At 61.6% G+C, this 57,671-nt stretch carries 3 protein-coding genes (2 of these 3 only partly in view); all 3 read right to left on the bottom strand.

The window, feature by feature from the left end:
* Positions 1 to 39,166, bottom strand: partial view of a syringopeptin non-ribosomal peptide synthetase SypC gene (sypC, locus tag BLR16_RS01665; RefSeq protein ID WP_092194062.1) — the 5' portion only. 1,412 nt of this gene lie to the left of the window's left edge; the window shows 39,166 of its 40,578 coding nt (coding positions 1-39,166); it begins with the start codon at positions 39,164 to 39,166; the stop codon falls past the left edge of the window.
* Positions 39,167 to 39,584: 418 nt separating this feature from the next.
* The gene (sypB, locus tag BLR16_RS01660) at positions 39,585 to 56,045 is read right to left on the bottom strand and encodes a syringopeptin non-ribosomal peptide synthetase SypB (RefSeq protein ID WP_092194060.1); all 16,461 of its coding nucleotides are present in this window, start codon (positions 56,043 to 56,045) and stop codon (positions 39,585 to 39,587) included.
* Positions 56,042 to 57,671, bottom strand: the 3' portion of a protein-coding gene (gene sypA, locus BLR16_RS01655; RefSeq protein ID WP_074807769.1) for a syringopeptin non-ribosomal peptide synthetase SypA. It continues 24,077 nt past the right edge of the window; the window shows 1,630 of its 25,707 coding nt (coding positions 24,078-25,707); the start codon falls outside the window, past its right edge; its stop codon occupies positions 56,042 to 56,044. The genes sypB and sypA overlap by 4 nt, the downstream gene beginning before the upstream one ends.

The raw sequence follows: 57,671 nt of genomic DNA, 5'->3' as shown, positions 1-57,671 counted from the left end.
GGATGGCGATTTCGTAGGCCAGAAGCCCACCGAACGACCAGCCCGCCAAGCGATAAGGTCCGTGCGGCTGAACGCTGCGCATCGCACTCAACAAGCGTGTTGCCAGGCATTCCATGGTCTGCAGCTGCTCCTGACCGAGGGGGATGCCGCTCAACCCGTAGACCGGAATATCGCTATCGATGTGCACCGCCAGCGCAGGGAAATGCACGTCCTGGCCAGTGAACTCATGAACCAGGAACAGCGGACGCTGACTACCGGTGGTACGCACCGGCACCAGTTGTTCATGAAGCTGCGGTGCAGCCTCTTTGCTGCCGCTGTCCAGCAGGCCCGCCAGGTCCGCGACGCTGGCGTGCTGGAAAACGTCGGCCAGAGACACCGACAAACCACTCTGTACCAGTTGGTTGACCAGTCGCACTGCCATCAGCGAGTGACCTCCGAGATTGAAGAAGCTGTCATAACGGCCCACCTGTTGTAATTCAAGTACTTGCGCCCAGGCTTTCGCCAGACGAATCTCCAACTCCCCTACCGGGGCTTCAAACGCATGGCTCGGGAACTGATCCGCCGTTGGTGCTGGCAGCGCCTGGACATCCACCTTGCCATTGAGCGTGAGCGGCAAATCTGGCAGGCAGATGAAGACGCTCGGGACCATGTATTCCGGCAATCCGGCGCTCAGTTGCGCACGCAAGGCCTCCTGCTCGGGTGCTTCAACGCCCGCATGCACGGTGTAATACGCCACCAGCCGCGTGTCACCCGGGCTGTCTTCGCGCGCCACGACCACGGAGTTGCGTACGCCATCGCACCCATGCAGGCTGCTTTCGACTTCCCCAAGCTCGACCCGGAAGCCGCGGACCTTCACCTGACCATCATTACGCGCCAGGTATTCGAGGTTGCCGTCCGGCAACCAGCGCGCCAGGTCGCCGGTGCGATAGAGCCGCGCCCCCGCCTGCTGACTGAACGGGTCGTCGCTGAAGCGTTCAGCAGTGAGTTCCGCGCGATTCAGGTAGCCAAGCGCGACGCCGACACCGCCGATATAGATCTCGCCAACGCTGCCCATCGGCACCGGCTCGCCGCACGCGTCGAGCAGATAGATGCGCACGTTGGCGTTGGGTTTGCCGATTGGCAGGCTCAGGGTGCCCGGCTGCACATCGAACACTTCGTAACGAGTAGCGCACGTCGTGCCCTCGGTCGGGCCGTAGCCGTTGAACAGGCGCACTTGAGACGAATGCTCACGTACCCGGCGGAACGACGCCGGATCCGCCCGTTCGCCACCGCACTCCAGCATGCGCAAGCCTGCCAGCGCTTCGGGAATCAACCCGGCATACAGGTTGAACAAGGCGGTCGAACTGAACATCACCGTCACTGCATGGCGTTTGAGCAAGGCGGCAAAGGCTGTCGGCTCAAGCAACACTGAAGGCTCGACGATTATCGACTGACCGCCATTGAGCAAGGCACCCCAGATTTCCGGGCTGCTGGCGTCGAACGCCGGGTTGGAAGAAAACGCCACGCGGTCATCGGCACGGAAGTCATAGTTGTCCCGCACCAGCCGCACAATGCCGTTGTGGGTGACAATCACGCCCTTGGGCATGCCGGTGGAACCGGAGGTGTAGATGATGCACGCCGGAGTCTCGCCTGCGACCTCATCTGCAAGCGTGACTGGCCCCTGGTGAGCCACTGATAGGTCCAGGGTGTCCAGATCGAGTCGCGGCGTCGTTTCAGGTGCCGTCAGCTCGCTGCGGGTCAGCAACATGAGTGCTTCGCTGTCCTCGAGCATGAAGCGCACACGCTCCTCGGGGGCCAGGCGATCCAGCGCCAGGTAAGCCGCGCCACACTTGAGCGTGGCCAGCATACCGGTCAATAGCTCCACCGAACGATCCAGCAGGATCGCCACTCGGGTTCCCGCTTTCACGCCGTGTTGGCGCAAGTGCTGAGCCAGGGTGTTGGCGCGGCTGTCGAGCTCGGCGTAGGTCAGCGTCTGCTCACCCTGACGGGCCGCAAGCGCCTGAGGTCGAGACGCTGCATGCGCCTCGAAAAGGCGATGCATCAGCTGACCCTGAGGGTAAGCACGTTCGGTTGCATTAAGACCGCTCAACAGGTGCTCGCGCTCGACCGCATCCACCAATGGTACGTGCTCCAGGATGCGGTGCTCATTGGCGACCATCGCTTCCAGCAAGCGCTGGAAATAGCCCAGGTAACGGACCATGGTGCTTTCGTCGAACAGCGCCGTAGCGTATTCCAGCGTGCCGACCAATTGATCGCCGACCTCGGTCATGTCCAGCACCAGGTCGAACTTGGCCGTGTGGTCGTTCACCGCCACGCCTTGCAGGTTCATATTGCCCAGCGCCAGATCGGACGTTTCGTTGTTCTGCCAGGACAACATGGCCTGGAAGATCGGGCTGTGGGACAGGCTGCGTTGCGGGCGAACCACCTCGACCACCTGTTCGAACGGCAGGTCCTGATGGGTCTGCGCTGCCAGCGTTTGGCGCTTGACCTGCTGCATCAACGCTTCGACGCTGGGTGCGCCGGAGAGATCGACGCGTATCGCCAGGGTGTTGACGAAGAACCCGATCAGGTCCTCCACCTCGGCACGCAGGCGGTTGGCTACTGGTGTACCGATCACCACATCATCCTGACCTGCCAGACGCCCCAGCAGCGAGGCCCATGCAACCATCACGGTCATGAACAAAGTGCTGCCATGCCGCTGGCTCAGGGCCTTGAGGCCACGGGTCAGCTCTGCATCGAGCACCAGACCGCGTATGTTGCCGCTGTAGTCCTGTTGTGCCGGGCGTGGCCGGTCGGTCGGCAAGGTCAGCAACGCTGGCGCACCGCCCAGGGTCTGCTGCCAGTACTGGCGCTGTTGCTGCAGCACGTCGCCGCTCAGCCAGTTGCGCTGCCACACCGCATAGTCGGCGTATTGCACCGGCAACGCGGGCAACGGATCTTCGGCGCCGGCACTGAACGCGGCATAGAGTGCACCCAGTTCTTGAGTCAGCACATCCGCAGACCAGCCGTCGGAGACGATATGGTGCATCGTCACCAGCAACACATGATCGTCGTCGGCCATGCGCACCAGGCGTCCGCGTACCAGCGGGCCGTTGAGCAGATCAAAGCCTTCGTTGGCCTCTTCAGCGGTGATGGCGAGCAGTTGCTCTTCAGCATCCGCCTGCCCGGTCAGCACCTGCAGTTGCAGGCTGAAACCGATATCGGCCGGGGCGATGCGCTGTACCGGATCCTGGTCCTGATCCTGCACAAAGGTCGTACGCAGGACTTCGTGGCGCGCCACGATACGGTCCAGCGCACGTTTCAGGGCAGATTTATCCAGAGCGCCACGTACACGTAGCCCAGCCGGAATATGGTACGCCGCGCTGCCGCCTTCCAGCTGTGCGAGGAACCACAGACGCTGCTGGGAAAACGACAGCGGCAAGGCCTGATCACGGGACACCGGCACAATAGGTGGCTGAACGCTGCCTTTGGCTTCGGCGAGTATCCGTGCCATGGCGGCGAGTTCAGGCTGGGCGAAGATATCCGCCAGGCCCAGCTCGACGCTCAAGTGCTGGCGCACCTGGGAAATAAGACGCATCGCCAGCAGCGAGTGCCCGCCCAGTTCGAAGAACTGGTCATGACGGCCCACCTGTTCCAGATTGAGCAGGCTCTGCCAGATCTGCGCCAGCGCCAGCTCGGTGTCGCCTTGCGGTTCCACATGTTCGCGGCTGGCAAAGGCCTCGGCTTGCGGAGCCGGCAAGGCGCTGCGGTCAAGCTTGCGGTTCGGCGTCAACGGCAAGGCATCGAGGATCACGAACGCGCTCGGCAGCATGTATTCAGCCAGTTGCGGCGCCAGTTCGGTACGCAGGCTGGCGGCCGTCAGGTGCATATCCGGCTGCGCGACTACGTAGGCCACCAGACGTTTGTCTCCCGGATTATCTTCCCGAGCGATCACCACCGCTTCCTTGACCCCGGCGCAGTTGCCCAGGCGTGCTTCGATTTCGCCCAGTTCGATACGGAAACCGCGCACCTTGACCTGGAAGTCATTACGGCCCAGGTATTCGATACGGCCGTCGGCCATGTAGCGTGCCAGGTCACCGGTTTTGTACATCCTGGCCTCAGGGTTTTCGCTGAACGGATCCGCGAGGAAACGCTCGGCATTAACCTCGGCAAGGTTCAGGTAACCCCGCGCTACCCCGTCGCCCCCGATGAAAATCTCACCGGCCACGCCATACGGTACTGGCTGCTGATGGGCGTCGAGCAGGTAGATTCGGGTGTTGGCCATCGGCTTGCCGATAGTCGCGTTGCCGCTGCCTTCGCTGCCGGTCACGGCGTCATGGCTGACGTAGGCGGCGGTGCAGGACACTGTCGCTTCGGTTGGGCCGTACGTGTTGATCAGGCGGGTATGCGCCGGGCGCACCTCGTCCCAGAGTCTGAGTTTCTGCGCGGACAGTGCGTCACCCGTGACATTGATCAGACGCACTTGTTGCAGGCGCTGAGCCGCCACCTCCGGTTGCTTGTGCCATTCGGCTACCAGCGTGTGCCAGTGCGCAGCGGTCAAGTGCAGTACGGTCGGTTGAATGCCGTAAGTTTGAGTCCCTTCGCTGCCGAAGATCTCGCGACTTGGCGCCAGAGTGGCGCCAGCCAGCAGCGCCGGGAAGATCTCCTCCACCGAGAGGTCGAAGTTCAGGGTGTTCTGCTGCAGCACAGTGTCAGCCGGAGACAGGCCGAACAGGCGTGCAGCATCAACGCTGTAGTTGACCAGACCGCGATGTTCGATCATCACCCCCTTCGGATTGCCGGTGGAACCTGATGTGTAGATCACATACGCCAGATTGCGCACGCCGAGGGCTTCCACCACCGGGTTGTCGTCACGCTCGGTAAAGGTGTTGCGCTGATCGTCGTCGAGCAACACCAGTGGCAAAGCAAGCGTCGGCAGGCGTTTCTGCAGATCACGCTGGGTCAGCAATGCCGTTGGCTGGCTGTCGTTGATCATGTAGGCCAGGCGCTCGGCCGGATACGCCGGGTCCAGCGGCACATAAGCCGCTCCTGCCTTGAGCACACCGAGCAGGCCGATCATCATTTCCACGCCACGCTCGACGCAGATCGCCACTCGATCATCCGGGCCAATGCCCAGGCCGATCAGGTGATGGGCCAGACGGTTAGCCTGACGGTTCAGTTCGGCATAGCTCAAGCGCTGCGCCTGGAAGGCCACGGCGATGGCGTCGGGCTGTGCCTGGACCTTTTCTTCGAACAGCTGATGAATCGTGCAGTCCTGCGGGTAAGGCACATTGTTAGCGTTAAGCTCGACCAGCAGATGCTGGCGTTCCACCGCATCGAGCAACGGTACCTGTTCCAGCAACTGGCGGTCGTCGGCGACCATGGCTTCCAGCAAGCGTTGGAAGTAGCCCAGGTAGCGCTGCATGGTGCGTTCGTCGAACAGTGCCGTGGCGTATTCCAGCGTGCCGATCAATTGATCGCCAACCTCGGTCATGTCCAGTGTCAGGTCGAACTTGGCCGTATGGCCTGCCACCGCGACGCCCTGCAGGGCCATGTCGCCAAGCGCCAGGTCGGACGCTTCGTTGTTCTGCCACGACAACATGGCCTGGAAGATCGGGCTGTGGGACAGGCTGCGTTGTGGGCGAACCACCTCGACCACCTGTTCGAACGGCAGGTCCTGATTCGCTTGGGCGGCCAGGGTCTGCTGTTTGACCTGCTGCAACAGGTTTTGCACGCTCGGTGTCCCCGAGAGGTCGACGCGCACGGCCAGGGTGTTGACGAAGAACCCGATCAGGTCCTCAACTTCGGCGCGCATGCGGTTGGCCACCGGCGTACCGATGACCACGTCGTCCTGACCGGCCAGACGTCCCAGCAGCGCCGCCCATGCGGCCATGACCGTCATGAACAGGCTGCTGCCATGCCGCTGGCTCAGGGCCTTGAGGCCGCGGGTCAGGTCGGCGTCGAGTACCAGCCCGAGCAACTTGCCACTGTAGTCCTGTTGCGCCGGCCGTGGCCGGTCGCTCGGCAAGGTCAGCAAGGACGGCGCACCGGCCAGAGTCTGCTGCCAGTACTGGCGTTGCTGTTGCAGTACGTCGCCGCTCAGCCAGTTGCGCTGCCACACGGCATAGTCGGCGTATTGCACCGGCAACGCGGGCAACGGATCTTCGGCACCGGCACTGAACGCGGCATAGAGCAGGCCCAGTTCACGGGTCAATACATCTGCGGAGCAGCCGTCAGAGACGATGTGGTGCATGGTCACCAGCAACACATGGTCGTCATCGGCCAGGCATACCAAGCGTCCGCGCACCAGCGGGCCATTGAGCAGATCAAAGCCCTCTTCGGCCTCTTCTTTGGCGATGGCGAGCAATTGTTGTTCTGCATCGGCCTGCCCTGTCAGCACCTGAAGTTGCAGGCTGAAACCGATATCGGCCGGGGCGATGCGCTGCAGCGGATCCTGGTCCTGCTCCTGTACAAAGGTCGTACGCAACGCCTCGTGGCGCGCAACGATGCGGTCCAGCGCTCGTTTCAATGCGTCCTGATCGAGGCTGCCGCGCAGACGCAGACCGGCTGGAATGTGATAAGCCGCACTGCCACCGTCCAGCTGTGCAAGGAACCACAGGCGTTGTTGGGCAAACGACAGCGGCAAAGCCTGATCGCGAGATACCGGCACGATGGGCTGCTGGCTGCTGCCGGCAGCGTGCGCCACTACCTCAGCCAGTGCAGCTAGCTCCGGCTGGGCGAAGATGTCCGCCAGGCTCAGCTCGACGCCCATGCGCTGACGCACCTGGGAAATCAGACGCATCGCCAGCAGCGAGTGCCCACCCAGCTCGAAGAAGTGGTCATGACGCCCTACTGCTTCCAGGTTGAGCAGGTTCTGCCAGATCTGCGCCAGGGCTTTTTCGCTGGTGCCTTGCGGGGCGACATGTTGACGACTGGCAAAAGCATCGTCCGCCGGGGCCGGCAAGGCCTTGCGATCGAGTTTACGGTTAGGTGTCAGCGGCAGTGCATCGAGCAGCACGAACGCGCTCGGCAGCATGTATTCGGCCAGTTGCGGTGCCAGCTCGGCGCGCAGTCTGGCGACATCCAGACTCGCTTGTGGCTGGGCGATCACGTAGGCCACGAGACGTTTTTCACCGGGATTGTCCTCCCGAGCGATCACCACCGCTTCCTTGACCCCTTTGCAATTGCCGAGACGGGCTTCGATTTCGCCCAGTTCGATACGGAAACCGCGCACCTTGACCTGGAAGTCGTTACGGCCCAGGTATTCGATACGGCCGTCGGCCATGTAGCGCGCCAGGTCGCCAGTTTTGTACATTCTGGCATCAGGGCTGTTGCTGAACGGATCCGCGAGGAAACGCTCTGCGTTGACCTCGGCAAGGTTCAGGTAACCCCGCGCTACCCCGTCGCCACCGATGAAAATCTCACCGGCCACGCCATACGGTACTGGCTGCTGGTGGGCATCAAGCAGGTAGATGCGCGTGTTGGCCATCGGTTTGCCGATGGTCGCGTTGCCGCTGCCTTCGCTGCCAGCCACGGCGTCATGGCTGACGTAAGCCGCAGTGCAAGACACCGTCGCCTCGGTTGGCCCGTAGGTGTTGATCAGGCGCGTATGTGCTGGGCGCACCTCGTCCCAGAGCTTCAGTTTCTGTGCCGACAATGCGTCACCGGTGACGTTGATCATGCGCACTTCGGCCAGGCGTTGTTCAGCAGCCTGCGGCTGGTTGTGCCATTCGGCGACCAGCGTGTGCCAATGGGCAGCGGTCAAGTGCAGGACGGTCGGGTAAATGCCGTGATTTTCAGTGCCTTCACTGCCGAAGATCTCGCGGCTTGGCGCCAGGGTTGCACCGGCCAGGAGTGCCGGGAAGATCTCCTCCACCGAAAGGTCGAAGTTAAGAGTGTTCTGTTGCAGCACGGTGTCGCTCTGTGACAGGCCAAACAGGCGTGCCGCATCGACGCTGTAGTTGACCAGACCGCGATGCTCGATCATCACCCCCTTCGGATTACCAGTGGAACCCGAGGTGTAGATCACATACGCCAGGTTGCGCACGCTGAGAGTCGGTACGACCGGGTTGTCATCACACTCGGTGAAACCCTGGCAATGCTCGTCGTCGAGCAATACCAGCGGCATGGACAGTGCTGGCAAACGCTCCTGCAGGCCGCGCTGGGTGAGCAACGCCGATGGCTGGCTATCGTTGATCATGTACGCCAGACGCTCGGCCGGATACGCCGGGTCCAACGGCACATAGGCGGCGCCGGCTTTGAGCACACCGAGCAGCCCGACTATCATTTTCACCCCACGTTCGACGCAGATCGCCACCCGATCATCCGGGCCGATGCCCATGCCGATCAGGTGATGAGCCAGGCGGTTGGCCTGACGGTTCAGTTCGGCATAGCTCAAGCGTTGTGCCTGGAAGGCCACGGCAATGGCGTCGGGCTGGGCCTGGACCTTTTCTTCGAATAGCTGATGAATCGTGGCTTCTTGCGGGTAAGGCACGTCGGTAGCGTTGAGGTCGACCAGCAGATGCTTGCGTTCCACCGTATCGAGCAGTGGCACCTGTTCCAGTACCTGGCGATCATCGGCGACCATGGCGTGCAGCAAACGCTGCAAGTACCCCAGATAACGCGCGATGGTGCTTTCGTCGAACAACGCAGTGGCGTATTCCAGCGAACCGAACAGTTGGCCCTGGGCTTCGCCGATGTCCAGCGAGAGATCGAACTTGGACAGCGTATGGCCCGCGCTCAGGCTTTCCAGTTGCAGATCGCCGAGGGAGAAATCCCCGTCGCCCATGTCCTGCCAGCTGAGCATGGCCTGGAACACCGGGCTGTGCGACAGGCTGCGCACCGGCTTGATCACTTCCACCACCTGCTCGAACGGCAGGTCCTGATGGTCCTGGGCGCCTAAGGTGTTGATCTTGACCTGCGCCAGCAGCGTCTCTGCCGTGGGCTTGTCGCTGAGGTCGACGCGGATCGCCAGGGTATTGACGAACAGGCCCACCAATCCTTCGACTTCACTGCGTGTACGGTTGGCCACCGGCGTGCCGATGACCACGTCGTCCTGACCGGCCAGACGTCCCAACAGCGCAGCCCAGGCGGCCATTACAGTCATGAACAGGGTGCTGCCGTGACGTTGGCTCAAGGCCTTGAGGCCGCGAGTCAGGTCCTGGTCGAAAACGATGGGCAGCACCGCGCCGGCATAGTCCTGCTGCGCCGGACGCACCCGGTCGGTGGGCAGCATCAGCAGCGCCGGAGCATCTGCCAGGGTTTGCTGCCAGTAGTCGCTTTGTTGCTGTAGCAAATCGCCGCTCAACCAGCGACGCTGCCACACCGCGTAGTCCAGGTAGTGCAGCGTCAGAGGCGTCAGCGGGTCGTCCTGGCCCTGACTGAATGCCGCATAGAGCGCGGCCAGTTCACGGGTCAGCACGCCAATCGACCAGCCATCGGAAACGATGTGGTGCATGGTCAGCAGCAGGACGTGATGGTCCTCGGCCATACGGATCAGACGACCACGGATCAACGGGCCCTGTTCCAGATCGAAGCTTTGCAGCGACTCTTCGCTGGCCAGTGCCTGAAGCTTCTCTTTGGCATCCACCAGCCCTTGCAGATCATGCAGCTGCAGGTTGAAGCCGGCATCTGACGGGCTGATCCGTTGCAATGGCTGTTCGTCATCGCCCTGAATGAAGGTGGTGCGCAAGCCCTCATGGCGCGCGACGATGCGCTCCAGGGCCCGTTGCATCGCCGTACGGTCCAGCTCGCCATGCAGGCTCAGGCCGATAGGCATGTGGTAGGCCGCGCTGGCGCCTTCCATCTGGGCCAGGAACCACAGACGTTGCTGGCCGAACGACAGTGGCCAGGCCTGATCGCGTGCCACCGGCACGATATCCGGCAGGATGCTGCGTCCGGCTTGGGCGATGGCCAGCGCCAGAGCGCTCAGTTCCGGGCGGGCAAACAGCGCCGCCAGGCTCAGCTCGACGCCCAACTGTTGGCGAATCTGCGAAATCAAACGCATGGCCAGCAACGAATGGCCGCCCAGCTCGAAGAACTGGTCGTGACGGCTGATGCGTTCAACCTTAAGCAAGTCGCTCCAGATTCCCGCCAGCAGGGTTTCGGTTTCGCCTTGGGGAGCTTCATAACCACGACGGATCAGCGCATCGGTGTCCGGTGCGGGCAAGGCCTTGCGGTCCAGCTTGCCGTTCGGCGTCAGCGGCAGTGCGTCGAGCAGCACATAGGCCACCGGGATCATATGCGCCGGTAATTGCTCCTGCAGCCAGGCGCGAAGGCTGTCGATATCTACCGAAGCATGCCCTGCGCTCAGGGTGTAATAAGCCACCAGACGCTTGTCGCCCGGCACATCTTCGCGAGCCGTCACAACCGCTTCGTGGACCGCCGGGTGTTTGGCCAGACGCGCATCGATCTCGCCCAGTTCGATACGGAAGCCACGGATCTTCACCTGATCATCGTTACGGCCCAGGTATTCGATATTGCCGTCTGGCAAGTAGCGCCCCAGGTCGCCCGTGCGGTACATGCGTGCTGCTGGTTGCTGGCTGAACGGGTCGTTGAGGAAGCGCTCGGCAGTGAGGTCGTCACGGTTCAGGTAGCCCCGCGCCACACCGGCGCCGCCGATGTAGATCTCGCCCACAACACCCAGGGGGACGGGCTGTTGCTGTTGGTCCAGCAGGTAAAACTGCGTATTGCCAACCGGTTTGCCGATGTGTGGAGCGAAGCCGTCTTCACGATCCATGGCCACCCAGCTTGAATAGGTGGTGGTTTCAGACGGGCCATAGAGGTTGCACAGGCGCTGCACGCCAGTCTTCTCGAACAGCGATTCCACCAGGCTACGCTTGAGCGCTTCACCGGCCACGTTCACCGTGTGAACCGTTGCCGGCAGACCGTCAACGTCCAGTAGTGCTTTCAGCGCCGACGGTACCGTGTTGATCAGGCCGATATCGTGCTCGCCGTGTTGCAGTTCCAGCACGTTTTTGACGACTTCGATGCTGCCGCCCGAGGTCAGTGGCGCAAAGCACTCGTAGACGGCGAGGTCGAAGTTCAGCGAGGTGGAGAAGAGTGTTTTTTCCAGTGTCGAACCGTCAAAAACCGTGTGTGCCCAGCTCAGGAAGTTCACGGTGTTACGGTGTTCGATCATCACGCCTTTCGGCAAGCCGGTCGAACCCGAGGTGTAGATCAGGTAGGCCAGGTGCGCCGAAGTCAGCCCCGGCACCTGCGGATTCTGGACGGATTCGCCCTGCCAATCGCTCAGATCAAGATTGATCACAGGCACCGAAACGTCGGCCAGCAAGCCCTGAGTAGCGGTGTGAGCCAGCACGGCTGCCGGAGCGCTGTCCTGCAACATGTACGCAATACGTTCCGCTGGATAAGCCGGGTCGAGCGGCACGTAGCCACCACCCGCCTTGAGAATCGCCAGCAAACCGACGACCATTTCCGCGCCGCGTTCTACACAGATTCCGACGCGAGAATCTGGCTGAACACCCCGCTCGCGCAAAGCATGTGCCAGGCGGTTGGCCTGCTCGTTAAGCTCGCGGTACGTCAGGCGCTGTTCGCCGTGCACCACTGCCAGTGCTTCCGGTGTGCGCTTGGCTTGCGCTTCGAATAAGCCATGAATGGTCTGTTCGTGCGGGTAATCCAGAGCGGTGTCGTTGAACTGCACCAGCACCTGCTCACGCTCGTCGACTGGCAGGGTCGGCAGGCTGTCGAGGGCCAGGGACGGTGACTGCTCAAGTGCATCCGCCAGATGCTCCAGCACGGTCTGCATGTAACCGCAGACCCGTTTGGCACCGACTTCGCTGCTGACCTGTACGGTCAGACTGAACCCGTTACCCACGTCGTCCACGTTCAGGGTCAACGGGTAGTTGGTGTGGTCCTTGGCGCCAAAGGACTCGATCCCTTCCCAGGCAGTGGCGGTTTCTGCCGAAACATCGTTCACGCCGCTGTGCCGGTAGTTGAGCAGCGCGCTGAACAGTGGTGTCGGTGCCGCCACGCCGCTGCAACGCTGGGCGAGTACCAGCGGTGCGTGTTCATGGCCCAGCAACGCCGTCAGTTGCCTGTGCGTAGCTTTCAGTCCCTCGACCACCGTGGTCGCGCCGACATCGACGCGCAGCGGCAAGGTGTTGATAAACATGCCCAACGCACGGTCGGCACCCTCGCCGGCCTGCATACGGCCTAGCAGTACGGTGCCGAACACGACCTGGTCACGGGCCGAGACACTGCCGAGCACCCGCGCCCACGCAAGGTGCATAAGGCTCGCGGCGCTGACGCCTGCTTGCCGGGCCTGAGCCCGCAAACGCAGGTCCAGTTCAGCGGGCAGGATCACGCTCGCCTCTTCGAGGTCACGACCACCGTCCTGCACATCCTGCAAACCGAATGGCAGCGTTGGCTCGTCGATATCGCTGAGCATATCGCGGAAGAAGGCTTCGTGCTGTGCCTCGCTGACACCCAGGCGAGCCTGGGCTACGTAGTTGCGATACGGCACGCTCTGACCCAGAGCAGCGTGCTGACCGAGCAGGTGCGCCTGAAGTTCACGCAACACCACGTACAGCGAGGTGGCGTCGTTGACCAGGTGATGGAACAGCAGCATCGCCAGCCAGCGATCGTTGAGCGGATCATGGCTAAAGACAATCTGCATCAAGGGCGCTTGGCGTACGTCGAGGCGGTAATGCCGAGGATCGAAGCGCTCGTGCAACTGCTCGTCCAGCGGGCCGTCAGCCGGGTCTAGGTCCACCTCGGTGACGTGCATTTCAGCCTGACGCAGCACCACTTGCAGCGGTTCTTCGAGACCCTCCCACAGCACAGCGGTGCGCAGGATATCGTGACGATTGATTACCCCTTGCAAGGCGTGGCTGAAATCGTCCAGTCGTGCGCGGTCGCGCAGACTGAACAGCGCTTTCAGGGTATACGGGTCGCCCTGCTCGGCACTGATGTGGTGATAGAGAATGCCTGCCTGCAAAGGTGCCAGCGGGTAAATGTCCTGCACGTTAGCGGCACCGCCGGGCACATGCTTCACGACGCGGTCGATCTGCGCCTGAGTCAGGCTGATCAGTGGCAGCAGGTCCGGTGTGATGTGTTCGCAGCGTTCCGGGATCAGATTGGCCGGCACCACGACTTCCGTGCCACCACCGACCGCTGCCGCCAGTGCGGCTAGCGTAGGCTGGCTGAACAGCACGCGTACATCGGCACTCAGGCCGACTTGACGCATGCGTTCGATCAATTTGACTGCAAGCAGCGAGTGGCCACCCAGTTCGAAGAAGTGATCATGGCGACCGACCTGCCCGACCTTGAGCACGTCAGCCCAGATCGACGCCAGCAGGGTCTCAACCTCGCCCTGAGGTGCTTCATAACCACGACTGATGAGCGATTGCGCATCCGGCATTGGCAGGGCCTTGCGGTCGAGCTTGCCGTTGGCGGTCAGAGGCAGCGCATCGAGCTGCACGTAGGCCGCGGGCACCATGTACTCCGGCAACAGGCCTTGCAGATGGCTACGCAGATGTTCGATGTCGACAGGCTGCTGCGCTGTGACATACGCCACCAGACGCTTGTCGCCAGGTGTGTCCTGACGGCAAAGCACCACGGCCTCGAGAACATCCGGATGTTCGGCCAGGCGCGCTTCGATCTCACCCAATTCAACACGGAAACCACGGATTTTCACTTGATCGTCATTGCGACCCAGGTATTCCAGGTTACCGTCGGCACGCCAGCGCACCAGATCGCCGGTGCGGTACATCAGTGCATGTTCAGAAGGGCTGAATGGGTCGACGACAAACTGCGTGGCGCTCAATTTGACACGATTCAAATAGCCCTTGGCAACGCCCTGCCCACCGATGTACAGCTCGCCGGGCACGCCCAATGGCACCGGTTGGCCTTGGCCATCGAGCACATACAGGCGGCTGTTGCCCACGGGCTTGCCAATAGGAATCGAGCCATTGCCGACCGACGTGATTTCGTAGGTCGCGGAGAAGGTTGTGGCTTCGGTCGGACCATAGCCGTTGAGCAGATACTGTGGAGGACTGTTGGCCAGCACCCGGCTAATAACGGCAGGGTCCAGCACATCGCCGCCGACAATCAGGTAGCGCAGGCGCGAAAAGGCCTCGCCCAGCCCTGAAGCGTATTGATGGAAAAGTCCTGCGGTCATCCACAGCACGTTTACCGATTGCTCCAGCAACAGGCGCTGGAAATCGCGCGGGGACAGCAAGTCGTTCTGCCCGATCACCACCACGCAACCGCCATTGAGCAACGGTGCCCAAACGTCAAGCGTGCTGGCATCAAACGCAGGATTTGAAGCGAAAGCTACGCGATCCTGTGCATTGAAATCGGCGTAACCGTTGTTGATCACCAGCCGGCTGATGGCCCTATGCGGCACCAGCACACCTTTCGGCGTGCCGGTGGAGCCTGAGGTGTACATGATGTAAGCGACGCTTTCGCTGGACTGCGGCAATGCCAGGTCGGTGCCTTTAAAGTTCTCTACTTTCAGGCCATCGAGGTCAACACGCTGCGCAGCGGTTGTCAGCGATACCTGGCTGTGGGTCAGCAGAACACGCGCCTGACTGTCTTCGATCATGAACGTCTGACGTTCGACCGGTGCATTGATGTCCAGCGGTACGTACACCGCCGCGCACTTGAGCACCGCCAGCTGACTGGCGAGCAGGTCATGGCTGCGCTCCAGCAGGATCGCCACACAGTCACCTGGCTGCACGCCAAGGCCCAACAGATGCCGCGCAAGACGATTGGCGCGGGTGTTGAGCTCGGCATAGCTCACGGCAACGCCATCGTGGATCGCCGCGCAAGCTTCAGGGCACGCACGCACCTGGGCTTCGAACAGGCCGTGCACGGTCTGCTGCTGTGGGTAGTCCAGCGCGGTGTCGTTGAACGCCACCAGCAGTTGCTGCCGTTCGGTTTCCGGCACCACCGGCAGGTCGCACACCGCTGAGTCCGGCGCGGATTCAAGGGCTTCGGCCAGATGGCTCAAGACGGTCTGCATATAGTCGCAGATGCGCCGCGCATCGATACCGGCCACCGCCTGTACATTCAGGCCGAAGCCCGCACCCATATCATCGACGTTCAGAATCAGCGGGTAGTTGGTGCGTTCTTCACTGCTCAGGGCATGGATACCCTGCCAGGACTGCACGGCCTGATCGGATACACTGCCAACCGCACTGTGGCGGTAGTTGAGCAGCGCACTGAACAATGGCAGCGGCGCGGCCACCGCGCTGCAACGCTGGGCCAATACCAAAGGCGCATGCTCATGACCGAGCAAACCGGTCAACCGGGTGTGGGTCTGACGCACCGCCTGGCGTACCGCGCAGGTGTCGATATCGACGCGCAGCGGCAAGGTGTTGATAAACATCCCCAGCGAACGCTCGGCTCCCTCGCCGCCTTGCATCCGGCCCATCAGGACGGTGCCGAACACCACGTCCTGCCTGCCTGAAACCTTGCTCAAGACCTGCGCCCAGGCCAGGTGTGCCAGGCTGGCAACGCTTACTCCAAGCTGCCGGGCCTGGGCCCGCAGGCGCAGGTCCAGTTGAGGCTCGAGGACCAGGGTGTGCTCTTCAATATCACGACCGTCACCCTGCACATTCATCAGGCCGAACGGCAAGGTCGGCTCTTCGATGTCGCCGAGCATGTCGCGGAAGAATGCTTCGTGATCCGCTTCGCTCACCCCCAGACGCGCCTGAGCCACATAGTTGCGGTACGGCACCGGGCTGCCCAGTTGTGCCGCCTGCCCCATCAAGCTGGTCTGGATTTCGTGTTTCACTACCTCCAGCGCCACATGATCCAGGGCCATGTGGTGGAACAGCAGCATCGCGCAAAACCGCTGATTGAGCGGGTCTTCGGCGTAAGCCACGCGCATCAAGGGGGCCTGGCCGATGTCCAGACGGTAGTGGCGCGGGTCGAAACGGCTGTGCAGTTGCTCTGCGATATCACCGTTTGCCGGATCCAGTTCAAGCGCTTCAAGGTGCAACTGCGCCTGACGCCAGACCACCTGCACCGGCGAGTCGAGACCTTGCCACACCACGCTGGTGCGCAGGATGTCGTGACGATCGATGACCAACTGCAACGCTTCGGCAAATGCATCCAGGCGCTGGCGGTCATCAAATGCGAACCGGGTCTGCAAGACATAGGGGTCGCCCTGCTCCGCAGCGATGTGGTGATAGAGAATGCCTTCCTGCAGCGGCGCCAACGGGTAAATATCCTGCACATTGGCCACGCCGCCCGGCACGCCTGCGACCACCTGATCGATCTGCGCCTGGGTCAGGTCGGCCAGCGGCAGCAGGTCCGGAGTGATGTATTCACAGTGTTCATCAATCAGGTTGGCGGGCACTATCACTTCCGTACCAGCACCGACTGCCGCTGCCAGTGCAGCCAGCGTCGGCTGACCGAACAGCACGCGCACGTCCGAGCTCAAGCCCGACTGACGCATACGTCCGATCAGGCTGACGGCCAGCAGCGAATGACCGCCCAACTCGAAGAAGTTGTCGTGTCGACCGACCTGGGCAACGCCCAGCAGGTCTTGCCATATGGCCGCGATCTGCGTTTCGGTTTCGCCTTGTGGGGCTTCATAACCACGGCTGATCAGTGCACCGGCTTCCGGTGCTGGCAGGGCCTTGCGGTCCAGCTTGCCATTCGGGGTCAGTGGCAGTGCATCGAGCAGCACATAGGCCACCGGAATCATGTAGGCCGGCAATTGTTCCTGCAGCCAGCCGCGCAGGCTGTCGATGTCTACAGAAGCCTGCCCTGCGCTCAGTGTGTAATAAGCCACCAGACGCTTGTCACCCGGAACATCTTCGCGGGCAGCCACCACTGCTTCATGAATGGCTGGGTGTTTGGCCAAGCGTGCATCGATCTCGCCCAGCTCGATGCGGAAGCCGCGGATTTTCACCTGATCGTCGTTACGACCCAGGTACTGGATATTGCCATCCGCCAGATAGCGACCCAGGTCGCCGGTGCGGTACATGCGTGCCGCTGGGTTTTGGCTGAACGGGTCTTTGAGGAAGCGTTCGGCAGTGAGGTCGTCACGGTTCAGGTAGCCACGAGCCACACCGGCACCGCCGATGTAGATTTCACCCGCAACACCGAGTGGCACGGGCTGTAGCTGTTCGTCCAGCAGATAAAACTGTGTATTGCCAACCGGTTTGCCGATGTGCGCAGCGAAGCCGTCTTCGCGATCCATCGCCACCCAGCTTGAGTACGTGGTTGTTTCAGATGGGCCATACAGGTTGCACAGGCGCTGCACGCCAGTCTTCTCGAACAGCGACTCAACCAGGCTGCGCTTCAGCGCTTCACCGGCCACGTTTACGGTGTGGACCGATTTCGGCAGACCATCGACGTCCAGCAGTGCTTTAAGCGCCGACGGCACAGTGTTGATCAGGCCGATATCGTGCTCGCCGTGTTGCAGTTCAAGGACGTTTTTGACGACTTCGATGCTGGCGCCCGACGTCAGCGGCGCGAAGCACTCGTAGACGGCGAGGTCGAAGTTCAGCGAGGTGGAGAACAGCGTTTTTTCCAGTGCACAGCCGTCGAACGCCTTATGCGCCCAGCTCAGGAAGTTCACGGTGTTGCGGTGTTCGATCATCACGCCTTTCGGCAAGCCGGTCGAACCCGAGGTGTAGATCAGGTAGGCCAGGTGCGCGGAAGTCAGCCCAGGCACCTGCGGATTCTGGACGGACTGGTCCTGCCAATCGCTCAGATCAAGATTGATCACCGGTACCGAAACGTCGGTCAGTAACGCTTCTGTCGCCGACTGTACCAGCACGGCAGCAGGCGTGCTGTCCTGCAGCATGTAAGCAATACGCTCTGCCGGATAAGCCGGGTCCAGTGGCACGTAACCACCGCCCGCCTTGAGGATCGCCAGCAAACCGACGACCATTTCCGCGCTGCGCTCTACACAGATCCCGACTCTGGAATCCGGCTGCACACCCTGCTTGCGCAAGGTATGCGCCAGGCGGTTGGCCTGCTCGTTAAGCTCGCGGTACGTCAGGCGCTGTTCGCCATGGACGACTGCCAGCGCTTCAGGTGTGCGCTCGACCTGTGCTTCGAACAGCCCATGAATGGTCTGTTCGTGCGGGCAATCCAGCGCCGTGTCGTTGAACCCCACCAGCAACTGCTCGCGCTCGACAGCTGGCAGGATAGACAAACCTTGCAACGACGTTTCTGGCGTCTGCTCCAGCGCCGTCAACAGGTTTTCCAGCGCCGTGTGCATGTAGCCGCACACACGTTGCGCGCCGATTGACGAAACCACCAACGCCGTCAGGCTGAACCCTTCGCCCAGATCGTCGACGTTCAAGGTCAGTGGGTAGTTGGTGCGTTCTTCGCCGCTGAGGACCGCAATGCCCTGCCAGGCCTGCATGGCCTGGTCGGACACACTGCCGACCCCGCTATGGCGGTAGTTGAGCAATGCGCTGAACAAGGGCGCCGGCGCGGCAACCCCGCTGCAACGCTGGGCCAACGCCAGTGAGGCATGTTCGTGACCGAGCAAGGCAGTCAGGCGTTTATGAGTGGCCTTGACCCCATCACGCACGCCCTGCTCGCCCACCGAAACCCGCAGCGGCAAGGTGTTGATGAACATCCCCAAAGCCCGCTCGGTTCCTTCGCCACCTTGCATCCGGCCCATCAGGACGGTGCCGAACACCACATCCTGCCTGTTTGACACCTTGCCCAACACCTGAGCCCAGGCCAGGTGCACCAGACTTGCGGCACTCACTCCTTGTTGTCGGGCCTGAGCACGAAGGCGCAGGCTCATCTGAGGGGCCAGCGCCAGGCTGGCTTCCTCGATGTCACGACCTTCACCCTGCACATCCATCAGGCCGAACGGCAGGGTCGGCTCGTCGATATCGCCGAGCATGTCGCGGAAAAACGCTTCGTGATCGGCCTGGCTGACACCCAAGCGTGCCTGGGCTACATAGTTGCGATACGGCACGGGTACCGACGCCGCCAAAGTGTCGGCCTCGCCCGCCAGCCATGCCTGCATTTCATGCTTCACCACTTCCAGCGCTACGTGGTCCAGGGCCATGTGATGGAACAGCAGCATCGCGCAGATGCGCTGGTTGAGCGGGTCTTCGGCGTAGGCCACGCGCATCAAAGGTGCCTGGCCGATGTCCAGCCGGTAGTGACGCGGATCAAAGCGGCGGTGCAGTTGTGCACCGATATCGCCGTCTTCCGGATCGAGCTCAAGTGCGTCAAGGTGCAACTGTGCCTGACGCCAGACCACTTGCACCGGCGAGTCCAGACCGTCCCATACCACGCTGGTGCGCAGAATGTCGTGGCGATCAATGACCATCTGCAAGGCCTGAACGAAGGCGTTCAGACGCTCGCTGTCAGCGAACGCGAACTGGGTCTGGAGCACATAGGGGTCGCCGATTTCGGCGGCCAGGTGGTGATAAAGAATGCCTGATTGCAACGGCGCCAGCGGGTAGATGTCCTGCACATTGGCCACACCGCCCGGCACGGTGGCTACGACTTGATCGATCTGCGCCTGAGTCAGGTCGGCCAGTGGCAGCAGCTCAGGCGTAATGCGTTGGCAGTCCTTGGTGATCAGGTTGGCTGGCACTACGATCTCGGTGCCACCGCCCACGGCTGCGGCCAGTGCAGCCAGGGTGGGCTGGCTGAACAGCACGCGCACATCGGCGCTCAGGCCCAACTGGCGCATACGGCCGGTCAGACTCACCGCCAGCAGCGAATGGCCGCCGAGTTCGAAGAAGTGGTCGTGACGACCGACCTGCTCGACGCCCAGCAGGTCTTGCCAGATTACCGCGATCTGCTCCTCGATTTCGCCTTGCGGTGCTTCGTAGCCACGGCTGATCAGCGCATCACCGCCCGGTGCTGGCAGCGCCTTGCGATCAAGCTTGCCGTTGGACGTCAGCGGCATGGCCTCGAGCAGTACATAAATGGCCGGAACCATGTATTCAGGCAACTGTTGCTGCAGGTGACTGCGCAGGGTGTCGATATCGACAGCAGTGTGCTCGGCAGACTGCGTGTAGTAAGCCACCAGACGTTTGTCATCGGGTATGTCTTCGCGAGCGGTGACCACCGCTTCGTGGACTGCCGGGTGTCTGGCCAAAGCGGCCTCGACTTCACCGATTTCGATGCGTAAGCCGCGGATCTTCACCTGAAAGTCATTACGGCCCAGGTATTCCAATGCGCCATTGGCCAGCCAGCGACCCATGTCGCCGGTTTTGTACAGGCGTGCCTGCGGGTCGCTGGAAAACGGGTCGGCGATGAAACGCTCGGCACTCAGCTCCGGCAGGTTCAGGTAACCCCGCGCCACGCCGATGCCGCCAATGTGCAGTTCACCGGCCACGCCCATTGGTTGCAGCTGGCCCAAGGCATCCAGCACGTGCATCTGAATGTTGGCAATCGGACGGCCGATGGGCACGCTGTCGCCCGGATCCGTCGGGCGGCATTCCCAGGCGGTAACGTCGATGGCCGCTTCAGTCGGGCCATAGAGGTTGTGCAGTTCAACGCCCTTCAGGTGTTGCTCGAAGCGGCGCTGCAACGCACGCGGCAAGGCCTCGCCGCTGCACAGCACGCGGCGCAGTTGCGGGAAGTCGCGGGTCGAGCGGTGTTCCAGAAACACATCGAGCATCGAGGGCACAAAGTGCAGCAGGGTAATGCCCGCGTCAGTCATTACCTGCGCCAGGTAGTCCGGCTCCTGATGGCCACCGGGACGTGCCATGACCAGTTCGGCACCGGCGAGCAGCGGCAGGAAAAACTCCCAGACCGATACGTCGAAACCGAAGGGAGTCTTTTGCAGCACGCGATCCTGACTGTTCACTTGATAGGCGTCACGAGCCCAGAGCAGGCGGTTGACCACGCCCAGGTGTTCGTTCATCACGCCTTTGGGCTGACCAGTGGAACCCGAGGTGTACAGCACGTAGGCCAGGTGATTCGGCTTCAGGCCCAATGCCTTGGCATCCGGGTTGTTGATCGGCTGTAAGGCAAGCCGGGCGCTTTCATCGTGGCCATCGAGCACCAGCGCCGTAACGCTAAGGGCTGGCAGACTTGCAAGCAGATCCTGGCAGGTCAGCAGCGCACGGGGGGCGCTGTCGCTGAGCATATAGGCCTGGCGAGCGCTGGGCAGATCCGGGTCGATCGGCACATAGGCGCCACCGGCCTTGAGGATACCCAATAGCGCCACGACCATTTCCGGTCCGCGACGCAGGCTGACCGCAACCCGCGCATCCGGCTCCACACCCAGTTCGATCAGGCGATGGGCGAGCTGATTGGCCTGTTGGTTGAGCTTGGCGTAAGTGAGCAACGGCCCGCTGTCGCCGCGTACGGCGCAGGCATCCGGACGCTGAGCAGCCTGTTGTTCGATCAGTTGATGGATCAGTACATCGCGCGGATAAGGGTGAGCGGTGTCATTGAAGCCCGCCAGCAACAGCTCGCGCTCGTCGTCCGGCAGTATGGGCAGGCTGTTCAGCGCTGCTTGCGGTGTGTGTTCCAGCGCTTGCACCAGGCTGCGCAGTGCAACCTGCATGTACTCGCCGATGCGCGTGGCACTGATTTGCTTGACGGCCTGAATGGTGAGCATGAAGTCATCGCCCAGGTCATCGACGTTCAGGCACAACGGATAGTTGGTGCGTTCCTCCATGCTCAGCGTCTGAATGCCCTGCCAGGCTGACAATGTTTCGCTCGAGGCCGCACCACCGTTGCTGTGGCGGTAGTTGAGCAAGGTGCTGAACAGCGGCAGCGAACTCGGCACGCCGCTGCAGCGCTGAGCCAGCGACAGCGAGGCATGCTCATGCCCCAGCAGGGTCGACAGGCGCTGGTGGGTGAGCTTGACCGCCGCCAGAGCGCTCTGGCTGCCGACGCCGATGCGCAGCGGCAAGGTGTTGATGAACATTCCCAGCGCCCTGTCGGCGCCGTTGCCGCCCTGCATGCGGCCCATCAGTACGGTACCGAACACCACTTCTTCACGGCCCGACACCCGACCGGCCACCTGAGCCCATGCCAGGTGCGCCAGACTGGCAGCGCTAACCCCTAATTGCCGCGCAATGCTGCGTATACGGCTGCTCAGCTGGCTGTCGAGTACCTGATGCACTTCCTCGATACCACTGCCATCGCCCTGCACGTCCTGTATGCCGTAAGCCAGGGTCGGTTCGTCGATGTCGCCGAGCATGTCGCGGAAAAACGCTTCGTGCTCGGCCTGGCTGATACCCAGACGCGCTTGTGCCACATGGTTGCGATAAGGCACCGGGGCCGGCAATTGTTCGATCTGCCCCTGCAGGCTGGCCTGCATTTCCTCCACCACCACTTCCAGTGATGTGTGATCCAGCGCCAGATGGTGGAACAGCAACATGCCGACCAGGCGCTGGTGGGTGTTGTCCTCGGCATAGGCAATGCGCATCAGCGGCGCCTGGCCAATGTCCAGGCGATAGTGACGTGGGTCAAAACGCTCGCGCAGTCGTGTCAGCACGTCACCGTCGAGCGGATCGATGGCCACCTCTTCCAGGCTCAGTTTAGCGTTGCGCCAGACCACCTGTACCGGCTGCTCAAGCCCTTCCCAGACCACGGCGGTGCGCAGGATGTCGTGGCGTTCGACCACGTTCTGCAGGGCCGCGGCGAAACTGGCCAGGCACTCGCGATCATCGAACGCGAAGAGCATCTGCAAGACATAGGGATCACCTTCATCCGCAGCCAGATGGTGATAGAGAATACCTTCCTGCAAGGGGGCCAGGGCGTAGATGTCCTGAATGTTGGCCAGGCCGCCCGGGACGCTGGCGACTACCCGATCGATCGCTGCCTGATCCAGATCAGCCAGCGGCAGCATGTCCGGGGTAATACGCTCGCAGCCCGGCACGATCAGGTTATCCGGCACCTGTACGTCGGTGTGCCCGCCCACCGCAGCAGCAAGTGCGGCAAGGGTCGGCTGGCTGAACAGCACCCGCACATCAGCCGAAAGGTCGATCTGGCGCATGCGCTCGATCAGTTTGACGGCCAGCAGCGAATGCCCGCCCAGCTCGAAGAAATGATCGTGGCGGCCAACCTGTGGCACTTGCAGCAGAGACTGCCAGATCTGCGCGATGGCGATCTCGACATCGCCTTCGGGCGTCGCGTATTCACGCATTGCCAGTGCCTGCGCATCCGGTGCGGGCAATGCCTTTTGGTCGAGCTTGCCGTTGGCGGTCAGCGGGAAGCTGCCCAGCGCCACAAAAGCACTGGGCACCATGTAATCGGCCAGGGACAGCAGCAACCGCTCACGCAAGTCAGTCGCCACGATCTCGTGGCCGGGCGCAGCGATCACATAGGCCACCAGGCGTTTGTCACCCGGTTGATCTTCGCGGACCAGCACCAGCGCTTCGCGGACCGTGTCACAGGCGGCCAGCGCAGCCTGGATTTCTCCCAGTTCGATACGGAAACCACGAATCTTGACCTGGTCGTCGTTGCGGCCCAGGTAATCGAGACTGCCATCATCCATCCAGCGACCCAGGTCGCCGGTTCGGTACAGACGCGCCTGAGGATCTTTACTGAACGGGTTCGCCAGGAATCGCTCGGCCGTCAGCGCTTCACGATTCAGGTAGCCCCGCGCGACACCGGCGCCGCCGACGTACAGCTCGCCGACCACACCCACCGGCACCGGCTCGCGGCGCGCGTCCAGTACATACAACTGCAAATCGGGAATGCGTACACCGATGGGGCTCACGCCCGCACGTTGCGCATCTGCCGCCACCAGGGGGTGATAGGTCACATGCACCGTGGTTTCGGTGATGCCATACATGTTCACCAACTGCGTACCGGCGTTGATCACCCTGGCGTACCACGGCTTGAGCATCCCGGTATCCAGCGCTTCGCCACCAAAAATCACCTGGCGCAAGGAATGTCGCTGATCGCTCTCGCCCTGGGCGTTGAGCAACTGGCGGAACGCGCTCGGGGTCTGGTTGAGCACCGTCACTTCGGCGCTGCACAACAGCGCGTAGCAGTCTTGCGGGGAGCGGCTGATCAGTTGCGGCACGATCAGCAAACGCCCGCCGTGCAACAGCGCACCCCAGATTTCCCAGACCGAGAAGTCGAACGCGAATGAATGGAACAACGCCCAGACATCCTGCTCGTTGAAACCAAACCAGCTGTGGGTGGCCGAGAACAGCCGGGCCACGTTGCGGTGCTCGACCATTACGCCCTTGGGCAGGCCGGTCGAACCGGAGGTGTAGATGACGTACGCCAGGTGGCGCGGGCTGAGCCCGGTCAGCTGTGGATTGTGACCCGGTTGGGCCTGCAACGCCGGACTGTGCAAATCCACGCGTGGGCCGTCGAACGTACCCAGCAGCGCCAGCCCGGCAGCATCGGCCAGCACCGCCATCGGGGCGCTGTCCTGCAACTGGTAAGCAATACGCTCCGCCGGATAGGCCGGGTCAACCGGCACGTAACCCGCACCGGCCTTGAGCACCCCGAGCAAACCGACAATCATCTCTAGGCTGCGCTCGACGCAGATCGCCACCCGGTCATCCGGCTGCACGCCCAGGCCCAGCAGGTAATGGGCCACCTGATTGGCGCGGGTGTTCAGCTCGGCATAGGTCAGGGTGCGGTCTTCATAGTGCAGGGCCACGGCATTCGGCTGCGCCACCACCCAGGCTTCGAAGGTACGGTGAATCAGGGTGTCATCGGCCTGCAGCGCATGGGGGGTGTTCCAGCTTTCCAGCAGTTGCTGGCGCTCGATCCCGGGCAGGATACGCAGCGCTCCCAGCGCAGCGTCCGGGGTCTGTTCCAGTGCTTGCACCAGGTTTTCCAGCACACAGTGCATGTACGCACATACACGCTTGGCACCGATCTGTCCTTCGGCCATGACGGTCAGGGCGAAACCTTCGCCTATGTCATCCACGCACAAGGTCAGCGGGTAGTTGGTACGTTCTTCGCCGTGCAGCGCCTGAATACCTTCCCAGGCGACCTGCGTATTGTCGCTCGCGGCGACATCACCGGTATGACGGAAATTGAGCAGCGAGCTGAACAATGGCGTCGAAGCGGGTACACCACTGCAACGTTGGGCCAGTACCAGCGAGGCGTGTTCATGGGCCAGCAGCCCGCTGAGTCGCGCATGAATCGCTTTCAGACCGCTGCGCACGCCCTGCTCGCCCAGCGTGACACGCAGTGGCAAGGTGTTGATGAACATTCCCAACGCCCGGTCGGACCCAGCGCCACCTTGCAGGCGACCGAGCAACACGGTGCCGAACACCACATCCTCTTTGCCTGACACAGCGCCCAGTAAACGAGCCCAGGCGAGGTGATACAGGCTGGCAGAACTCACCCCGAGTTGACGAGCCTGTACGCGCAGGCGTCGGCTCAGGTCGACGTCGACCAGCAGGCGTGCTTCCTCGATACCGCTGCCGTCGCCCTGCACGTCCTGCAGACCGAATGGCAGCGTCGGCTCATCGATGTCGCCGAGCATATCGCGGAAAAATACCTCATGCTCTTCACGGCTGACACCGAGCATGGCCTGAGCTACGTAATTGCGATAAGGCACGGACGGCGGCAGCGAGGCTTGCTGACCGAGCATGTGTGCCTCGATTTCGCTTCTGAGAATACGCAGCGACGTGGCGTCGTCCACCAGGTGATGGAATAGCAACATGCCCAGCCAGCGATTGTTCACCTCATCGTGTGCATAACCGATGCGCAGCATCGGTGCCTGACGGATGTCCAGACGCGTGTGGCGCGGGTCGAGACGCTTGAGCAGTTGTTCGGCGATGTCGCCATCGGCCGGGTCCAGCGCCTGCTCATCCAGGCCCAGGGTCGCTTCACGCCAGACCACCTGTACCGGGGCGTCGAGACGTTCCCAAAGCACGGCGGTGCGCAGGATATCGTGCCGCGCGATCACGCCTTGCAGCGCGTGGGCGAAACTGTGCAGACGCTCAAGCCTGTCAAAGGCAAACAGCGCGTATTGCAAATACGGGTCACCCTCGGTAGCGGCAAGGTGGTGATACAAGATCCCCTCCTGCAGCGGCGCCAAGGCATAGATATCCTGCACGTTGGACAGACCGCCGGGCACGCTGGAGACCACGCGATCAATATCGTCCTGGGTGAGCGACACCAGCGGCAGCATATCCGGGGTGATGCGCGAGCAGTCCGCGGGAATAAGGTTGGCGGGAGCCTCGACTTGCCCCTTGCCGCCCACCGCTGCCGCCAGGGCAGACAGGGTCGGCTGGCTGAACAGCACGCGCACATCGGCTACCAGATCGATCTGGCGCATGCGCTCGATCAGTTTCACGGCCAGCAGCGAGTGGCCGCCCAGCTCGAAGAAGTGGTCATGCCGGCCGACCTGCTCGAGTTGCAACAGGTCTTGCCAGATCCGCGCAATGGCCATCTCGGTATCGCCTTCAGGCGCTTCGTAGCCTTGACTGGCCACCGCCGAGCGGTCGGGCGCGGGCAGCGCCTTGCGGTCAAGCTTGCCGTTGGCCGTCAGCGGGAAGCTTTCCAGGCTGACGAAGGCACTCGGCAGCATGTACTCGGCCAGCGACAGGCGCAGTTGCTCGCGCAATCGGCTAGCGTCCGGTTCCAGTCCCGCGGTGCCGATAACATAGGCCACCAGACGCTTGTCACCAGGCTCGTCCTCACGCACCAGCACCAGCGCATCCTGTATACCGTCACACGCGGCGAGTTGCGCTTCGATCTCGCCCAGCTCGATACGGAAGCCGCGAATCTTCACCTGTTCATCGTTACGTCCCAGGTATTCCAGGCTGCCATCGGCCAGCCAGCGACCCAGATCGCCGGTGCGGTACAGGCGCGCACCTGGCGCAGTATTGAACGGGTCATCGAGAAAACGCTCGGCCGTCAATGCTTCACGGTTCAGGTAACCCCGGGCAACACCGGCACCGCCCACGTACAGCTCGCCGATCACGCCTACCGGCACCGGTTCGCCATGGGCGTCGAGCAGGTACAGTTGCAGGTCTGGAATACGCTTGCCGATCGGGCTGGCACCGATACGCTGGGCGTCTTCCGGCTGCAACGGATAATAGGTAACGTGCACGGTGGTTTCGGTAATGCCGTACATGTTGACCAGTTGCGTACCGGCATTCACCTTGCGGGCGTACCACGGCTTGAGCATGGCCGTTTCCAGTGCTTCGCCGCCGAAAATCACCTGGCGCAACGAATGCGCCTGCCCGTGCTCGCCCTGTGCCGCAATCAGTTGGCGGAACGCACTTGGCGTCTGGTTGAGTACCGTTACCCCGGCGCTGCACAGCAGGTTGTAGCAGTCTTCTGGTGAACGGCTGATCAGTTGCGGCACGATCAGCAGACGTCCGCCGTGCAGCAAGGCGCCCCAGATTTCCCAGACCGAGAAGTCAAAGGCGAACGAGTGGAACAGCGCCCAGATATCCTGTTCGCCAAACGCGAACCAGTCTGCGGTGGCCGAAAACAGTCGTGCAACATTGCGATGCTCGACCATCACGCCTTTGGGCAGACCGGTTGAGCCGGAGGTGTAGATGACATAGGCCAGGCTCGCAGCCGTCAGCCCCGCTACCTCTGGATTGCAGACGGATTCGTCCTGCAAGTCGGGATCATCGAGACTGATGATAGGCACTTCCGTCACCGGCAAGGCTTGCTGCACTGACTGCTGGCTCAATAATGCCACCGGCGTGCTGTCACCGAGGGTATAGGCCAGGCGCTCAAGCGGGTACGCCGGATCCAGTGGTACATAACCGGCCCCGGATTTGAGGATCCCCAGCAAGCCGATAATCATCGCCGGGCCACGCTCGACACAGATCGCCACGCGATCATCCGGGCGTACACCCAAGGCCAGCAAGCGATGCGCAACCTGGTTGGCACGCGCGTTGAGTTCGCCGTAGCTCAGGATCTGTTCTTCGAACACCAGAGCGACGGCGTCTGGCTGTTCTGCGGCGCGGGCTTCGAATTGCTGATGGATCGGTGTTTCGTGTGTATCGGTCTTGTTGGGCAGGTTCCACTGTTCGAGCAACTGCGCACGCTCGCTGAGCGGCAGTATCGAAATACTGTGTAACGGCGTTTGCGGCGCCTGTTCCAGCGCATCGACCAGCCCTTCTGTAGCTAACTGCAAATAGTCACAAACACGCAGCGCGCCGATGCTCGCCGTTACCAGTGCTGTGAACAGAAATCCTTCACCCATATCGTCGACGTTGATGGTCAACGGGTAGTTGGTGCGTTCTTCATCGGCCAGCCGCAGCGATTGCATGCCATCCCAAGCCGCCATTGCTTCATCGGTCACGGCCACGCTGCTGTGACGATAGTTGAGCAAGGCGCTGAACAGTGGCGCCGGTGCAACCACGCCACTGCAGCGCTGGGCCAGTGCCAGCGAGGCATGTTCATGGCCGAGTAACCCGGTCAAGCGCCGATGCGTGGCCTTGACTCCGTCACGTACGCCCAGATCGCCGAGGTCTACCCGCAGCGGCAAGGTATTGATGAACATGCCAAGGGCCCGTTCGGCACCCTCGCCGCTTTGCATGCGGCCCATCAGAATGGTGCCGAACACCACCTGTTCACGTCCGCTCAGGCGACCGAGCATCTGCGCGAACGCCAAGTGGATAAGGCTTGCCGCGCTGACCCCAAGCTGCCGTGCCTGTACTCTCAGGCGTTGACTCAAAGCGCCGTCCAGCGCCAGGCTGGCCTGAGCGATAGCGCTGCCGTCGCCTTGCACATCGTGCAGGCCGATGGGCAGCGTCGGCTCGTCGATATCGCCGAGCATGTCCTGGAAGAACAGTTCGTGGTCCTGCTCTTTCAAGCCCAGCCGTGCCTGAGCGACATAGTTGCGGTAAGGAATGGAGTCGGCAAGTTGCTCGGCCTGACCGCGCAGGCAGACCTGCATTTCATAGCGCACCTGATCCAGCGCAGTGTGGTCAAGGATCATGTGGTGAAACATCAGGGTCGCCACCCAGCGCTCGTTGCCGCTGTCCAGGGCACACACCAGGCGCATCAAGGGTGCCTGGCGGATGTCCAGGCGTATCTGGCGCGGGTCCAGGTGCTCTTGCAACTGACGGGCTATATCACCAAGGCAAGGGTTGAACTCAATCTCTTCTACGCTGAGTTCGACATGGCGCCAGACCACCTGCAAAGGCTCATCAAGGCTTTCCCAGTGCATGGACGTGCGCAGGATGTCATGGCGGTTGATAACCGTTTGCAGGGCCTGAGCAAAGGAGTCCAGGTGAGCGCGGCTGTCAAAGGCGAACTGTGCCTGCAATACATAGGGGTCGCCCTGTTCGGCGCTGATGTGGTGATAGAGAATGCCTTCCTGCAAGGGGGCCAGCGGGTAGATGTCCTGCACGTTCGCCGCGCCGCCGGGCACGCAGGCCACCACCTGGTCGATCAGCTCTTGAGTCAGGTCGACCAACGGCAGCATGTCTGGGGTAATTCTCTGGCAATCCACTGGAATACCGTTGGCCGGGATCACCAGATCGTCGACCGCGCCTGACGCTGCGGCCAGTGCCGCCAAGGTCGGCTGGCTGAACAGCGTACGCACATTGGCACTCAGGCCGGCCTGGCGCATACGTTCGATCAGGCTCACTGCCAGCAGCGAATGCCCGCCCAGTTCAAAGAAATGATCGTGGCGACCGACACGTTCGATGTTGAGCAAGTCGCTCCAGATCTTCGCCAGAATGATTTCGGCTGCGCCTTGCGGCTCCTCGTAGCCGCCACGGATCAGTGCATCACCGTCCGGTGCTGGTAGGGCCTTGCGGTCTAGTTTGCCGTTCGGGGTCAGCGGCAGCGCATCAAGACGCACATAGGCCACAGGGATCATATAGGCCGGCAGTTGCTCCTGCAGCCAGTCGCGCAGGCTATCGATGTCTGGCTCATTGTGGGCGGCCTGGACGGTGTAATAAGCCACCAGGCGTTTGTCGCCCGGGATGTCCTCACGGGCGGTGACTACTGCTTCATGGACCGCCGGGTGTTTGGCCAGCAGTGCATCGATCTCGCCCAGTTCGATACGGAAACCACGGATCTTCACCTGGTCGTCGTTACGGCCCAGGTATTCGATGTTGCCGTCTGGCAGATACCGGCCAAGGTCGCCGGTACGGTACATGCGTGCCGCTGGGTTTTGGCTGAACGGGTCGTTGAGGAAGCGCTCGGCAGTGAGGTCGTCACGGTTCAGATACCCCCGCGCCACACCGGCACCGCCGATGTAGATTTCACCGACAACACCCATCGGCACAGGCTGTTGCTGTGGGTCCAGCAGGTAAAACTGCGTGTTGCCGACCGGTTTGCCGATGTGTACAGCGAAACCGTCTTCGCGGTCCATCGCCACCCAGCTTGAATAGGTGGTGGTTTCAGACGGGCCATAGAGGTTGCACAGGCGCTGCACGCCAGTCTTCTCGAACAGCGATTCCACCAGGCTGCGCTTGAGCGCTTCACCGGCCACGTTCACTGTGTGCACAGATTCTGGCAAGCCGTTAACTTCCAGCAGCGCTTTAAGCGCCGAGGGTACGGTGTTGATCAGGCCGATATCGTGCTCGCCGTGTTGCAGTTCCAGCACGTTTTTGACAACTTCGATACTGCCGCCCGATGTCAGCGGCGCAAAGCACTCGTAGACGGCGAGGTCGAAGTTCAGCGAAGTGGAGAACAGCGTTTTTTCCAGTGCCGAAGCGTCGAATGCATTATGTGCCCAGCTCAGGAAGTTAACGGTGTTGCGGTGTTCGATCATCACGCCTTTTGGCAGGCCGGTGGAGCCCGAGGTGTAGATCAGGTACGCCAGATGCGCCGAAGTCAGCCTCGGCACCTGCGGATTCTGGACGGATTCGTCCTGCCAATCGCTCAGATCAAGATTGATCACAGGCACCGAAACATCGGCTAGCAAGCCCTGAGTAGCGGTCTGAGCAAGCACCGCTGCCGGAGCGCTGTCCTGCAACATGTAAGCAATACGTTCTACCGGATACGCCGGATCGAGCGGCACATACCCGCCGCCCGCCTTGAGGATCGCCAGCAATCCAACGACCATCTCGGCACTGCGTTCAACGCAGATACCAACGCGGGAATCCGGCTGCACGCCCTGCTTGCGCAAGGCATGGGCCAGGCGGTTAGCCTGCTCGTTAAGCTCACGATACGTCAGGCGCTGTTCGCCGTGGACGACGGCCAGCGCTTCCGGTGTGCGCTCGGCTTGCGCTTCAAACAGGCCATGGATGGTCTGCTGCTGCGGATAATCCAGCGCAGTGTCGTTGAAACCCACCAGTAACCGCTCGCGCTCGTCGGCAGGCAGGATCGACAGGCTATCGAGGGGCGCGGTTGATGCTTGCTCCAGTGCCTGAATCAACTGATCGAGCGCAGTGTGCATGTATCCGCATATGCGCTGCGCGCCGACAACAGTCGTCGTCAGCGCAGTCAGTTTGAAGCCTTCACCCAGGTCATCAACGTTCAACGTCAATGGGTAGTTGGTGCGTTCCTCACTGCTCAGGGCATGAATACCCTGCCAGGCCTGCATGGCCTGTTCGGACGCGCTGCCGCCTCCACTATGACGATAGTTGAGCAGCGCGCTGAACAGCGGCGTCGGTGCGACAACACCACTGCAACGCTGGGCCAATGCCAGCGAGGCATGTTCGTGACCGAGCAAGGCCGTCAGGCGCTTATGAGTGGCCTTGACCCCGTCACGTACGCCCTGCTCGCCCACCGATACCCGCAGCGGCAAGGTGTTGATGAACATCCCCAGGGCCCGCTCGGTTCCTTCGCCACCTTGCATCCGGCCCATCAGGACGGTGCCGAACACCACATCCTGCCTGTTTGACACCTTGCCCAACACCTGAGCCCAGGCCAGGTGCACCAGGCTCGCGGCACTCACCCCCTGTTGCCGGGCCTGAGCCCGCAGACGCATGTTCATCTGAGGGGCCAGCGCCAGGCTGGCTTCCTCGATGTCACGACCTTCACCCTGCACATCCTGCAAACCGAACGGCAGCGTCGGCTCGTCGATATCGCCGAGCATGTCGCGGAAAAATGCTTCGTGATCGGCCTGGCTGACACCCAGGCGTGCCTGGGCCACATAGTTGCGATACGGCACGGGTACCGACGCTGCCAACGTGTCGGCCTCGCCCGCCAGCCATGCCTGCATTTCATGCTTCACCACTTCCAGCGCTACGTGGTCCAGGGCCATGTGATGGAACAGCAGCATCGCGCAGATGCGCTGGTTGAGCGGGTCTTCGGCATAGGCCACGCGCATCAAAGGTGCCTGGCCGATGTCCAGCCGGTAGTGACGCGGATCAAAGCGGCGGTGCAGTTGTGCACCGATATCGCCGTCTTCCGGATCGAGCTCAAGTGCGTCAAGGTGCAACTGTGCCTGACGCCAGACCACTTGCACCGGCGAGTCCAGACCGTCCCATACCACGCTGGTGCGCAGAATGTCGTGACGATCGATGACCATCTGCAAGGCCTGAACGAAGGCGTTCAGACGCTCGCGGTTATCGAAGGCGAACTGTGTCTGCAACACATAGGGGTCGCCGATTTCGGCGGCCAGGTGGTGATAAAGAATGCCTGACTGCAGAGGCGCCAGGGGGTAGATGTCCTGCACATTGGCAACACCGCCCGGCACAGTGGCTACGACTTGATCGATCTGCGCCTGAGTCAGGTCGGCCAGTGGCAGCAGCTCAGGCGTAATGCGTTGGCAGTCCACGCTGATCAGGTTGGCGGGTACCACGATCTCGGTGCCACCGCCGACCGCCGCGGCCAGTGCAGCCAGGGTGGGCTGGCTGAACAGCACGCGCACGTCGGCGCGCAGGCCCAACTGGCGCATACGCCCGGTCAGGCTCACTGCCAGCAGCGAATGGCCGCCGAGTTCGAAGAAGTGGTCGTGACGCCCAACCTGTGCGACACCCAGCAGGTCTTGCCAGATTACCGCGATCTGCTCCTCGATTTCGCCTTGCGGTGCTTCGTAGCCACGGCTGATCAGCGCCTCACTGTCCGGTGCTGGTAGTGCTTTGCGATCCAGCTTGCCGTTGGGGGTCAGCGGCAGCTTCTCCAGCATCACGTAAATGGCTGGAACCATGTACTCAGGCAGCTTTTCCTGCAAATGGCTGCGCAGGCTGTCGATGTCTACCGAAGCATGCCCTGTGCTCAGGGTGTAATAAGCTACCAGGCGCTTGTCGCCCGGTACGTCTTCGCGAGCAGTCACCACCGCTTCGTGGATAGCCGGGTATTTGGCCAGACGTGCGTCGATCTCGCCCAGTTCGATACGGAAACCGCGGATCTTCACCTGATCGTCGTTACGGCCCAGGTATTCGATATTGCCGTGTGGCAAGTAACGGCCAAGGTCACCGGTACGATACATGCGTGCCGCGGGCTGCGGGCTGAACGGGTCTTTAAGGAAGCGCTCCGCAGTGAGGTCGTCACGGTTCAAGTAGCCTCGCGCCACACCGGCTCCGCCGATGTAGATTTCACCCGCAACACCCAGTGGAACAGGCTGCAGTTGCTTATCCAGCAGGTAAAACTGCGTATTGCCGACCGGTTTGCCGATGTGCGCAGCGAAGCCGTCTTCGCGGTCCATGGCCACCCAACTGGAGTAGGTGGTGGTTTCCGATGGGCCATAGAGGTTGCACAGACGCTGCACGCTGGTTTTCTCGAACAGCGATTCAACCAGACTGTGTTTGAGGGCTTCACCGGCCACGTTCACGGTGTGAACCGATTCCGGCAGACCGTCAACGTCCAGCAGCGCCTTGAGCGCTGAGGGTACGGTGTTGATCAGGCCGATATCGTGTTCGCCGTGTTGCAGTTCAAGGACGTTTTTGACGACTTCGATACTGCCGCCCGAGGTCAGTGGCGCAAAGCACTCGTAGACGGCGAGGTCGAAGTTCAGCGAAGTGGAGAACAGCGTTTTTTCCAGTGCCGAGTGGTTTGTGCCAGCATCGAAAGCCGCGTGCGCCCACGTCAGAAAGTTCACGGTGTTCCGGTGTTCGATCATTACGCCTTTCGGCAGACCGGTCGAACCCGAGGTGTAGATCAGGTACGCCAGATGCGCCGAGGTCAGCTCCGCCACCTGCGGGTTCTGGACGGATTCGTCCTGCCAGTTGCTTAGATCAAGATTGATCACAGGTACCGAAACGTCGGCCAGTAACGCTTCAGTGGCCGACTGGGTCAGTACCGCGGCAGGCGCACTGTCCTGCAGCATGTAGGCAATACGTTCTGCTGGATAAGCTGGGTCCAGCGGCACATAACCGCCGCCCGCTTTAAGGATTGCCAGCAAGCCGACGAGCATGTCGGCGCCGCGCTCAACGCAGATACCAACCCGCGAATCAGGCTGAACGCCTTGCTTGCGCAACGCATGGGCCAGACGGTTGGCCTGCTCGTTAAGCTCGCGATACGTCAGGCGCTGTTCGCCGTGAACCACTGCCAGGGCTTGCGGCGTGCGCTCCACCTGCGCTTCGAACATCCCATGAATGGTCTGCTGCTGCGGGTAATCCAGTGCGGTGTCGTTGAACGTCACCAGCAACTGCTCGCGCTCGACGGCTGGCAAAATCGACAAACTTTGTAGCGACGCTTGTGGCATCAACTCAAGTGCGTCCACCAGATGTTCCAGCGCCGTGTGCATATAGCCACACACGCGCTGCGCACCGACAGTGATCGTCGCCAGCGCAGTCAGTTTGAAGTCCTCACCAAAGTCATCGACGTTCAACGTCAATGGATAGTTGGTGCGTTCTTCACTGTTCAGGGCACGAATACCCTGCCAGGCCTGGGCGGTCCGTTCTGAAGCGCTGCCAACCGCACTGTGGCGGTAGTTGAGCAGTGCGCTGAACAGCGGCGTCAGCGCGGACACTCCGCTGCAACGCTGAGCCAATGCGAGGGATGCATGTTCGTGAGCGAGCAACGCGGTGAGTTGCGCGTGTGTCGCCTTGACCCCGGCGCGTACCCCTTGCCCGCCCACGGCAACCCGCAGCGGCAAGGTGTTGATGAACATTCCCAGCGCCCGATCAGCGCCCTCGCCGGCCTGCATACGGCCCAGCAGTACGGTGCCGAACACCACGTCGCGACGATCGGAAACCTTGCCCAGCACCTGAGCCCAGGCCAGATGCACCAGACTGGCGGCACTCACACCCTGTTGTCGGGCCTGAGCACGCAGTCGCAGGCTTAACTGGCTGTCCACCACCAGGACAGCTTCTTCGATATCATGGCCATCGCCCTGCACATCCTGCAGGCCGAAAGGCAGCGTCGGTTCGTCGATGTCGCCCAGCATGTCGCGGAAAAACACTTCATGATCAGCCTGGCTGACACCCAGACGCGCCTGAGCCACGTAGTTGCGGTATGGCACGGGCGCCGACAAGGTTTCACTCTCGCCGAGCAGCCAGGCCTGCATTTCATGCTGCACAACGTCCATCGCCGTGTGATCCAGGGCCATATGATGGAACAGCAGCATCGCGGTGATTCGCTGATTGAGCGGGTCCTCGGCATAGACCAGACGCATCAGTGGCGCTTGAGTCATATCGAGGCAGTAGTGCCGCGGATCGAAGCGGCTATGCAGTTGCGCGCCGATCTCGCCGTCCGCAGGGTCAAGTTCAAGCCCTTCAAGGTGCAACTGCGCCTGGCGCCAGACCACTTGCACCGGTGAGTCCAGACCATCCCATACCACCCCGGTACGCAGAATGTCGTGACGATCGATGACCATCTGCAAAGCCTGAACGAAGGCGTCCAGGCGCTCGCGGTTGTCAAAGGCGAACTGGGCCTGCAGCACATAGGGGTCGCCGGCCTCGGCTGCCATGTGATGATAGAGAATGCCTTCCTGCAACGGCGCCAGCGCGTAGATATCCTGAACATTTGCAACGCCGCCAGGCACAGTGGCGACCACCTGATCGATCTGCACCTGGGTCAGATTCGCCAACGGCAACAGTTCCGGGGTGATGCGCTCGCAGCCTTTGTCTATCAGATTGGCCGGTACCTTGATGTCATGGCTTGCGCCGACAGCTGCGGCCAGTGCGGCCAGCGTGGGCTGGCTGAACAGCACGCGAACATCTGCGCTCAGGCCCGCCTGGCGCATGCGTTCGATCAGACTGACCGCCAGTAGCGAGTGCCCGCCGAGCTCAAAGAAGTGATCCTGACGGCCGACGCGTTCAACGTTGAGCAATTCGGACCATAAGCGCGCCAGGGTAATTTCCACTTCACCCTCGGGTGCCTGGAATTCACGGCTGGCATAGGCGTCTGCGTCTGGTACCGGCAAGACTCGGCGATCAAGCTTGCCGTTGGCGGTCAGCGGGAACGAATCCAGCACCATAAAGGCGCTTGGGACCATGTATTCGGCCAGAGACGCCGCCAGTTCGCGGCGCAGTTCGACCGCTGACAAGGCGCTGTTTTCTTCACCGATGACGTACGCCACCAGGCGTTTGTGTCCAGGCTCGTCCTGGCGGGCCAGCACCACCGCCTCTCTGACGCCAGGGCAGTCGACCAGACGCGCTTCGATTTCACCCAGTTCGATACGGAAACCTCGGATTTTCACCTGGTCGTCGTTACGGCCCAGATACTCGATCACCCCGTCTGCGTTCCAGCGACCAAGGTCGCCGGTGCGGTACAACAGGGCTCCAGCGTCCTCACTGAAAGGATTGGCGATAAACTGCGTAGCGTTCAGCTCCGGGCGGTTCAAGTAACCCTTGGCCACGCCCTGCCCGCCGATATACAGCTCTCCGACCACACCGATCGCCACCGGTTGGCGTAGGGCGTCGAGCACATAGACCTGGCTGTTGCCAATCGGGCGGCCGATAGGAATACCGCCGTTGCCGACCGAGGTGATCTCATGGATTGTAGAGAAGGTCGTCGCTTCGGTCGGGCCGTAGCCATTGAGCAAGTATCTCGGTGCGCCGTCTTTCAATACCCTGGCGATCACTGCCGGGTCCAGCACATCACCACCAACGATCAGGTAGCGCAATCTGGCGAAAGCCTCCATCAGGCCGTCGGCATATTGATGGAACAGGCCCGCGGTCATCCACAGCACGCTGACTGACTGGGACAGCAACAGCGCACGGAACTCGTCGAGAGACAGCAATACCGACTGCTCCACCACGACCACACAGCCGCCATTGAGCAGTGGCGCCCATACATCCAGGGTGCTGGCGTCGAAAGCCGGGTTGGAGGCGAACGCTACACGATCCCTGGCATTGAAATCGGCATAATTGTTGTTGAGCACCAGACGGCTGACAGCACGATGCGGCACCAATACGCCTTTGGGCATACCGGTGGAACCGGAGGTGTACATGATGTAGGCCACCGACTCGGCGGACGCTGACGGTAGCGGGTCAGGCGCATCGTTTTGCAGTTCCAGCAGGTCAAGGTCAATCCGCTGGATGCCTTCAGGCAGATGATGGCGAGCCAGCGTCAATACGTAACGCGCTGTGCAGTCTTGCAGCATGAATGCCTGACGCTCGGCGGGGGCATTTATATCTAGCGGTACATAGGCCGCCCCGCATTTGACGATCGCCAACTGCCCGGCCAGCAGATCAAGGGAACGCTCCAGCAGCAACGCCACCCGCTCGCCCGGTTGCACGCCGAGGTCGGTCAGGTGACGGGCCAACGCGTTGGCGCGACTGTTGAGTTCATGGTAGGTCAGTTGCTGGTCATCTTGTACAGCGGCCAGCGCATCGGGCTGCGTTGCCACTCGTTGTTCGAACAGTTCCTGCAGGCTGCTGTTATGTGAGTAGTCGCGTGCCGTGTCATTGAAGGCGTGCAGCACTTGCTGGCGTTCGGTTGACGAGAGGATTTGCAAACGCTGCAACGGGGTTTGCGGCTGCTGCTCAAGCGCCTCGACCAGCGCACCGAGTGCCGTCAGCATATAGTTGCCGATGCGCTCTGCACCAACCTGTGCCATGGCTTGAACCGTCAGGCTGAAGCCTTGGCCCAGGTCGTTCACCGACAGCGTGATCGGGTAAGTACTGCGCTCCTCGCTGCCCAGGCTCTGCAAGCCTTTCCAGGCCTGGAGCGCCTCTGACGAAACGACTGGTTCGCTGGCACTGTGGCGATAATTGAGCAGCGAATTGAACAACGGTGCCGGTGCGGCCACACCACTGCAACGCTGGGCCTGGGCCAGGGATGCGTGTTCGTGACCGAGCAATGCGGTTAGCCGTGCGTGGGTGGTTCTGACCCCTTCGCGCACCGCATGCCCTTCAAGCTTGACTCGCAACGGCAAGGTGTTGATGAACATACCCAATGCCCGGTCGGCGCCATTACCGCCCTGCATCCGGCCCATCAGTACCGTGCCGAAAACCACGTCCGACTTGCCTGACAGCGCACCCACCACCCGCGCCCATGCGAGGTGATGCAGGCTCGCGGCACTGACCCCTAGCTGCTTTGCCAGGGTTCGCAGGCGCGCGCTCAATGCGTCATCGACGGGCAGGCGCACATCTTCGATCAGCGAGTCGCTGCCCGGCGTTTCGAGCACGCCGAACGGCAGCGTTGGCTCATCGATATCGGCCAGCATTTCGCGAAAGAAACCTTCATGAGCATCTGCCCCGACACCCAGCCGCACCTGTGCCACGTAGTTGCGATACGGCACGGCTTCGGGCAAGGCGTGGCCTTCGCCGAGCAGAAAGGCCTGCATCTCGTGTTTCACCAGTTCCAGCGCGGCGTGGTCAATGGCAATGTGGTGGTACAGCAGGATAGCGACCCAGCGGGCATTGGCCGGATCTTCAACGCACACCATGCGCATCAGCGGCGCATCGCGCAGGTCCAGGCGGTGATGCCGGGTATCAAACCGCTCGCGCAACTGGGTCTCGATGGGGCCGTCAGCCGCGTCCAGTGTCAGCTCATCCACTGTCAGCGTCGCCTCGCGCAACACCACTTGCACCGGTTCGTCGAGACCTTCCCAGACCATTGCCGTGCGCAGGATGTCATGGCGATCGATCACCGCCTGCAGTGCCTGGGCGAAGTCATCGAGACGTTCGCGACTCTCGGCCCCGAACAGATCCTGCAATACATAGGGATCGCCCTGCCCGGCCGTCAGGTGATGATAGAGAATCCCTTCCTGCAGGGGCGCCAGCGGGTAGATGTCCTGCACATTGCCAGCGCCGCCCGGGACGGCGTCGACGATTCTGTCGATCGCTTCCTGGCTCAGCTTGGCCAGCGGCAGCATGTCCGCGGTAATGCGAAAGGCCGGGCTGAGCCAGTCACCTCCCATTCGAGCCACCAGCGTCAGCAGTTCCGCCCTGTGCACGCTCAGGCTTTCGAGGGTGGCACTGTCCAGCCCCTCGTCGTCTCCGAGAATCACGAGATCGTCTTCTTCCTGTTGAAGACGGATCGCATGCGTGGAAAGAACTGCCATCAATTCGCTGAAGTGCATCGAATAACCTGCTGTTTATCATTTCAGAGGGGGTCGACGATCCCTGAGATCGGTGTCGCAACCAGTGTTTCGCACGATAAAAACGGAGGGGCTTCTAAACTCGAAGACAGAACGGGATCCGGGTGCAGGTATGATGGGCGCCGCAGCAATAAAGGGCTGCGGTCCTCTGACACACACGAAACTTCCCATTCGCCGTGCTTCCCACACGCCGCAAAAATTAGAGCATCCATGGGCGACTGTCTGTCGTGGGAAGCTGGGACAAGACTTGAGGGTGGCGGTCGGCGCAGCGATGTGCGAGCGCCTGGCTGAACAGACAGAGTGGGATGTTGCGAGGGGGGTACGAAGCCGTTACGCAGGACGTCAGGGTGAAAGGCAACCGCCCGACCGGTTGCCGATCGGGCGGGCAGTTACCGTCGCTTCAGATACGGCGTTTGCGGTTGAGTGTGGGTATTTTCGTCTGCGGCACCTCCAGCCGCTTGACCTTACCCACCGAGGCAGCCACCTGAATAAGCGTCGGATGACCGAACAGCACCTGGACGTCAGCTTCCAGGTCCGCCTGACGCATGCGCTCGATCAGGCTGACCGCCAACAATGAATGCCCGCCCAGTTCGAAGAAATGATCATGACGCCCGACCTTTTCGACATTGAGCAGCTCCGCCCAGAGCGCTGCCAGCCTGATCTCCACGTCACCCACCGGGGCTTCGTAGGCACGCGAGGTAAATGCACTGCTGTCCGGTGCCGGCAGGGCCTTGCGGTCGAGCTTGCCATTCGGCGTCAGCGGCCACGCATCAAGCGGCATGTAGGCGGCCGGCAGCATGTAGTCCGGCAGCAGCCCTTGCAGGTACGTGCGCAGATCGCTGCTTTCCGGTAACACTGTCGGGTCAGACGGTGTGAAATACGCGACCAGACGGGTTTCGCCGGGTACGTCCTCGCGGGCGACAACCACCGCTTCCTGCACCTGCGGGTGTTTGTTCAGGGACGTCTCGATCTCGCCCAGTTCGATACGGAAACCACGGATTTTCACCTGATCGTCGTTGCGCCCCAGGTATTCGATATTGCCATCCGGCAAGTAGCGACCCAGGTCGCCGGTGCGGTACATACGCGCGTCCGGTGAGAGGCTGAACGGATCCTTGAGGAAGCGTTCAGCGGTCAGATCATCACGGTTCAGATAGCCGCGGGCCACGCCGGCACCGCCGATGTAGATTTCACCCGGCATACCCCGCGGAACGAGCTGTTGCTGCTCGTCCAGCAGGTAGAACCGGGTGTTGCCCACCGGCCTGCCGATGTGCGGAGCGAAGCCATCTTCGCGGTCCATGGCCACCCAGCTTGAGTAGGTGGTGGTTTCGGACGGCCCATACAGGTTGCACAGGCGCTGCACGCCGGTTTTCTCGAACAGTGATTCCACCAGATTGCGTTTGAGTGCTTCGCCGGCGACATTGACGGTGTGGACCGACCCTGGCAAACCGTTGATTTCCAGCAGCGCTTTCAGCGCCGAGGGAACGGTGTTGATCAGGCCGATATCGTGATTGCCGTGTTGCAGTTCCAGGACGTTTTTGACCACGTTGATGCTGCCACCCGATGTCAGCGGCGCGAAGCACTCGTAGACCGCGAGGTCGAAGTTCAGCGAGGTGGAGAACAGCGTTTTTTCCAGCGCAGAGCCTTCGAACGCCACGTGTGCCCAAGTCAGGAAGTTCACGGTGTTGCGATGCTCGATCATCACGCCTTTTGGCATACCGGTGGAACCGGACGTGTAGATCAGGTACGCCAGATGTGCCGAGGTCAGCCCCGGCACCCGCGGATTCTGGACGGATTCGCCCTGCCAATCGCTCAGATCAAGATTGATCACAGGTACCGAAACGTCGGCCAGCAAGCCCTGAGTAGCAGTTTGAGCCAGAACGGCGGCAGGCGTGCTGTCCTCCAGCATGTAAGCAATCCGCTCTACCGGGTATGCTGGATCCAACGGAACGTAGCCGCCGCCCGCCTTGAGAATCGCCAGCAAACCGACGACCATTTCCACGCTGCGTTCTACGCAGATCCCTACGCGGGAATCGGGCTGCACACCCTGTTTGCGCAAGGCATGGGCCAGGCGGTTGGCCTGTTCGTTGAGCTCGCGATAGGTCAGGCGCTGTTGGCCATGCACCACGGCCACAGCCTGCGGCGTGCGCTCGACCTGTGCTTCGAACAGGCCATGGATGGTCTGCTCGTGCGGATAATCCAGCGCGGTAGCGTTGAGGCCGTAGACCAGTTGCTCACGCTCTGCTGCTGGCACAACCGACAAACCAGCCAAAGGCATCTCGCTGGACTGCTCCAGTGCGCTGACCACACCCTCCAGCGCTGTCTGCATATACGCGCAGACCTGTTGCGCATCGATACTGGAAATGGCTTGAACGGTGAGGCTGAAGCCCGCACCTTCATCGTTCACTGAAAGGGTCAGCGGATAGTTGGTGCGTTCTTCTCCGTGCAAATGTTCGATGCCCTGCCAGGCCTCGAAAGCCTGCTGATTGACCTCCACGTCGATATGCCGGTAGTTGAGCAAGGCGTTGAACAGTGGCGTTGACGCCGGTACACCACTGCAACGCTGAGCCAGCACCAGCGACGCGTGTTCATGGGCCAGCAGTTCGCTGAGTCGTGCGTGGGCAGCTTTCAGACCGCTGCGCACGCCCTGCTCGCCCAGCGTGACGCGCAGCGGCAAGGTGTTGATGAACATCCCCAGCGCCCGGTCAGAACCAACGCCGCCCTGCAGACGACCAAGCAACACGGTGCCGAACACCACATCCTCTTTGCCTGAGACAGCGCCCAGTACAAGGGCCCAGGCCAGGTGATACAGGCTGGCGGAACTGACCCCGAGTTGACGAGCCTGCGCCCGCAAGCGCTGGCTCAGGTCAATGTCGACCCGCTGGAATGCTTCCTCGATACCTTGCCCGTCGCCCTGCACGTCCTGCAGTCCGAACGGTAGCGTCGGCTCGTCGATGTCGCCGAGCATGTCGCGGAAAAACGCTTCGTGTTCCTCGCGGCTGACGCCGAGCCTGGCCTGAGCCACGTAATTGCGATAAGGCACGGAGGGCGTCAGCGACGCTTGCTGACCGAGCATGTGCGCTTCGATTTCGCTTCTGAGAATACGCAGCGACGTGGCGTCGTCCACCAGGTGATGGAACAGCAGCATGCCCATCCAGCGGTTATTTACCGCGTCTTGGGCATAGCCGATACGTAACATCGGCGCCTGACGGATGTCCAGACGCGTGTGACGCGGGTCCAGACGCTTTATCAGTTGCTCGGAAATATCACCGCAGGCCGGGTCCAGTACCAGCTCATCAAGGCCCAGCGGCGCCTCACGCCAGACCACCTGCACCGGTGCCTCGAGACGTTCCCAAAGCACGGCGGTGCGCAGGATATCGTGACGCGCGATCACGCCTTCCAGCGCGTGGGCGAAGCTGTGCAGGCGCTCGATACTGTCAAAGGAGAACAGTGCGTACTGCAAGTAGGGATCGCCTTCGACCGCAGCAATGTGGTGATACAGAATCCCCTCCTGCAGCGGCGCCAGGGCATAAATATCCTGCACGTTGGCCGCACCACCCGGTACGCAGGACACCACATGGTCGATATCCTCCTGGCGTAGTGACACCAGCGGCAGCATATCCGGGGTGATGCGCGAGCAGTCGGCAGGAATAAGATTAGCGGGTACTTCCACTGCACCTTTGCCACCCACCGCTGCCGCCAGGGCAGACAGGGTCGGCTGACTGAACAGCACGCGCACGTCAGCAACCAGATCGATCTGGCGCATGCGTTCGATCAGTTTCACGGCCAGCAGCGAGTGGCCGCCCAGCTCGAAGAAGTGGTCATGCCGGCCGACCTGCTCGAGTTGCAACAGGTCTTGCCAGATCCGCGCAATGGCCATCTCGGCGTCGCTTTCTGGCGCTTCGTAGCCCCGATTGGCCACTGAAGACCGGTCAGGCGCAGGCAAGGCCTTGCGGTCAAGCTTACCGTTGGCGGTCAGCGGCAGTGCATCGAGCTGCACGTAGGCAGCCGGCACCATGTACTGCGGCAATGTGCCTTGCAGATGCTCGCGCAGGTTTTCGATGTCCAGCAGCCTTTGCGCCTGCAGCGCCGTGACATAGGCCACCAGACGCTTGTCACCGGGCACATCCTCACGGCACAGCACCACGGCATCGCAGACTTCAGGATGCTCAGCCAGACGTGCTTCGATTTCACCCAGTTCGATACGGAAGCCGCGAATCTTCACCTGTTCGTCGTTGCGGCCCAGGTATTCCAGGCTGCCATCGGCCAGCCAGCGTCCCAGGTCGCCGGTGCGGTACAGGCGAGCACCCGGAGCGTTACTGAACGGGTTATCGAGAAAACGCTCGGCCGTCAGTGCTTCACGGTTCAGGTAGCCACGAGCAACACCGGCACCGCCCACGTACAGCTCGCCGATCACGCCTGCCGGCACTGGTTCGCCATGGGCGTCAAGCAGGTACAGTTGCAGGTCTGGAATACGCTTGCCGATCGGGCTGGCACCGACACGCTGGGCGTCTTCGGCCTTCAACGGGTAGTAGGTGACGTGCACGGTGGTTTCGGTAATCCCGTACATGTTCACCAGTTGCGTGCCGGTATTCACGTTGCGGGCGTACCACGGCTTGAGCATCGCCGTCTCCAGTGCTTCGCCGCCGAAAATCACTTGGCGCAGCGAATGTGCTTGCTCCTTCTCACCCTGGGCCGCAATCAGTTGGCGGAACGCACTCGGTGTCTGGCTAAGTACGGTTACACCGGCACTGCACAGCAGTTCGTGGAAGTCTTCAGGCGAGCGGCTGACCAGTTGTGGCACGATCAACAGACGTCCGCCATGCAGCAGCGCGCCCCAGATTTCCCAGACCGAGAAGTCGAAAGCGAATGAGTGGAACAGCGCCCAGACATCCTGTTCATTGAAACCGAACCAGTCCTGGGTGGCCGAGAACAGTCGTGCAACGTTGCGATGCTCGACCATCACACCCTTGGGCAGGCCGGTAGAACCGGAGGTGTAGATGACGTAGGCAAGGTCGCTGGGCTGCACCGATACCATTGGATTGCTGACGGACTCATCCAGCAGGTCTGCGTCGTCAAGATAGATCAGTGGCACATCGGAGTCCGACAAGGCTTGCTGCACCGATCGCTGACTCAACAGCGCCACCGGGGTACTGTCGCCGAGTACGTAGGACAGGCGCTCAAGCGGGTAAGCCGGATCCAGTGGCACGTAACCGGCGCCGGATTTGAGGATCCCCAGCAAGCCGATAATCATCGCCGGGCCACGTTCGACGCAGATCGCCACGCGATCGTCATTGCGTACACCCAAGGCCAGCAAACGGTGCGCGACCTGGTTGGCACGCGCATTGAGCTCGCTGTAGCTCAGGGTCTGCGCTTCGAACATCAGCGCGACGGCGTCTGGCTGTTCTGCGACGCGTGCTTCGAATTGCCGGTGGATCGGTGTCTCGTGTGCATAGCTCTTCTCAGGCCGGTTGCACTGCTCGAGCAACTGCGCACGTTCGTTGAACGGCAATATCGAAATAGCATGCAGCGGGGTTTGCGGCGCCTGTTCCAGCGCATCGACAAGACTGTTCAGGGTTTGTTGCATGTAGGCGCAGATCCGTGTCGCCTCAACCAGTGGCACGGTCTGAACAGTCAACTGGAAGCCTTCGCCCTGGTCATCGACGTTCAGCGTCAGAGGATAGTTGGTACGTTCTTCATCGCCCAGCGACTGCATGCCATCCCAGGCCATCAGTGCCTCATCGGTCACGGCAATGCTGCTGTGACGATAATTGAGCAAGGCGCTGAACAGCGGTGCCGGTGCGGCCACGCCACTGCAGCGCTGGGCCAGTGCCAGCGAGGCATGTTCATGACCGAGTAACCCGGTCAGGCGTCGATGCGTGGCCTTGACCCCGTCACGTACGTCCAGATTGCCCAGCTCTACCCGCAGCGGCAAGGTGTTGATAAACATTCCCAGCGCCCGGTCTGCGCCTTCGCCGCCCTGCATGCGGCCCATCAGTACGGTGCCGAACACTACGTCGTCACGCCCCGAGACCTGACTCAGCAGTCGCGCCCAGGCCAGGTGGACCAGGCTCGCGGCACTCACGCCCAGCTGCAGGGCCTGGCTCCGCACGCGACGGCTGAGGTCTGCGTCTACGGTCAGTCGGGCTTCTTCGATGTCGCGCCCGTCACCGTGTACCTGTTGCAAACCGAACGGCAGCGTCGGTTCGTCGACATTGCCCAGCATGTCGCGAAAGAACACCTCATGCTCTTCCTGGCTCACGCCCAGTCGGGCCTGAGCGACATAGTTGCGATACGGAACCGCCGCGCCCAGTTGCGCCTCCTGGCCCAGCAGGCTGGCCTGCATCTCGTAGCGCACCACGTCCATCGCGGTATGGTCCATGACCAGATGATGGAACTGCAGCAACGCCAGCCAGCGCTGGTTCGGTCCATCCCAGGCACACACCAGACGCATCATCGGCGCTTGACGAATGTCCAGACGATGGTGCCTGGCGTCGAAACGCTGGTGTAACTGTGCCGCCATGTCGCCCGCGTGTGGGTCGGCATCAAAGCTTTCGCGCATCAGCGGCGCCTGACGCCAGACCACTTGCATCGGTTCGTCCAGCCCCTCCCAGACCAATGCGGTGCGCAGCACGTCATGACGCTGGATCACGAACTGCAAGGCGCGGGCGAAATCGTCGACATGCTCCTGGCTGTCAAAGCTGAACAGCGATTGCAGCAAGTAGGGATCACCGCGTTCAGCGCTGAGGTGGTGATAGAGGATACCTTCCTGCAGCGGCGCCAGCGGGTAGATATCCTGCACGTTGGCAACGCCGCCGGGCACCGTGGCAACGATCCGGTCGATGGCGACCTGATCAAGACTTGCCAGCGGCAACATGTCCGGTGTAATCCGCTGACAGTCCGCGGCAATGCCATTGGCCGGGACGTGAATTTCACGGCCGCTGCCCACCGCCGCTGCCAGCGCTGCCAGGGTCGGCTGGCTGAACAGCACGCGCACGTCGGCACTCAGACCGACCTGGCGCATGCGTTCGATCAGCATCACCGCCAGCAACGAATGACCGCCCAGTTCGAAAAAGTGATCATGACGACCGACCTGTTCGACCGTCAGTACGTCTGCCCAGATCGACGCCAGCAGGGTCTCGACCTCGCCTTGAGGGGCTTCATAACCGCGGCTGATCAGCGATTGCGCATCCGGCGCTGGTAGCGCCTTGCGGTCGAGCTTGCCGTTGGCGGTCAGCGGCAGTGCGTCCAGCTGCACGTAGGCCGCAGGCACCATGTAGTCCGGCAATGTGCCTTGCAGATGACTGCGCAGGTGTTCAATGTCGAGCACGGTTTCAAGCTGTTGCGCTATGACATAAGCCACCAGGCGCTTGTCGCCCGGCACATCCTGACGACACAGCACCACAGCCTCGCGAACCTCGGGATGTTCGGCCAGGCGCGCTTCGATTTCACCCAGTTCAACGCGGAAACCACGGATTTTTATCTGGTCGTCATTGCGACCCAGGTATTCCAGGTTGCCGTCGGCACGCCAGCGAACCAGGTCGCCAGTGCGGTACATCAGTGCGTTTTCCGACGCACTGAACGGATCGACGACAAATTGCGTGGCGCTCAAGTCATCTCGATTCAAATAGCCTTTGGCAACACCCTGCCCGCCGATATACAGCTCGCCGGGCACACCTACTGCCACGGGTTCGCGCAGCGCATCGAGCACGTAAGCCTGACTGTTGCCGACAGGTCGACCGATAGGGATACCACCACTGCCCACTGAAGTGATCTCGTAGGTCGCGGAAAAGGTCGTCGCCTCGGTCGGGCCATAGCCGTTGAGCAGATGTTGTGGAGGATTGTTCGCCAACACCCGGCCAATAACGGCAGGGTCCAGCACATCGCCGCCGACGATCAGGTAGCGCAGACGTGAAAACGCTTCGCCCAGACCCGAAGCGTATTGATGGAACAACCCGGCGGTCATCCACAGCACGGTTACCGATTGCTCCAGCAGCAGACGCTGGAAATTCAGTGGAGACAGCAAGTCGTTCTGCTCGATCACCACCACACAGCCGCCGTTGAGCAACGGTGCCCAGACGTCCAGCGTACTGGCATCAAACGCAGGGTTAGAGGCAAACGCCACGCGATCCTGAGCATTGAAGTCGGCGTAACCGTTGTTGATCACCAGGCGGCTGATGGCGCGATGCGGCACCAGCACACCTTTAGGAACACCCGTCGAGCCAGAGGTGTACATGATGTAGGCGACGCTCTCGCTGGACTGCGGCAATGCCAGATCAGTGTCTTTCAGGTCGTCCAGGGTCAAACCGTCGAGATCAATACGCTGTGCACCACTCGTCAGCGATACGTGGCTATGAGTCAGCAGGACACGTGCACGACTGTCTTCAATCATGAATGCCTGACGTTCGACCGGTGCATGGGTGTCCAGCGGCACGTACACCGCCGCGCATTTGAGCACCGCCAGCTGACTGGCGAGCAGGTCGAGGCTGCGCTCCAGCAAAATCGCCACACTGTCGCCCGGCTGTACGCCGAGACCCAGTAGATACCGCGCCAGACGATTGGCACGGGTGTTGAGTTCGGCGTAGCTCACGGAGACGCCGTCGTGAATCGCCGCGCAAGTTTCGGGGAGTGCCCGTACCTGATCTTCGAACAGGCCGTGCACGGTCTGCTGTTGCGGGTAATCCCGCGCGGTCTTGTTGAATTCGACCAGTAACTGCTGGCGTTCGACAGCCGGCAGGATCGCAATACTGCTCAGCGGTGCCTCGGGGTCCTGCTCCAGCGCCATAAGGATATGCTCCAGCGCCGTCTGCATATACGAGCAGACCCGTTGTGCATCGATACTGGCAATGGCTTGCACGGTAAGGCTGAAGCCCTCCCCCTCATCATTCACTGAAAGGGCCAGCGGATAGTTGGTACGCTCTTCACTGTGCAGGCTTTCGATGCCCTGCCAGGTGTCGAAAGACTCTTGGTTGACCTGCGCGTCGATATGCCGGTAGTTGAGCAAGGCGCTGAACAGTGGCGTTGACGCGGGCACACCACTGCAGCGTTGAGCCAGTACCAGCGACGCGTGTTCATGGGCCAGCAGCATGCTGAGTCGCGCATGAGTGGCTTTCAGACCGCTGCGCACGCCCTGCTCGCCCAGCGTGACGCGCAGCGGCAAGGTATTGATGAACATCCCCAGCGCCCGGTCAGAGCCGGCACCGCCTTGCAGGCGACCGAGCAACACGGTGCCGAAGACCACATCGCCTTTGCCCGAAACGGCAGCCAGTACACGGGCCCAGGCCAGGTGATACAGGCTGGCAGAACTGACCCCGAGTTGGCGGGCCTGCACGCGCAAACGCTGGCTCAGGCCGATGTCGACCCGCTGGCATGCTTCCTCGATACCGCGCCCGTCGCCCTGCACGTCCTGCACGCCGAAGGGTAGCGTTGGCTCGTCGATATCACCGAGCATGTCGCGGAAAAATACCTCGTGCTCTTCACGACTGACACCGAGCATGGCCTGAGCTACGTAATTGCGATAGGGCACGGACGGCGGCAGCGAGGCTTGCTGACCGAGCATGTGCGCTTCGATTTCGCTTCTGAGAATACGCAGCGACGTGGCGTCGTCCACCAGGTGATGGAATAGCAACATGCCCAGCCAGCGGTTGTTCACCTCATCGTGTGCATAACCGATGCGCAGCATCGGTGCCTGACGGATGTCCAGACGCGTGTGGCGCGGGTCGAGACGCTTGAGCAGTTGTTCGGCGATGTCGCCATCGGCCGGCTCCAGTATGTGCTCATCCAGGCCCAGAGTCGCTTCACGCCAGACCACCTGCACCGGGGCGTCGAGACGTTCCCAAAACACCGCAGTGCGCAGGATATCGTGCCGCGCGATCACGCCTTGCAGTGCCTGGGCGAAGTTGTGCAGAAGTTCTCGGCTGTCGAAGGCAAACAGTGCGTGTTGCAGGTACGGGTCGCCTTCGGCCGCAGCAAGGTGGTGATACAAAATCCCCTCCTGCAACGGCGCCAAGGCATAGATATCCTGCACGTTGGACAGACCGCCGGGCACGCTGGACACCACGCGATCGATATCGTCCTGGGTGAGTGACACCAGCGGCAGCATATCCGGGGTGATGCGCGAGCAGTCGGCGGGAATAAGGTTGGCGGGTGCCTCGACTTGCCCTTTGCCGCCCACCGCTGCCGCCAGGGCAGACAGGGTCGGCTGGCTGAACAGCACGCGCACATCGGCAACCAGATCGATCTGGCGCATGCGCTCGATCAGTTTCACCGCCAGCAGCGAGTGGCCGCCCAGTTCGAAGAAGTGGTCATGCCGGCCGACCTGCTCCAGCTGGAGCAGGTCTTGCCAGATCCGCGCAATGGCCATTTCGGTGTCGCCTTCTGGCGCTTCATAGCCCCGACTGGCCAACGCCGAACGGTCGGGTGCTGGCAGCGCCTTGCGGTCGAGCTTGCCGTTGGCAGTCAACGGCAGCGTATCGAGTTGCACGTAGGCCGCCGGCACCATGTACTGCGGCAACGTGCCTTGCAGATGCTCGCGCAGGCTTTCGATGTCCAGCAGGTCGCCCGACTGCTGCGTCGTGAGATAGGCCACCAGACGCTTGTCGCCCGGTTCGTCTTCACGCACCACAACCACAGCGTCACGTACGCCTTGGCAAGCGCTCAATCGAGCTTCGATCTCGCCCAGCTCGATACGGAAACCGCGAATTTTCACCTGTTCATCGTTACGGCCCAGATACTCGAGGCTGCCATTGGCCAGCCAGCGCCCCAGGTCGCCGGTACGGTACAGGCGCGCACCCGGAGCACTACTGAACGGGGTATCGAGAAAACGCTCGGCCGTCAGTGCTTCGCGATTCAGGTAGCCACGCGCAACGCCGGCGCCGCCCACATACAGCTCGCCGATCACCCCTACTGGCACCGGTTCGCGATGAGCATCGAGGACATACAGCTGCACATCGGGAATGTGCTCGCCGATCGGGCTGGCGCCCATACGCTTTGCATCTTCGGCCTGCAACGGATAGTAGGTCACATGCACGGTGGTTTCGGTGATGCCGTACATATTCACCAGTTGCGTGCCGGTATTCACGTTGCGGGCGTACCACGGCTTGAGCATGGCCGTTTCCAGTGCTTCGCCGCCGAAAATCACCTGACGCAATGAGTGTGCGCGCTCGCTCTTGCCCTGGGCCGCAATCAGCTGGCGGAAGGCACTCGGTGTCTGGTTGAGTACCGTGACTCCGGCACTGCACAGCAGGTCATAGCAGTCTTCAGGTGAACGGCTGATCAGTTGCGGCACGATCAGCAGGCGCCCACCGTGCAGCAGCGCGCCCCAGATTTCCCAGACCGAGAAGTCGAAGGCGAATGAGTGGAACAGTGCTCCAACATCCTGTTCATTGAAACCGAACCAGTCCTGAGTGGCCGAGAACAGCCGTGCGACGTTGCGATGCTCGACCATCACTCCCTTTGGCAGGCCAGTGGAACCGGAGGTGTAGATGACGTAGGCAAGGTCGGCGGGCTTGACCGGTACTTGCAGATTGCGGACGGATTCGTCCTGCAGGTCGGCATCGTCAAGGTAGATCAGCGGCACTTCGCAGACCGGCAAGGCCTGTTGTACTGATCGCTGGCTCAACAATGCCACTGGGGTACTGTCGCCGAGTACGTAGGACAGGCGCTCAAGCGGGTAAGCCGGATCCAGTGGCACGTAACCGGCGCCGGATTTGAGGATCCCCAGCAAGCCGATAATCATCGCCGGGCCACGTTCGACGCAGATCGCCACGCGATCGTCAGGCCGTACACCCAGGGCCAGCAAACGGTGCGCGACCTGGTTGGCACGCGCATTGAGCTCGCCGTAGCTCAGGGTCTGTGCTTCGAACATCAGCGCGACGGCATCTGGTCGTTCTGCGGCGCGGGCTTCGAATTGCCGGTGGATCGGTGTTTCATGTGCATAGGTTTTGCCGGAAGGGTTCCAGTGTTCGAGCAACTGGGTACGTTCGCTGAGCGGCAATATCGATATGCTGTGCAGCGGTGTCTGCGGCGCCTGTTCCAGCGCCTCGACCAGCCCCGCTACGGCCAACTGCAGATAGTCACAAAGGCGCTGCGCGCCAATGCTCGCCGCCACCAGCGAAGTGAACTGGAAGCCTTCACCCGTATCGTCGACATTGACGGTCAGCGGGTAGTTGGTGCGTTCTTCTTCGTCCAGTCGCAAAGACTGCATGCCATCCCAGGCCGCCATTGCCTCATCGGTCACGGCAACGCTACTGTGACGATAATTGAGCAAGGCGCTGAACAGCGGTGTCGGTGCGACCACGCCACTGCAGCGCTGGGCCAGTGCCAGCGAGGCATGTTCATGGCCGAGTAACCCGGTCAAGCGCCGATGCGTGGCCTTGACCCCGTCACGTACGCCCTCACCGCCCAGGTCCACCCGCAGCGGCAAGGTATTGATGAACATGCCAAGGGCCCGTTCGGCACCCTCGCCGCTCTGCATGCGGCCCATCAGGACGGTGCCGAATACCACTTGATCACGTCCGCTGAGGCGGCCCAGCATCTGTGCGAATGCCAGATGGAGCAGGCTTGCAGCACTGACCCCAAGCTGCCGCGTCTGCACTCTAAGGCGTTGGCTCAAAGCGTTATCCAGCGTCAGACGAGCCTGATCGATAGCGTTGCCGTCGCCTTGCACGTCGTGCAGGCCGAACGGCAGCGTCGGCTCGTCGATGTCGCCGAGCATGTCCTGGAAGAACAGCTCATGATCCTGCTCGTTCACGCCCTGTCGGGCCTGAGCGACATAGTTTCGGTAAGGAATTGAGTCACCAAGTCGATCGGCCTGACCGAGCAGGCAGACCTGCATTTCATAGCGCACCTGATCCAGCGCAGTGTGGTCAAGGATCATGTGGTGAAACATCAGCGTCGCCACCCAACGCTGGTTGACGGTGTCCAAGGCACACACCACTCGCATCAAGGGTGCCCGACGGATGTCCATGCGTATCTGGCGCGGGTCCAGGCGCTCTTGCAGCTGACGGGATATATCACCGAAGCGAGGGTTGAGCTGAATTTCCTCGACGCTGAGTTCGACCTGACGCCAGACCACTTGCAACGGCTCATCAAGACTTTCCCAGTGCATGGACGTGCGCAGGATGTCATGGCGGTTGATGACCGTTTGCAGGGCCTGGGCGAAGGTATCCAGATGAGCGCGGCTCTGGAACGCGAACTGGCTCTGCAGTACGTAAGGATCGCCCTGCTCTGCGGCGATATGATGATAGAGAATGCCTTCCTGTAACGGCGCCAGCGGGTAAATATCCTGCACGTTCGCTGCGCCGCCGGGCACACAGGCCACCACCAGGTCGATCTGCTCTTGGGTCAGTTTGATCAGCGGCAAGAGGTCTGGGGTGATGCGTTGGCAACCTGGGGTAATCAGGTTGGTCGCTACGGTGACTTCATCACTGCCGGGTTCATCGCCGCCGCCCACGGCACTGGCCAGTGCGGCAAGGGTCGGTTGGCTGAACAGCGCTTTTACATCAGTACTCAGACCGATGTGACGCATGCGCCCGATCAGGCTGACTGCCAGCAGCGAATGACCACCGAGTTCGAAGAAGTTGTCGTGACGACCGACCTGCTCGACGCCCAGTAATTCTTGCCAGATGACCGCGATCTGCGTTTCGATTTCGCCCTGAGGGGCCTCGTAGCCACGGCTGATCAGCGAGTCACTGTCGGGTGCTGGCAGCGCCTTGCGGTCGAGCTTGCCGTTCGGAGTCAGCGGCATTGCGTCAAGACGTACGTAGGCCACAGGGATCATGTAGGCCGGGAGTTGTTCCTGCAGCCAGCCGCGCAAGCTGTCGATGCTCGGTTCCGTTTGCGCGGACTGGACGCTGTAATAAGCCACCAGACGCTTGTCGCCGGGAACATCTTCGCGAGCGGTGACCACCGCTTCATGGACGGCCGGGTGTCTGGCCAGACGCGCATCGATCTCACCGAGCTCGATACGGAAGCCACGGATCTTCACCTGATCATCGTTACGGCCCAGGTATTCGATATTGCCGTCTGGCAAGTAACGGCCAAGGTCACCGGTACGGTACATGCGTGCCGCTGGGTTTTGGCTGAACGGATCCTTGAGGAAGCGTTCGGCAGTGAGGTCGTCACGGTTCAGGTAGCCACGAGCCACACCGGCACCGCCGATGTAGATTTCACCCGCAACACCCAGTGGCACGGGCTGTAGCTGTTCGTCCAGCAGGTAAAACTGCGTATTACCGACCGGTTTGCCGATGTGCGCAGCGAAACCGTCTTTGCGATCCATCGCCACCCAACTGGAGTAGGTGGTGGTTTCCGAAGGGCCATAGAGGTTGCAAAGGCGCTGCACGCTGGTCTTCTCGAACAGCGACTCAACCAGACTGCGCTTGAGCGCTTCACCCGCCACGTTCACGGTATGGACCGACGTTGGCAGCCCGTCGACTTCCAGCAAGGCCTTCAGCGCCGAAGGTACGGTGTTGATCAGGCCGATATCGTGCTCGCCGTGTTGCAGTTCCAGCACGTTTTTGACGACTTCGATACTGCCGCCCGAGGTCAGTGGCGCAAAGCACTCGTAGACGGCGAGGTCGAAGTTCAGCGAGGTGGAGAACAGCGTTTTTTCCAGTGCAGAGCCGCCGAAAGCGTTATGCGCCCAGCTCAGGAAGTTGACGGTGTTGCGGTGTTCGATCATTACGCCTTTCGGCAAACCGGTCGAACCCGAGGTGTAGATCAGGTACGCCAGATGCGCTGAGGTCAGCGCAGGCACCTGCGGATTCTGGACGGATTGTTCCTGCCAATCGCTCAGATCAAGATTGATCACAGGCACCGAAACGTCGGCCAGCAAGCCCTGAGTAGCGGTTTGAGCCAGCACGGCTGCCGGAGCACTGTCCTGCAGCATGTAGGCAATACGTTCTGCCGGGTAAGCCGGATCGAGCGGCACATAGCCGCCGCCCGCCTTGAGAATCGCCAGCAAACCGATGACCATTTCCGCGCCGCGTTCTACACAGATTCCGACGCGAGAATCAGGCTGAACGCCCTGCTTGCGCAAGGCATGGGCCAGGCGGTTGGCCTGCTCGTTAAGCTCGCGATAGGTCAAGCGTTGTTCGCCATGGACGACTGCCAGCGCTTCCGGTGTGCGCTCGGCTTGCGCTTCAAACAGGCCATGGATGGTCTGCTGCTGCGGATAATCCAGCGAGGTGTTATTGAAATCCACCAGCAACTGCTCACGCTCGTCGGCCGGTAGGATCAGCAAGCTGTTCAACGGCGCCTGCGGCGTCTGCTCCAGTGCATGCACCAGGCTTTCCAGCGCCGTCTGCATATACCCGCAAACCCGCTGGGCACCGATACCGGCAACAGCCTGAACATTAAGGCTGAATCCTTCGCCAAGATCGTCGAGGGATAAAATCAACGGGTAGTTGGTGCGTTCTTCACCGCCCCTCACCTCGATCCCTTCCCAGAGTTGATCGGCCTGATCGGTGACTTCCTGATCGCTCGCCGCTCCGGCTGAACTGTGGCGGTAGTTGAGCAATGCGCTGAACAGTGGCGTCGGTGCCGATACACCGCTGCAACGCTGGGCCAACGCCAGCGAGGCGTGTTCGTGGCCGAGCAACGCTGTCAAACGTGCATGGGTCGCCTTGACCCCGGCGCGTACATCCTGCTCACCCACGTCCACCCGTAGCGGCAAGGTATTGATAAACATCCCCAAGGCCCGGCCAACCCCCTCGCCACCGCGCATGCGACCCAGCAGCACCGTGCCGAACACGACATTGTTACGCCCGCATAGACGTCCGAGCACCCGTGCCCAGGCAAGGTGATGCAGGCTCGCCGCGCTCACCCCTTGCAGTCGCGCCTGAGCCCGCAAGCGCTGGCTCAGTTCGGCAGGCACGGGTTGATGCGCCTCTTCGATGCCATGGCCGTCGCCGCGCACATCCTGCAGGCCGAACGGCAACGTGGGTTCATCGACGTCGCCGAGCATCTCGCGGAAAAACCCTTCGTGCTGCTTGTTCGTGACGCCGAGCCGGGCCTGGGCCACGTAGTTGCGATACGGCACCGGTTCGCCCAGTGTGTGGGCCTGACCGTACAGATACGCATGGATTTCATGATGGACCTGGTCCAGCGCCGCATGGTCGATGGCGATGTGGTGAAACAGCAGCATCGCCACCCAGCACTGGTTGACCTCGTCGTGGGTGAAGGCCAGCCGCAGCAAGGGTGCCTGGCTGATATCGAGGCGGTAATGCCTTGGGTCGAAGCGTTGTTGCAATTGCTCGCTGGCGGGGCCGGCGGCAGGGTCAATGGTGATTTCGCTGAGCACCAGATCAGCCTTGCGCCACACCACTTGCACTGGCTCGTCCAGGCCTTCCCACACCACGCTGGTGCGCAGGATGTCGTGGCGGTTGATGACCTGCTGCAAGGCCGCGGTGAACTCGTCGAAACGTTCCCGGCTGGCAATCGTAAACTGTGCCTGCAGTACGTAAGGATCACCCTGTTCAGCGGCGATATGGTGATAAAGAATGCCTTCCTGCAACGACGCCAGCGGGTAGATATCCTGCACATTGGGCACGCCGCCAGGGACGCGGGCAACGATTGTTTCGATGGCTGCCTGGTCGAGTTCGATCAACGGCAACATGTCCGGGGTAATGCGCTCGCAGCCCGGCACAATCGCCTGGGCAGGAACGTCCACTTCATCGGCCTTGCCGCTGTAATACTCGCCGGCATTGATCAGTTCGATCAATGCCGCTTTGTTCTCGCGCAACATCGCCACCACAGAGGGTTCCATGAGGGACTGTCGCTTGCCGCTGACGAGCAGTTGGTCGCCCTTGACGGCAAGCTGCACGTCTTTCTCTTCCAGTAATGCCAACAGTTCAATCATGCTCACAGAACAATCTCCATTCTTTCCGTTGTAGCTGCGTATTCCGAGAGTGTCGGGTGCTTGAACAGCGACTTGACTTCAGCCTCCAGGCCTTCCTGACGCATGCGTTCCATCAGGCTGACAGCGAGCAGAGAGTGGCCGCCCAGCTCGAAAAAGTGGTCATGCCGTCCAACCTGCGTGACACCCAGCAAGTCTTGCCAGATACCGGCGATCAGTATTTCTCGCTCACCTTGCGGGGCTTCATAGCCACGGCTGATCAATGCCCCCTCGCCCGGCGCGGGTAGCGCCTTGCGGTCGAGTTTGCCGTTGGGCGTGAGAGGCAATGCGTCGAGACGCACGTAAGCCACCGGGACCATGTAGGCCGGCAACTGCCCCAGCAGCCAGCCGCGCAAGCTGTCGATGTCCGGCGCAGTTTGCGCGGATTCGACCGTGTAATACGCCACCAGGCGTTTGTCGCCGGGGACGTCTTCGCGTGCAGTGACCACCGCATCCTGGACTGCTGGATGCCTGGCCAGGCATGCGTCGATCTCGCCCAGTTCGATACGGAAGCCACGAACTTTCACCTGATCGTCGTTGCGGCCCAGGTATTCGATATTGCCGTCTGACAGGTAGAGACCGAGATCGCCGGTGCGGTACATGCGTGCCGCTGGCTGCGGGCTGAACGGATCCGCGAGGAAGCGTTCGGCAGTCAGGTCGTCACGGTTCAGGTAGCCACGGGCCACGCCCGCGCCGCCAATGTAGATTTCACCCGCTACACCCAGTGGAACGGGTTGTTGCTGTTGGTCCAGCAAGTAAAACTGTGTATTGCCAACCGGCTTGCCGATGTGTGCAGCGAAGCCGTGTTCGCGATCCATCGCCACCCAGCTTGAGTAGGTGGTGGTTTCCGACGGGCCATAGAGGTTGCACAGGCGCTGGACGCTGCTCTTTTCGAACAGGTTTTCCACCAGGCTGCGCTTGAGCGCTTCACCGGCGACGTTGACGGTATGCACCGACTCTGGCAGCGCGTTGATTTCCAGCAGCGCCTTCAGCGCCGACGGCACGGTGTTGATCAGGCCGATATCGTGTTCGCCGTGTTGCAGTTGCAGAACGTTGCTGACCACCTCGATTCGCCCCCCTGAGGTGAGCGGCGCGAAGCACTCGTAGACGGCGAGGTCGAAGTTCAGCGAGGTGGAGAACAGTGTTTTTTCCAGTGCAGTGCCGTCGAAAGCCGTGTGAGCCCAGCTCAGGAAGTTCACAGTGTTGCGGTGTTCGATCATCACGCCTTTCGGCAAGCCGGTAGAGCCCGAGGTGTAGATCAGGTAAGCCAAATGGGCCGAGGTCAGCCCCGCCACCTGTGGATTCCGCACCGATTCTTCTTGCCAGTTGTTCTGATCAAGATTGATCACCGGTACCGAAACGTCGCTCAGTAACGCTTCTGTCGCCGACTGTGCCAACACGGCAGCAGGCGTGCTGTCCTGCAGCATGTAAGCAATACGCTCTGCTGGATAAGCCGGGTCCAGTGGCACGTAACCACCGCCCGCCTTAAGGATCGCCAGCAAACCGACGACCATTTCCGCGCTACGTTCAACACAGATCCCGACCCGCGAATCAGGCTGAACGCCCTGTTTAAGCAGCGCATGCGCCAGGCGGTTG

Origin of the sequence: Pseudomonas sp. BS3767 (assembly GCF_900099665.1) — a bacterium.
Taxonomy (GTDB): domain Bacteria; phylum Pseudomonadota; class Gammaproteobacteria; order Pseudomonadales; family Pseudomonadaceae; genus Aquipseudomonas; species Aquipseudomonas cerasi.
Note: the sequence above shows the minus strand (reverse complement) of the source record. Positions and strands in the feature narration are given on the sequence as shown.